Source organism: Acidovorax sp. sif1233 (assembly GCF_019218755.1).
Classification (GTDB): Bacteria; Pseudomonadota; Gammaproteobacteria; order Burkholderiales; family Burkholderiaceae_C; genus Acidovorax.
The window spans coordinates 112076-167678 of sequence record NZ_JAHUWZ010000001.1 but is presented as its reverse complement, the minus strand read 5'-3'; the positions used below and the strand labels follow the sequence as shown (position 1 = coordinate 167678).

55 protein-coding genes (1 of these 55 only partly in view) are annotated in these 55603 nt (G+C 64.8%); 10 read left to right on the top strand and 45 right to left on the bottom strand.

What is annotated here, in order from left to right; all coding sequences use genetic code 11:
• The 30 genes from KW843_RS00790 to KW843_RS00645 all read right to left on the bottom strand — a co-directional run.
• Positions 1 to 116 carry the beginning of a DapH/DapD/GlmU-related protein gene (locus KW843_RS00790; RefSeq protein ID WP_218293201.1) on the bottom strand. 526 nt of this gene lie to the left of the window's left edge, so only the first 116 of its 642 coding nucleotides appear in the window; the start codon lies at positions 114 to 116; the stop codon falls past the left edge of the window.
• A gap of 17 nt (positions 117 to 133) precedes the next feature.
• Complete coding sequence (locus tag KW843_RS00785) at positions 134 to 1147, bottom strand: methyltransferase domain-containing protein (RefSeq protein ID WP_218293200.1); 1014 nt, start codon at positions 1145 to 1147, stop codon at positions 134 to 136.
• Positions 1134 to 2048 (bottom strand): lysophospholipid acyltransferase family protein, encoded by a 915-nt coding sequence (locus KW843_RS00780; protein WP_255594478.1) that lies wholly within the window; start codon positions 2046 to 2048, stop codon positions 1134 to 1136. Before KW843_RS00780 ends, KW843_RS00785 begins: the two co-directional genes overlap by 14 nt.
• Complete coding sequence (locus tag KW843_RS00775; RefSeq protein WP_218293199.1) at positions 2030 to 3253, bottom strand: ABC transporter ATP-binding protein; 1224 nt, start codon at positions 3251 to 3253, stop codon at positions 2030 to 2032. Before KW843_RS00775 ends, KW843_RS00780 begins: the two co-directional genes overlap by 19 nt.
• A 4-nt stretch (positions 3254 to 3257) precedes the next feature.
• Positions 3258 to 4082 (bottom strand): ABC transporter permease, encoded by an 825-nt coding sequence (locus KW843_RS00770; protein ID WP_255594477.1) that lies wholly within the window; start codon positions 4080 to 4082, stop codon positions 3258 to 3260.
• Entirely contained in the window at positions 4079 to 4999 is a 921-nt protein-coding gene (locus KW843_RS00765) for an NAD-dependent epimerase/dehydratase family protein (protein WP_218293198.1), read from the bottom strand. Before KW843_RS00765 ends, KW843_RS00770 begins: the two co-directional genes overlap by 4 nt.
• On the bottom strand, positions 4999 to 6222 hold the full coding sequence (locus tag KW843_RS00760; RefSeq protein WP_218293197.1) for a glycosyltransferase family 4 protein: 1224 nt from the start codon (positions 6220 to 6222) through the stop codon (positions 4999 to 5001). The genes KW843_RS00765 and KW843_RS00760 overlap by 1 nt, the downstream gene beginning before the upstream one ends.
• Positions 6223 to 6224: 2 nt before the next feature.
• Positions 6225 to 7202, bottom strand: a complete 978-nt coding sequence (locus KW843_RS00755) for a glycosyltransferase family 2 protein (protein ID WP_218293196.1) — start codon at positions 7200 to 7202, stop codon at positions 6225 to 6227.
• 169 nt (positions 7203 to 7371) lie between these two features.
• Positions 7372 to 8259 carry a peptidyl-prolyl cis-trans isomerase gene (locus tag KW843_RS00750; protein WP_218293195.1) on the bottom strand — a complete coding sequence of 296 codons (888 nt, stop codon included), beginning with the start codon at positions 8257 to 8259 and terminating at the stop codon, positions 7372 to 7374.
• Between the two features lie 16 nt (positions 8260 to 8275).
• The gene (locus tag KW843_RS00745) at positions 8276 to 9172 is read right to left on the bottom strand and encodes a hypothetical protein (RefSeq protein ID WP_218293194.1); all 897 of its coding nucleotides are present in this window, start codon (positions 9170 to 9172) and stop codon (positions 8276 to 8278) included.
• Positions 9173 to 9550: 378 nt separating this feature from the next.
• Complete coding sequence (locus KW843_RS00740) at positions 9551 to 10513, bottom strand: hypothetical protein (protein WP_218293193.1); 963 nt, start codon at positions 10511 to 10513, stop codon at positions 9551 to 9553.
• 171 nt (positions 10514 to 10684) lie between these two features.
• Positions 10685 to 11140, bottom strand: a complete 456-nt coding sequence (locus tag KW843_RS00735; RefSeq protein ID WP_218293192.1) for a hypothetical protein — start codon at positions 11138 to 11140, stop codon at positions 10685 to 10687.
• A gap of 75 nt (positions 11141 to 11215) precedes the next feature.
• Positions 11216 to 13465, bottom strand: a complete 2250-nt coding sequence (gspD, locus tag KW843_RS00730) for a type II secretion system secretin GspD (RefSeq protein WP_370628417.1) — start codon at positions 13463 to 13465, stop codon at positions 11216 to 11218.
• A 206-nt stretch (positions 13466 to 13671) separates the two neighbouring features.
• A complete protein-coding gene (locus KW843_RS26665) occupies positions 13672 to 14175 on the bottom strand; it encodes a hypothetical protein (protein WP_255591266.1) in 504 nt (167 codons plus the stop codon).
• Positions 14172 to 14726, bottom strand: a complete 555-nt coding sequence (locus KW843_RS00720; protein WP_218293190.1) for a GspMb/PilO family protein — start codon at positions 14724 to 14726, stop codon at positions 14172 to 14174. Before KW843_RS00720 ends, KW843_RS26665 begins: the two co-directional genes overlap by 4 nt.
• Positions 14723 to 15724, bottom strand: a complete 1002-nt coding sequence (locus KW843_RS00715; protein WP_218293189.1) for a PilN domain-containing protein — start codon at positions 15722 to 15724, stop codon at positions 14723 to 14725. Before KW843_RS00715 ends, KW843_RS00720 begins: the two co-directional genes overlap by 4 nt.
• Positions 15721 to 16635 carry a general secretion pathway protein GspK gene (locus tag KW843_RS00710; RefSeq protein WP_255594474.1) on the bottom strand — a complete coding sequence of 305 codons (915 nt, stop codon included), beginning with the start codon at positions 16633 to 16635 and terminating at the stop codon, positions 15721 to 15723. The genes KW843_RS00715 and KW843_RS00710 overlap by 4 nt, the downstream gene beginning before the upstream one ends.
• Entirely contained in the window at positions 16635 to 17249 is a 615-nt protein-coding gene (locus KW843_RS00705; protein ID WP_218293187.1) for a prepilin-type N-terminal cleavage/methylation domain-containing protein, read from the bottom strand. Before KW843_RS00705 ends, KW843_RS00710 begins: the two co-directional genes overlap by 1 nt.
• Positions 17246 to 17698, bottom strand: a complete 453-nt coding sequence (locus tag KW843_RS00700; protein WP_218293186.1) for a prepilin-type N-terminal cleavage/methylation domain-containing protein — start codon at positions 17696 to 17698, stop codon at positions 17246 to 17248. Before KW843_RS00700 ends, KW843_RS00705 begins: the two co-directional genes overlap by 4 nt.
• Complete coding sequence (locus KW843_RS00695) at positions 17695 to 18189, bottom strand: GspH/FimT family pseudopilin (protein WP_255594473.1); 495 nt, start codon at positions 18187 to 18189, stop codon at positions 17695 to 17697. Before KW843_RS00695 ends, KW843_RS00700 begins: the two co-directional genes overlap by 4 nt.
• A gap of 42 nt (positions 18190 to 18231) precedes the next feature.
• Positions 18232 to 18675: a type II secretion system major pseudopilin GspG gene (gene gspG, locus KW843_RS00690; RefSeq protein WP_255591270.1), complete on the bottom strand. Its 444-nt coding sequence runs from the start codon at positions 18673 to 18675 to the stop codon at positions 18232 to 18234.
• Positions 18676 to 18699: 24 nt separating this feature from the next.
• Positions 18700 to 19908, bottom strand: coding sequence for a type II secretion system F family protein (locus tag KW843_RS00685; protein WP_218293185.1), 1209 nt, complete (start codon positions 19906 to 19908; stop codon positions 18700 to 18702).
• Positions 19901 to 21619 (bottom strand): GspE/PulE family protein, encoded by a 1719-nt coding sequence (locus KW843_RS00680; RefSeq protein WP_218293184.1) that lies wholly within the window; start codon positions 21617 to 21619, stop codon positions 19901 to 19903. The genes KW843_RS00685 and KW843_RS00680 overlap by 8 nt, the downstream gene beginning before the upstream one ends.
• Before the next feature lie 72 nt (positions 21620 to 21691).
• Complete coding sequence (locus tag KW843_RS00675; RefSeq protein WP_370628416.1) at positions 21692 to 22705, bottom strand: glycosyltransferase family 2 protein; 1014 nt, start codon at positions 22703 to 22705, stop codon at positions 21692 to 21694.
• Positions 22702 to 23889: a DUF1972 domain-containing protein gene (locus tag KW843_RS00670; protein ID WP_255594472.1), complete on the bottom strand. Its 1188-nt coding sequence runs from the start codon at positions 23887 to 23889 to the stop codon at positions 22702 to 22704. Before KW843_RS00670 ends, KW843_RS00675 begins: the two co-directional genes overlap by 4 nt.
• 2 nt (positions 23890 to 23891) lie before the next feature.
• Positions 23892 to 24437 (bottom strand): dTDP-4-dehydrorhamnose 3,5-epimerase, encoded by a 546-nt coding sequence (rfbC, locus tag KW843_RS00665; protein ID WP_218293183.1) that lies wholly within the window; start codon positions 24435 to 24437, stop codon positions 23892 to 23894.
• Between the two features lie 6 nt (positions 24438 to 24443).
• Entirely contained in the window at positions 24444 to 25328 is an 885-nt protein-coding gene (gene rfbA, locus KW843_RS00660; protein ID WP_218293182.1) for a glucose-1-phosphate thymidylyltransferase RfbA, read from the bottom strand.
• Between the two features lie 13 nt (positions 25329 to 25341).
• Positions 25342 to 26232: a dTDP-4-dehydrorhamnose reductase gene (gene rfbD, locus KW843_RS00655; protein ID WP_218293181.1), complete on the bottom strand. Its 891-nt coding sequence runs from the start codon at positions 26230 to 26232 to the stop codon at positions 25342 to 25344.
• Positions 26229 to 27323: a dTDP-glucose 4,6-dehydratase gene (rfbB, locus tag KW843_RS00650; RefSeq protein WP_218293180.1), complete on the bottom strand. Its 1095-nt coding sequence runs from the start codon at positions 27321 to 27323 to the stop codon at positions 26229 to 26231. The genes rfbD and rfbB overlap by 4 nt, the downstream gene beginning before the upstream one ends.
• A gap of 111 nt (positions 27324 to 27434) precedes the next feature.
• The gene (locus KW843_RS00645) at positions 27435 to 29423 is read right to left on the bottom strand and encodes an SDR family oxidoreductase (RefSeq protein ID WP_218293179.1); all 1989 of its coding nucleotides are present in this window, start codon (positions 29421 to 29423) and stop codon (positions 27435 to 27437) included.
• 227 nt (positions 29424 to 29650) lie between these two features.
• Here KW843_RS00645 and KW843_RS00640 point away from each other — a divergent pair, with 227 nt between their 5' ends.
• The 3 genes from KW843_RS00640 to KW843_RS00630 all read left to right on the top strand — a co-directional run bounded on the left by KW843_RS00640 (position 29651) and on the right by KW843_RS00630 (position 32017).
• Positions 29651 to 30253: a phasin family protein gene (locus KW843_RS00640; RefSeq protein WP_218293178.1), complete on the top strand. Its 603-nt coding sequence runs from the start codon at positions 29651 to 29653 to the stop codon at positions 30251 to 30253.
• Positions 30254 to 30501: 248 nt separating this feature from the next.
• Positions 30502 to 31164 (top strand): TetR/AcrR family transcriptional regulator, encoded by a 663-nt coding sequence (locus tag KW843_RS00635; protein ID WP_218293177.1) that lies wholly within the window; start codon positions 30502 to 30504, stop codon positions 31162 to 31164.
• Between the two features lie 79 nt (positions 31165 to 31243).
• Positions 31244 to 32017, top strand: a complete 774-nt coding sequence (locus tag KW843_RS00630; RefSeq protein WP_218293176.1) for a hypothetical protein — start codon at positions 31244 to 31246, stop codon at positions 32015 to 32017.
• Between the two features lie 99 nt (positions 32018 to 32116).
• Here KW843_RS00630 and KW843_RS00625 read toward each other — a convergent pair whose 3' ends face one another.
• Complete coding sequence (locus KW843_RS00625; RefSeq protein WP_218293175.1) at positions 32117 to 32884, bottom strand: type III pantothenate kinase; 768 nt, start codon at positions 32882 to 32884, stop codon at positions 32117 to 32119.
• A 177-nt stretch (positions 32885 to 33061) separates the two neighbouring features.
• On the opposite strand from KW843_RS00625, the gene lysM reads away from it, so the two are divergent.
• Entirely contained in the window at positions 33062 to 33544 is a 483-nt protein-coding gene (lysM, locus tag KW843_RS00620) for a peptidoglycan-binding protein LysM (protein WP_218293174.1), read from the top strand.
• An 87-nt stretch (positions 33545 to 33631) separates the two neighbouring features.
• On the opposite strand, the gene KW843_RS00615 is transcribed toward lysM, so the two are convergent.
• The 7 genes from KW843_RS00615 to KW843_RS00585 form a co-directional block, all read right to left on the bottom strand.
• Entirely contained in the window at positions 33632 to 34051 is a 420-nt protein-coding gene (locus KW843_RS00615; RefSeq protein WP_218293173.1) for a rhodanese-like domain-containing protein, read from the bottom strand.
• 71 nt (positions 34052 to 34122) lie between these two features.
• Positions 34123 to 35100 carry a M48 family metallopeptidase gene (locus tag KW843_RS00610; RefSeq protein ID WP_218293172.1) on the bottom strand — a complete coding sequence of 326 codons (978 nt, stop codon included), beginning with the start codon at positions 35098 to 35100 and terminating at the stop codon, positions 34123 to 34125.
• 164 nt (positions 35101 to 35264) lie between these two features.
• Positions 35265 to 36011 (bottom strand): 1-acyl-sn-glycerol-3-phosphate acyltransferase, encoded by a 747-nt coding sequence (locus KW843_RS00605; protein ID WP_218293171.1) that lies wholly within the window; start codon positions 36009 to 36011, stop codon positions 35265 to 35267.
• 64 nt (positions 36012 to 36075) lie between these two features.
• A complete protein-coding gene (gene gmhB, locus KW843_RS00600; RefSeq protein WP_218293170.1) occupies positions 36076 to 36690 on the bottom strand; it encodes a D-glycero-beta-D-manno-heptose 1,7-bisphosphate 7-phosphatase in 615 nt (204 codons plus the stop codon).
• 52 nt (positions 36691 to 36742) lie between these two features.
• The gene (gene glyS, locus KW843_RS00595; RefSeq protein ID WP_218293169.1) at positions 36743 to 38887 is read right to left on the bottom strand and encodes a glycine--tRNA ligase subunit beta; all 2145 of its coding nucleotides are present in this window, start codon (positions 38885 to 38887) and stop codon (positions 36743 to 36745) included.
• Positions 38888 to 38909: 22 nt separating this feature from the next.
• A complete protein-coding gene (gene glyQ, locus KW843_RS00590) occupies positions 38910 to 39815 on the bottom strand; it encodes a glycine--tRNA ligase subunit alpha (protein WP_056413984.1) in 906 nt (301 codons plus the stop codon).
• A 453-nt stretch (positions 39816 to 40268) separates the two neighbouring features.
• A complete protein-coding gene (locus KW843_RS00585; RefSeq protein ID WP_218293168.1) occupies positions 40269 to 41339 on the bottom strand; it encodes a type II asparaginase in 1071 nt (356 codons plus the stop codon).
• Between the two features lie 169 nt (positions 41340 to 41508).
• Between KW843_RS00585 and KW843_RS00580 the strand changes: the two genes are divergently transcribed.
• Positions 41509 to 42414 (top strand): LysR family transcriptional regulator, encoded by a 906-nt coding sequence (locus tag KW843_RS00580; RefSeq protein ID WP_218293167.1) that lies wholly within the window; start codon positions 41509 to 41511, stop codon positions 42412 to 42414.
• Between the two features lie 53 nt (positions 42415 to 42467).
• On the opposite strand, the gene fabB is transcribed toward KW843_RS00580, so the two are convergent.
• The 6 genes from fabB to KW843_RS00550 all read right to left on the bottom strand — a co-directional run bounded on the left by fabB (position 42468) and on the right by KW843_RS00550 (position 48463).
• Positions 42468 to 43682: a beta-ketoacyl-ACP synthase I gene (gene fabB / locus KW843_RS00575; RefSeq protein WP_218293166.1), complete on the bottom strand. Its 1215-nt coding sequence runs from the start codon at positions 43680 to 43682 to the stop codon at positions 42468 to 42470.
• Positions 43679 to 44209 carry a 3-hydroxyacyl-[acyl-carrier-protein] dehydratase FabA gene (fabA, locus tag KW843_RS00570; RefSeq protein WP_218293165.1) on the bottom strand — a complete coding sequence of 177 codons (531 nt, stop codon included), beginning with the start codon at positions 44207 to 44209 and terminating at the stop codon, positions 43679 to 43681. Before fabA ends, fabB begins: the two co-directional genes overlap by 4 nt.
• A 160-nt stretch (positions 44210 to 44369) precedes the next feature.
• The gene (lnt, locus tag KW843_RS00565) at positions 44370 to 45989 is read right to left on the bottom strand and encodes an apolipoprotein N-acyltransferase (RefSeq protein WP_218293164.1); all 1620 of its coding nucleotides are present in this window, start codon (positions 45987 to 45989) and stop codon (positions 44370 to 44372) included.
• Positions 45989 to 46873 (bottom strand): CBS domain-containing protein, encoded by an 885-nt coding sequence (locus KW843_RS00560; protein WP_218293163.1) that lies wholly within the window; start codon positions 46871 to 46873, stop codon positions 45989 to 45991. The genes lnt and KW843_RS00560 overlap by 1 nt, the downstream gene beginning before the upstream one ends.
• Before the next feature lie 97 nt (positions 46874 to 46970).
• Positions 46971 to 47708, bottom strand: coding sequence for a GNAT family N-acetyltransferase (locus KW843_RS00555; RefSeq protein WP_218293162.1), 738 nt, complete (start codon positions 47706 to 47708; stop codon positions 46971 to 46973).
• 272 nt (positions 47709 to 47980) lie between these two features.
• The gene (locus tag KW843_RS00550) at positions 47981 to 48463 is read right to left on the bottom strand and encodes an Lrp/AsnC family transcriptional regulator (protein WP_218293161.1); all 483 of its coding nucleotides are present in this window, start codon (positions 48461 to 48463) and stop codon (positions 47981 to 47983) included.
• Between the two features lie 165 nt (positions 48464 to 48628).
• On the opposite strand from KW843_RS00550, the gene KW843_RS00545 reads away from it, so the two are divergent.
• From KW843_RS00545 to phhA, 5 genes are all read left to right on the top strand, one after another.
• A complete protein-coding gene (locus KW843_RS00545) occupies positions 48629 to 49567 on the top strand; it encodes a triacylglycerol lipase (protein ID WP_218293160.1) in 939 nt (312 codons plus the stop codon).
• 3 nt (positions 49568 to 49570) lie between these two features.
• On the top strand, positions 49571 to 50566 hold the full coding sequence (locus KW843_RS00540; RefSeq protein WP_218293159.1) for a lipase secretion chaperone: 996 nt from the start codon (positions 49571 to 49573) through the stop codon (positions 50564 to 50566).
• Positions 50567 to 50746: 180 nt separating this feature from the next.
• Positions 50747 to 51859 (top strand): 4-hydroxyphenylpyruvate dioxygenase, encoded by a 1113-nt coding sequence (gene hppD, locus KW843_RS00535; RefSeq protein WP_218293158.1) that lies wholly within the window; start codon positions 50747 to 50749, stop codon positions 51857 to 51859.
• A 73-nt stretch (positions 51860 to 51932) separates the two neighbouring features.
• Positions 51933 to 52910, top strand: coding sequence for a tripartite tricarboxylate transporter substrate binding protein (locus KW843_RS00530; RefSeq protein ID WP_218293157.1), 978 nt, complete (start codon positions 51933 to 51935; stop codon positions 52908 to 52910).
• A 62-nt stretch (positions 52911 to 52972) separates the two neighbouring features.
• Positions 52973 to 53812, top strand: a complete 840-nt coding sequence (phhA, locus tag KW843_RS00525; RefSeq protein ID WP_218293156.1) for a phenylalanine 4-monooxygenase — start codon at positions 52973 to 52975, stop codon at positions 53810 to 53812.
• Positions 53813 to 54630: 818 nt separating this feature from the next.
• Here phhA and KW843_RS00520 read toward each other — a convergent pair.
• Entirely contained in the window at positions 54631 to 55527 is an 897-nt protein-coding gene (locus KW843_RS00520; RefSeq protein WP_218293155.1) for a triacylglycerol lipase, read from the bottom strand.
• Between the last annotated feature and the right edge of the window lie 76 nt (positions 55528 to 55603).

Genomic DNA, 55603 nt, shown 5'->3' with positions numbered 1-55603 from the left:
ACGCCAGGGCGCTGCCCAAACCGCATGACGGAAACGGACGGATCGATCCGGCAATCCGCACCGATGCTGTCCACGCCGTCATGCGATGCCGTGAAATCAGGAACCCCGAGCAACATGTCCGTTCCGCAATCCGTCACGCGCCGTCCGCGCGGCCCAGGAGTCTGCGCTGCAGCCGCAGCCATGGGCCTGCCGGAGGAGGAGGTTCGGGCTGGGGCTGCGCTTGCAGCGCGGAGAGTTCGGCCTCCACCGCGGTCTTTTCCGTCCGCAGCAGCTCCATGTCGGTGCGCAGATCCTTGATCTCCAGCTGCATCTTCGCGATGATGTCCTTGGCTTCCGAAAAGGCTTTCTGGTGCTCCAGCAACGATGCGCGCTCACGCTGGTGCACCACCGTGAGGGCCTGCAACTCGTCGCGCAGCCTGTCCGCTGTGCCACGTGCCTCGGCCAACTCCCAGGCGGAAGCGTCGATGGAGGGCGTGACCACCACCATCCACTGGTACACATCGAAATCCTGCCACCCCGCCAGCAAGGCCTGGCGCTGCTCGCCGGGCAGAGCGCTCCAGTACCAGGCGAATTCGCTGCATTCGACAGGCACCCTGTTGGCCTCCCAGATCCGGGGAGCCCACCCGCAGTCCAGCAGTACTTTTTCAATGCTGCGCTTGGTAAAGAACCGGACATGGGTCCTGTCCAGCTGGCCCTTGTCCGAGTAGTCGAAGATGCCATTGCGCATCGCCGCCAGCACCCCGGCATAGGCAATGTTCGGGACGGAGATCAGCAGGCGGCCCATGGGGGCCACAAATTCGCTCAACCGCTGCAGCACGTCCTCCGGTTTTCTGAGGTGCTCCAGCACATCGCAGGCCATCACCGCATCAAACCGCCTGCCCGCGATCGCATCCAGCCAGTCCGTGCCATCCAGATTTCCGGGAATGACCTCCACGCCCAGCGTCTTGAGCACCTCCAGTGCCTCGGGGTCGTTTTCAACCACCGTGACGCGATGGCCCCGCGCCAGCAGGACGCGGGTCATGGCGCCGGGCCCGGGCCCCAGCTCCAGCACCGAGCCTCCGTCGGACGGAATACGGCGCAGCAACCGGGCCGCCCACTCCTTGCCGTCCGGGTCGAATGCGTAGTCGTATCGCTCAATATTGGTCATGCGTTGCCTCCGATGCGGACGGTGTCCACATCTGCTCCCACTGCCCCCAGTGCCACCAAGCCCATGGACGCTCCCGTACATCCTGCTCCAACCGTTGAATCACCGCATCAATGGCCTGGCGTGGATTCTCTGGCAAAGTCTCCACCACCACCCGAAGCCGATCAGGTCGCTCCGAATATGTCACCGCGTGCAACAAAGGGACCTTGGCTGATTCCGCAAGGCGCTCGATCCCTGTAGGCAGGTGCAACTGTCCTCCGAGGAAAGGGTGGCTGCGCAATCGGGTGAACCCTGGAGCCCATGCATCCGCAAGAATTCCCCACGCCTGCCCCGCCCTCAAGCTCTCATACACCGGGCGCATTCCCTCGGTGGAGGTCCGCCACTGGCCCCGGGCGATCTGCGTGAATGAACGCACCTTCCGAATCAGAAAGTCACGCTGGACAACTCCCAGACCAGGATTTTCGAGAATCGGCATTGTCAGCGTGTTCAGCGACAGCCCTCTCAGAGCCAATGCGACTGCCGATGTCAGCAAACGGTCGAAATGATTCAATACCAGAATAAAGCCTTGCTTTCTTCTAATCAGGGCGTCCACATGCTCCCATCCCGTGACCTCAATGGCAGGACCATTGGGCTGTCCCAAACGGTGCAGCGCGGACGCATCCATGATTTCCTGAGCCAGCATCGCCAAATGCGCACGCGCCCACTGACGATGAGCCACCGCCGTGGATTCAGGGAATACCTGCTCAAAACGCGCCACTAGAAATTGCTCTGTCAGGCGACGTGCCGAAGAAGGGTCGCGCCCGATGACCGAGGCAAGGTGCCACGGAAGGGTGGTGGGCATTCTGCTCAGAGCAGGGAACGCAAACCGCAGGCGCCACTCATTGATCATTCGCTCGGCAGCCATTCGTGATCCAGCCACACAAGACCCACTTCGCGATTCTTCTGATTCAACACCGTGAACGGCTGAATCAGCTCGGCCATGTCCAACACCTGAAGGCCCGTATCGTCCAAGGTGTAGACATTCCAGAGATACTCGCCAGAGAGCAAGGGCAGACGAGGAAATCGGACACGCAGCCGATGCGTTCCTGCTCCGCACAGAGGGCGCGGAGGATTGTGAAACTGCGTGCTGGTTCCAAACACGTTGTCCTTGTCCGGCCGGACTATGGAGAAGCCTATGTGAAATTTGGCATCGCAATAGGATTCAACCTGTATTTCTACCGTCAGGTCCTGGAACGAGTCGACTTGCGCCGGATTGGTACCATCGCTTGTTTCCGTAATCAGGTGTGTGATTTTGACAAGCGGGGCCGTGGTGATTCCCACCGCGGGCGCGGGAGACGCGACATTCGGGGGAGCATCGGCCACTGCATCCGTCCGCAAATGGGCGTACCGGCGCCGCTCGTGGGCTTCATAGGCAGTCACTACACCCTCGGTGGCACCGATGGCCTGTATGCGGCCACCGTGAATCCACGCCGCCCGCTGACACAGGCTGCGCACCTGGTACAGGTTGTGGGAACAGAAAAGCACGGTGGCGCCACGCTCGCGCAGCTCCAGGATGCGGTTCAGGCTCTTCTTCTGAAAATGCAGATCCCCCACCGACAAGGCCTCGTCCACGATCAGCACATCGGGATCGATGGCCGTCGCTGCGGCAAATGCAAGCCGCATGAACATGCCTGAAGAGTAGGTCTTCACCGGCCGTTCGAGTGTCTCCCCGGTCAACTCGGAGAACGCGGTGGCCCGGATGATGAAATCCTCCATGGCACCGCCTTCCAGGCCATGCAGGGCAGCCATGAAGCGGATATTGTCGTAGCCCGACTCCTCCGGGTGGAATCCGGCACCCAGTTCCAGCAGCGCGGCAACACGGCCTTCCTGCGACACCTGGCCATGGGTAGGCCGAATGGTGCCCGCGGCAATCTTCAGCAAGGTGCTCTTGCCCGCGCCGTTTTCACCGATCAGCCCAAACGTTTCTCCTGCCTGGACTTCAAAGTCCACGCCGGTCAGCGCCACGTGCACGCGGTGGCGCTGCCTGCGGGTCACCCACTCCCACAGCCTGTCCTGGGGGCGGCCGTACACCATGTAGGTTTTTTCTATGCCCTCAAAGCGTATGGTCATGGCGTTACAAGGCCTCGCCCAATGCCGACTTCATGGAACGGAAAAACCACCATCCGCCCCCCGCCAGCAGCACGACCCAGACGGCCAGGGCCACCGGAGTTCCCGGCGGGACAGGCATGTGCAGCACCGTGCTTTGCACCATCAGCACCAGGCATGCCAAGGGATTGAAGAGGAACCAGCCATGGAACTTCTCGGGCACCTGGGACAGCGGGTAAACAATGGGCGTCACATAGAACCAAAGTTGCAACGCGAAAGCCACCATCGAACCCACATCACGCCAGAGAAAGTGGGCCATGCTCAACAACAGGGTAAGGCCAAAGGTCAGGGCAATCTGTGCCAGCACCAGTACAGGCAGCCACGCCATCGATGCGTAGGGCCCCACGCCCTGCGCCACGGACAGCACCAGCAGCAACCCATAGCCGATCCCGAGAACCAGCAGGCTCCCGCCCACCGATACCGCGGGCAGGATTTCGGCCGGCATGGGCTGCTTGCGCAGAAAATCCTCATAGGCGGCCAGGCTTCCCACGCCCCGTCCAATCGCATCGGTGAAGGGGAGCCAAACGGCCAGCCCGGCGAGCAAGTGCAGCAGGTAGCCATTGCCCACGTCCAGTCCCGGAACGCGCACGGCCAGAACCAGACCAAACAGGACGTAGAAGATGGCCAGGGTGGCAAGGGGTTGGACGAACGCCCACGCAAAGCCCAGTACCGAGCCCGCATAGCGGGTCTTGAACTCGCGCATCATCCAGTACCGCCACAGCACCCACAACTGGCGCGGATTGCGTGGCGCGGCCGAAGACACGGTGGACGAAGAAGATACAGGACGCGTCATGCCACCGTCCGCAGCCATTCGACCGACTTGGACACCCCTTCATCGAAAGCCATGGCCGGCTTCCAGTGCAGTTCTTCCTGGGCGCGCTGAATGTCCAGCACATTGACGGGCGGATCAAACGGGCGTGCCGGGAATACACGCCGTTCCACAGGGTGCCCGATCAATTGTTCCAGCGTGCGCACGATGTCATTGACACTGTGCCCCGCGCCGCCACCAATGTTGAAGACCCGGGCCTCCCCCTCATGGCGCGAGGCGGCCACGAAAGCCCGCCCCACATCGGCGGCATAGACAAAGTCGCGCACCACGGAACCATCCCCCCATACATCCACAGGCAGGGCCTTGAGCGCGCGGTGCGCAAAAACAGCGATCACCCCCTGGACGCCGTGGGGCTGTTGCCATTCCCCATACGGATTGCTCAAACGCAGTATCCGGCACGGCAGGCCATGTTGCGCCTCCTCGATGCGCAAATGGTGCTCGATCGCCAGCTTGGTGGCCCCATAGGCACCCATGGGCATGGTGGGGTGTGTCTCTGCCAGCGGTACCGACTGCGGTCGGCCATAGACGGCGCCTCCCGAGGATGCGAACAGCAACCTGGGACGTGCAGACTTCTGACGCAGAGCCTGCAGCAGGCGCAACGTGCCCACCAGATTGGTCTGCACGTCCTGGATCGGATCTTGACTGGCCGTGGCTGGCACCGTGGAGGAAGCAAGGTGAACGATGACGTCCGCCCCCCCCACCGCATCCCACCAGGAGGGCAAGTCAAAACAGTCCGCCCGCACCGCGCCAGTCAACCAGGGGGCGCTGCCCGACGCGGGCAATGCGCGGTCGACCGACCACACATGTGCTCCTTCGGCCGCCATGGCCCGGCCAATGTGGCGCCCCAGGAAACCCGCTCCTCCGAGAATCGCGCAACGCATCAGGATTCGCCCCGCGGATTCTGGGCCCGGGCATGCAACAGTGCCGACTCGAAGTCCTTCGCCACCATGTCCCAGGTCTGCGCCCGGGCAAACACTTCGGCGCGCTCGCTCAGGGCATGGCGCCGCGCATCGTCCTGCAGCAGCGCGCAAACCGCATTGGTCAAGCCCTCCGGAGAAGAATCGGCGAGCATGGCCACGTCGTCGTTGAGCAGCCATTCCACATTGGGACCCCGGTTGGACACCACGGCGCAGCCGGAGGCCATCAGCTCCAGGGGCAGCAACGAGGCATTCGTCAGCGAGAGCACCAGCGCCACGTCGCACTGGCTGTACAGATCGGGCAAGTCATCCAGCGCCACGGTGCCGCAGGCAAGGTGGGGGAACGGAATATGGTAGCCGGCGGTGTCCCAGCCTGCGAGCACGAACTGCGTGTCGGGCATGCGCTCCCACACGGCATTCAGCACCAGCAGGCCGATTTCAAATGCCCGCCGGGGCGTGGGCGGGCGCGCATAGAAGAAAACCCGGCGTATCTCGGGCTCCCTGCGCGGCAGGCGCCGGTAGCGCTCCAGTTCCACGCCGAAACCCACAGGATGTGTGACCATCCCATACTCCTGCGCCAGCTTGGTGGCCAGCCAGCCCCCTGCCGTGATGCCGAAGAAACCGAAGTGGTAGGTATTCTGCGCGAGCACCGACTCGGACCCCACCGGGTAGAAATGCGGCTCGTAATCCTGCACAAAATACAGCTTGTGCGTGGCACCGGTGAATGCGCGGACCGCGTACGCCGTGTCCCAGCCTGTGGCAACCGCAAATTCGCATGGCGGCAAGTTCTCCAGCCCCAGAAGCACCTCCGCCTGCAGGGGAAAGAAGTGCTCGCGAATGGCATCGCGGGCCTCTTGCGCATCCTGGTGCATGACGGGCGCACCGATCACGATGCTGGACGTGTACCCCATCTGCTCCAGATGCCAGATGGTGCGGAAAATATTCAGATGACCGCCGGAGCCGAGATTGAAGTCCGGGATGAACCACAGCAGCGACCCCTTTGCGGGCTCGCCCGGCTGGGCCGGCAGGACATAGGGCAACGCAAAGCCGTAGTGCCGAAAGACATCGACATACCGCCCAGGCCCCTGGCGCAGGCGGCGCACCACGGCCCGCAAGGCGGCGAACACCCCTTCCTTGCGCGCCATCTCCTTCACGCGCCAGAGCTTCTTTGACAGGTTCAACGCCATGGTCAGGCCGCCCCCGCGCGCTGCAATTGCTCATCGCGCGACACCGAGCGCAATAGCCATGCCGGCAAGCGGTCGTGCCGGGTGCCCAGGTACTGCCCTGCGACCCGCGCCATTTCCACAAGGCTCATATAGCCCGCGTTCTTGAAGAGCCGCCAGCCGCGCAATCCGCCGCTGCGCAGCCAGCCCAGATCACGCTTTGCAAGGTGCACTCCGGATTTCAAGGCCTGTACCAGGCTATCCTGAATGCGGTAGCCAAAATAGAGGTTGAAGGAGCGCGCTTCATCAAAATTGCGCTGCAGAGTCTCCCAGACACCAAAGTCGTGTGAGTGGTACACCATGGCCTCAGGCGCGTAGGCCTTGCCGTAGCCCGCCTCGATCGCCCGCAAGGCCCAGGTCTGGTCCTCTGCAAAAGCCACGTCCGGCAGCGGAAGCCGCTCCCACACCGACCGGCGGATACAAGAATTGTTGCTGGAGAAAAAATGCAGCCACTGGCGGTAGCCCGGATCGACCGCAAAACGGTTCTTGTCCTCCAGGCGAACCACCGAGAGTTTGTCCCCAAATCCCGCGAAGTGCAGACTCAGTTCGCAGTGCGTGACATGCCTAGCATGGGGATGCGCTCTGTGGGGGCCAAACGCCCCAGCCACGGACTCTTCTGTGCTGCATGCCTCCACCATATGACGCAGCCAATGCGCACTCGCAGGTTTGGCGTCCTGGGTCAGAAAAACTAGGAATTCCCCCTTGGCCAGAGACGCAAGAAAATTCCGCGTGCGGCCATGACCGAACTCTTCTGGTGGGATGACTTCGCACCGCACGCCGCGTCCCCGGACCAGTTCCACAGATCCGTCCCTGGACCCCGAATCCACCACAATGACTTCAAAAGGCCAAGGGGTTTGCTGCTTCAGAATGGTGTCCAGCACTTCACCGAGCAGGGGGCCGCCGTTTTTGACAGGGATTAATACGGAAGCGCGGACATCGGTCATTCAATAGGGCTGCTGTTGCAGTCGCTCAAAGGGAAGGCTTGACTAGCCCGAAGGCTGCAGAACGTTTGGCATGGCAAAGCGCTCCGTTCCGGGCAACCTAGTATTGTACTGTTCACCTCTTGCGAGGCAAGGCCATTTGTAACCGAGCCAACACACCGCTTCGACAGCTCTATTTGGACTTTGGCTTGTCAAACAAGCTGTTGATAGCCGCGGGATCCATGACCACGCCGTACTTGGCAAGCAGATCAGCTTCGAGCTTCTGTGTGCCGACCTGGCGGCAATAGCTTACCGCCCGCGCAGGAACCGAAACGGCCACCTCGTCCCAGGCAAGCTGACGCCCCTCGCGCTTCTCGACCATCGCGAAAAAGTACACAAAGTCCCCTTCTCGCACGGGCCCCACCATGTCTCCCGCCTTGGCCGATGCCAGCGTGCGCAAAATAGTGTTTTCATTCACAAGCGCCACCCAGCCGACGTCACCTTGGGGATCTAGGCGGTAAAGGGTGTCGGCCTTCTTGACGAGGTCGTCGAAAGTCTTGCCCCCTGCTGCAATGGCCTGCGCCTGCGCCATCAGCCACGCCATTGCGTCCTGCGACTCGATCGTTTCCCCCGCTGGCAACATCACCCGGCTCACACGTGCCATGGGGGGCACGAGGAATGCCTTGGGATTCTCGTCGTAGAATTTTCGCGCAGCTGCGCTATCTGCCGGCGGACTGCAAGCCGGAGCCAGCTTTTTGAAAATGGCAAAGGCATAAGCATCGTCAAAGCGCTCAGACTCCTTACCGGACGGACGCGGTTCGCCCATGCGCGTACCCTCCTGTGTGAGGGCACGCGCAATCGCCATCTCACGGAGGACTTTCTCCACGCCCCATTTGTTGCGAACGCTGGCCCGCAGATCCACTCGGCGGTCCAGGTACTGCGACAGATCTGACGAGGTGATGACTTCACCATCCGCGAACTTGACCAAGTCAGCGGCCCCGGCCGGTACACCCCAAATACCCGCCAGCAACAACAAGGACGCGCCCAGAACACTGCGGTAACCACCAAAACATTTACTCATCTTTTTTACAACTCCATCAGCGTGCGCGTTTCCGCGGCACACGTTGCACCTTGGCGCCATCCCAAAGAGGGCCGTACACGACATCAATTACCTCGCCACCAGAATTGAAAACGACCACATCGCGCTCACCGTCCTGGTCCACATCCAGAATCTGCAGACGCGTTGCGAAGCCGCTGACGTTCTGCCAACGGGTTTCAAGAACCTCGCCCTTGGCGCCCAAACGCTGCAGATAGAGCTCCTGGTCCTCTCCCCACATGACAAGATCGTCTTCAAGGGGTGCAACTGACACGCTGCCGGTCAGAGGGGATTGAATCCATTGGAGTTCCCCGGTTTCCATATGGACGCGGGCATTGCGAGCACCCGTTTCCAGCGAAACATACACCCAGTCGCCCGACGGGGAAGGCGCGGCATTGCGCGAAATGACAGGGAAGGATGCCAGAACGACCGGCGATGACAGCACGCTGGATTCGGGAACCGCAACCAGGCGCTTGCCATCCAAACACGCCACGGCGATGGCTGGCCCGGTGATGCCGCGCGCACGGCTCAGCTTGACCGGATGCCAAGGTGCTTCGCACCAGCCCACCTTCTTGACAGTGGGTGCCTGGCGATCATCGACAGACCAGTCCATCACCCATGCAACCTCTTTACCACTATAAGGAGTAGCCAACAATGTGTACCGGCCCCGCTCCGCTTTTGCCACCATCACGTCACGCGGCGGAAAACCCACAGGGATTTGCTGCAGACGCTCGAGCTTCGAACCTTTGACGCGAAAGACGTCCAGACTGGCCGTGGCCTCCACCGCGGCCACGAGCAAGTCATCCGCCAGCCACACGGCTGAATCGGGATGGTATGCCACGGGCTGGCGGTCGAGTTGCACGGATTTGCGACCGTCTACGCGATGCAATGCAACCATATTGTTTTCGTGCTCCACCGCCACGAGCAAACACCCCCCCGTACCACACCGCAACTCCCCCCCCCAGGAAACAGGAACCGGGATCGAAAGCTGCCGTGAGACTGGAGCGGGCTCGGCGCCACGCCCTCCCGCAGAATCCTCTTGTACGCCAGCCGTCTGACAGCCCGCCAGAATCCCTGCGGCCACAAAAACCAATGCGCAGCAAGACACAAATCGAGACTTCAATGCCATAACCCACACCCCCTTACAACGCAAAAAAAATAGCGCCTTGCGGCGCTATTTTTATTGCCATCTGCATGCCGCCCTCTTGAGAACGGCAACGATCAGGCGAATCCTAATAAGCAAGTGCCGTAGCACTCGCAATATCAGGCTGTCCTATTAAGGAGCGACAACGGTGTGCGCGCCCAGCAGGGTTTGCACTGCACCGAAGGCCGTCGAGCTGATCGACGAGTACGTGAACACGGAACCTTGGGTCTGCTGAGCCAGAGCCGTACCGGGCGTGCCGCCCAGAGCAGCGAAGTCACCAGGAACCACGTTCGGCGTCCACTCGATGAAGCCATCGGTGAAGGTTGCGGGCAGGCCCAGGATGGTTTCTGGATCGAACCAGTCCAGCTCAGCCTTCTTCAGAGCGAAGTTGACAGACTTGCGGTTTTGCTTGTCGTCATAGATGTTGACGGTGTGCGTGCCGCGGTGGTCACCCGTGGACCAGACAACAACAGCCGTGTCCAGGCCGAGTTGGGCTTGGTCGATGGCGTAACGCATGCTGAACGTAGGAGCAACTGCACCAAAGGTCTGAGCAGCGCCGGCCACAGCGACCAGGCTGTTGGCATCCATCTTGGTGATGTCAACGGCCGAACCGATCAACAGAGGGCCATCGATCACGGGCGTGAAAGCGACGTCCTTGGCAACAGCGTTCACTTGGAATGCGTTGGCAGAAATGCCAACAGCGTCCGTACCGGTAGCCAGCACAGCGGCGCCAGAGCAAGCAGTTTGAGCAGCGCCACCAGCGGTGGTTGCACCCAGCGCGAACACCAGGTAGCCACGCACGTTGGTCAGGCTGCCGCCCGATTCGTTAGCCCAGATGAAGGACTGGTAGTCCCGGTTGGTCATGGGGAAGCAACCGTCGGTGATGTGGTTGGAGTTCTGGTCGAAGAACGTCCAATACACAGCACGGGTGCCGCCGGATTGGTTGATCAGGCCAACTGCGGTCGTGTCTGCTGCGCCGTTGTGGATCACGTTAGGAACCACCACGCCATTGCTGTACGTACCCACGGTGTACGCCTGCGCCACACCAGCACTCAGCGCAGCGGCTGCAACGGCTGCCATTGCAAATTTTTTCATCTTCTCAGTCCTTAGATAATTGAAGGAAGCTTTCCCACCCTGTGCGGGATCTGCAACCCATCCGTACTCCGTTTGGGTTGATGCAATCTTATACTGATACCTTTAATTTTTTCAACCTATTTCCACCAGAAACTCGCTCCCTGTGCGTTTGTTGCACTCAAACAACGACGCTCACTCCTTGTCTTTGGTGAACATCACGCTGCGGCGAAGAACGTGGTGCCATACGCCATCAATGCGGCGCCATTCATCTTCTACTGCTGTTTCCTGATTTTTGAGGCGCAGCAGCGGGAGCGAATAGCGCATCCACAAGTTCACCACAGCACGGTCGCCTTCGATGCTACGCACGCCTCGCACCTCCACCGCGTCATAGGCCACTCCGCCGCGCTTGAGGTATTCCTCCACCGTTGCTTTCGGGTCCTTGGACGCTTCCTCATAGGGCCATGCCCCCAAGCTGTCATTGGCGCGCAACAATGCCCAATAGGCTTGGGCACGTTTCAGCAAAGCAGCCTTGTCCGCCTCGGGCGACACCGCCCCACCAGTGGTAGCACACCCCGCCAGTACAAGCATGGCGGCAGCCGGAGCTGCAAGGTTCCTGAACAAGTGGCGGCGGGTAAAAGATTGCGTCATGTAAAGAATCTCCTGATGTCTAGGGGTCGGACGTGGGCTTAACGCTACTGATACTGACTCTGTCACAGAGACAGCTCAGCGCCATGGCTGAAGCGGCACATCGGCGGGACGAATGTTGAAAGGCTGCGCCTGCAAGGACAGCGAACGCATGCGCTCGCGCATTTCAGCGCTGGCCGAACGCAATTGGTCGTCATCCTCCAGGGCACGCGGCGTCATCAGCACCAGCAATTCGGTGCGATTGCGCTTGTTGGACGTGGTGGAGAACAATGAGCCCAACACCGGGATATCCGCCAGGCCTGGAATACCGCTGCGACTTCCGCTGTCGTTTTCACGAATCAGCCCACCCAGCACGATAGGCTCACCCGAACGCACGGCAACGCGCGTCTGAATCTGGCGGGTCTGGAACACCCGTTGAGTCGTCGCGATGTCTTGCTCACCAACGTCTGTGACCTGCTGGGAGATATCCATGCTGATCAATCCCCCCGCATTGACAGAAGGCGTCACTGAAAGCATCACCCCCGTGTCCTTGTAGGTGATGGATTCGGTCACCAAATTGCCTGTCGTGACCGCGGTAGAACTCTTGATAGGCTGCTGCTGGCCCACTTGGATGGTGGCGTTGTGGTTATTCAGTACCAGCACGGAGGGGCTGGACAGCAAGCGCACCTGCGACTTTTCGGCGAGTGCGTTAAGCGTGGCGCGCACCAGATTGGCCTTGCTCAAGTTCACGATGCTGTACGAAAAACCCGGTTGCTTTGGCCCTATTCCCCCGCTCGTGTTCATGTTCAGCGACGCCTGCCCTTCACGGCCGCCACTGAGGCCATTCTGCAGATACCACTCAACGCCGTACTCCAGATTTCCCGTTAGGCTCACTTCCACGATGCTGGCCTCAATCAGCACTTGCATCGGCGCCTTGTCAAGCTCCCGCAACGCCTGCTCAATGCGGCGGTACTCGGTTCGTGGGGCGCGGATCAGGAGGGCATTGCGTTTTTCATCAGCTACAACCCGCACATTGCCATCCAACTGGCTGGTCGAAGTGAGCGATGTGTTGTTGGGAGATGTTGTTCTATTCCCGCCGGCACCGAGGGCACCCCCCAGGGAACCGCTGCCCATGCCGCCCGTGCTGCCCGTGTTGCCAAAGGGGCTGGAACTGCTGCTTGAAAGACCGGAGCCAGCACCAAATCCCCCCCCACCCAGACCCGCGCCCTGGGAAAACTGCGTGGGAGCAGAGCCCGATGCCACACCGCCGGATCTGCCTTGCCCGGATTGCCCCCCACCGAACAGGCCATTGAGCATTTCAGCCAGTTGCAAAGCCGAGCCGTTTTGCACCGGATAGACAAACAGACTGGCCTCCAACGTATCGGTCGGGCGATCCAGGCGCCGAATCCAGGTTTCCACCTGGGCCAGCAGGTGGCTTCGCGGAGTGACCACGACCAGGGCATTGAGACGTTCAACCGGGAACACCCGAATGAGCCCGCCCAAGGGAGTGGCCACCTGCGCGGATGCTCCGCCGCCTCCAGCGCTCGCTCCGCCACCCGCATTTGGCAATCCACCCACTCCCGCTGGTGCTGGTGCCGCGCCTCCTGGTGGCGCCGCACCGGTGCCGCTGTCCGCACCCAACATCGCCTGCAGCGCATCACGCACTACATTGACGTTGGCATTCTCCAGCACGAACACTCCCAGCGACATTCCGGAAAGGAAATCCACGTCAAAGGCTTCGACCATCTCCAGCCAGCCACCCAACTGGGCCTTGCTTCCTTGCAGCACCAGCAGGTTGCGCATGGCATCCACGTAGACGATGGCTTCGCGCGGTGCGATGGGCGCCAGTATCTTGGCCATTTCGGCCGCAGCGATGTGGTTCAACGGAACGATGACGGTCCCGGCCCCCGACAAATCCTTGAAACGCGACGCGCCCACTACCGGGCGAGCTCCCAAGGTGACGGTGCGCTTGGTAACGTGGTAAACGCCTGCGTTGTCGCGGACGATCGCCAGGTCATGGGGAAGGAGCACAGCGTCCAGCACGTCCAGGACTTGGCTGCGCAGCAGCGGCTGGCGGGTATGCAGGCTCACCACCGTTTCGCCGCCGGCGTCAATGGTGTAGTTGAGCTTGAGCAAGTCACCCAGCAACGCCACCGCCAGATTGCTGACCGTGACATTCTCGAAGTTGAGTGCGACCTTGTCTCCTTTGGCGAGGACGGGGTCTACTTGCGGCGCAACGTCACGCTTGAAGAACTGGTCATTTCCAGGAAAAAGGCGGGTGCTGGAAGGCGCACTCTTTTGCTCCGGGACCTTGGCCCCCTTCGCAGCCTCCGCAGTATTGGGTGCCACAGGGGCAATTGGCACAGGCGCAGCCGCCTTAGGCGACGGGCTTGCAGCAACATCGGATGCTGCCGCCACCGTTTGCTCGGGCGAAGGAGCCGCGGCAGGCCCGCCCTGTGTGCTGGCGCAACCCGCAGCCAGCAACGCCAGCAAAAGGATGGATGGCCGAATGTTCATAGAGATATAGCTCCAATATGGGGGTATGCCGCAGTGGCTTACTGATTTATGGTGGGCCTGCGCAGGCGATCGCCAATAGGACCGGCTTTGGGCGCCGCAGCGCTTCCCGCTTCCAGCGGGCGTTCTACGCGTTGATCGTCCGCAGATAGAAACACCGCGTTGCGGCCATCAAATGACTCTATCCGCCACGGTTTTGTTTCCCCGGTGATCTTGAGTGTGGTGCCATCCGCACGCTGAAGGATAGCTACACGCTGCAGGCCGGATTCCAGTACGGCCGTGAGGCGTGACTGCGTCAATTCCGTAACCAAGCTGGTCTTCTTTTCATCCACAACCACCGGGCGCCGAGACGTCCAGAACAATGGACGCTCTACGGCCTGCTTAGCGCGGACGCTTATTGGCTCGGGCATGGGTTCGACCTTGGGGAGGTCAGGCTTGCGCGGCGGCGGTGGACTCCATCGATCTTTTTCGTTATGCCACCAGTAAGCACTGGCCGCCAATGCGGCAACCGCCAGTACCGGGCCAAGATGCCAAGGTTTGATCATGGCTTGACCTTTTCTGGTGCCAAGGGAGCCTCCAATTGCAGCGTAAGACGGGCAGTCTGGGGACCGGGCCCGGAGCTCCCCCCCTCGCGCATGATGTTGGCCGTGCGCACCCAGAACGGCGCACGTTGCGTTTGCAAGCTTTCCATGAAATTCACGAGTTTGGCCCATTCGCCACTGACGGTGGCCGTCAGGCGGATGCGCGCCAGCTTGCCCTCCCCCCCTGGCTCCAACGCAACCTGGGAGGAAACCAGCGTGCTCCCAGAGGCCATGATCAACTGGCGGATCTTCTGCTGGATATCGTTCTGCGCAGCCTCACCGGCGGGGTGAAGCAAAGGGGCAACGGTATTGCTCGCGGAGCTGAGCAGCGTCTCGATTTCAGAGCCCGCGTTGACCACGCCCTCCAGCCGCTCGCTGCGAGGCTCCAACTGATGCAGCGCACCTTCGTAGCGTACCCAGAGTGCTCTATAGACCAATGCAGCACATGCCAGCGCACCAATGCACAGCACTAGCAGCAAAACGATCGAATGACGCCGCCAAACATTCATCTTCATGGCTTTGCCCCCTCACCTCGCCAGCGCAATTCGATCGTGAAGCGCTCCTTGTTCAACGCGCCATCGCGCACGTTCGCAGCAGTTGCCCGGACATCGGCAAATCCCGGTTGCCGTCCGAGGTGCCCAATGAGTTCGGTGGCATTGGCAGTCAGGCCAGTGATCTTTATCTCGGATCCATTGACTTCGAGACGATCGAGCCAGGTGTCGGCCGGGATCGCAGATGAGAGCCCGTCAATCACGCTGGCCAGAGGCATGTCGATGGCGATGCTCTTGCGCAACTCTTCCGCCATTCCAGCCTGACTGCGCAGTTCATCCATCTTCTGGCGCAGAGGAGCCGCCTTGGGCTCAAGCATGCCGACATGCTGCACAGCGCGGACCACCGCCTGCCGTTTTAGTACGAGTGGCATCAATGCGGGCAGCGACAAAGCGACCAGCAACAGCAACAAAAATGCTGCGGCGGCTCCATCTATCCAGTGCTGGCGGCTGCTCTGCTTTTGCCATGCCGCACCATGGACAGGGAGAGCGCGCCCTTGGCGGACCATGTACACCGGTGCATTCCCCGCAAATCCGTGCTGCGCCAGTTGCTGCTCCAGGGAGCTGCGCCGGCACATACCCCACTCGACCACCCATCCGCCCTGGGCCTTCGGCTCAGCACGCCAGGCAGCCACGATTTGCTCTGGAGGCATGGGTGAAACCCGCCAAAGGGCCTCCTCCACCCCCCCGGCCAGGGAGCGCTGGGGCATGTCCGGCAACTGCACCGTGCCCCATAGGCAGTCAGCTTCTGGCACCAGCAGGCTGGCCGCCTTGCGGTTGTTGGTGCGCTTGCGCAGACGCGTTCCTGAAATGGACCAGCGTCCGCCATCGGAAGCCACGGCGGGATTCGCGATCGAGGGCCAAGCCCCATGCTCCACCAGGACTCGCTTCAGATCACCAAAACCCCAGGCCATTCGGTCCAGCACCTTTTGCGCACGAAGAGATAGTTGCCCCCAACCTGTCATGGCTTGAATTCCTGTTCTGGCTTGTTAAAGCGGCGTGTCGGCTCCAGCGAGAGCATTGTCCACGGCGTCAAGTTGCCTGGACGCTCGCTGAGATCAACCCATGCCTCACGCTGCCACCATCGATCACCCTCAGTCCGCACAAACGCCTTGACACGCACTGTTTGCCCACCGCCTGCCCGGGTAGGCGAGAAAAAGTCGGCTGCGGCTCCTGTTTGGAGCGCCGCAGCCCGCATTTCTGGAGAGGAATTGTGAATGCGAGCCCCCAAGCCTGGCTGCCCCGAAAGGGCGTCGATCAGTGCTGGAGGAGCCGAACCGGTTTCGATGCGTTGCTGCCCATTGATACCCAAGTGGGGCGCGATTATCTCATAGAGCTCCGACGTCATTCCCAGCACCGATCTCAACTCAGAGAGGTCATCCAGGGCCGCATTGCGGGGCTTGGCGGGCCAGCCCGCCGCACGGTACTGAGCCAACTCGGCCCCCCCCACACCGCCAGGCGTATCGTCAGGATCGATGAAATCCCGCACGCGCGAAGCCAGGATAGCGGCTTCGCCGGATGTCAGGCCGCCCGCCCGTTGGAACAAGGCCTGCATCAAGGCTTCACTTGCGACATTCACATCCACCAGCCCGCCGGAGGGCGTGATCTCCACCCAAACTTCATTGCCCCCCAGGGACAAACGCTGAATGCGGTATCCACTGTCCGCAGTCTTCTCCGACATGACCCGCTGCACCGCCAGCTGGATGACCGCATCCAGCACGGTCTCCGAACGCATGCGCTCCAGATCCAGAGCCGCGCGTTGTGTCTGCTGACGAACACCCCGAGCACTCGCCATCACAACCAATGACAGGGAAGCCACCAGCCACAGCACCAGAATCAACGCTGCGCCTTTGCTACGGCGTTTACTGCAGGCCATCATCTTGCCCTCGTCAAAGGGAAAATCAGCATGGGCCAGTCCCCCTGCGCATCGGCAAGCTCAACCTTGACCCGCGCAGGATACTGTGCTTTGGTGGAGTCCCACTGTTGCGTCCACTCCCCCGTCTGACCATCCTGGTAGTACCACTGGAGTGTTCGAACGTCCGGCAAAAGCGTCTCTCGCAAGGCACGACTCCAATCCAACGCCATCAGAGCCCCGTCATAGGGGATAGCCTCGACAGACAGATCGACACGACCATTCTCATGGCGCAACGGTGTTGTGCGGAACACATACAGCCCTCCCGCATCGCCACGCTCCGGCAAAGGGGCTACCCAAATGGCACCCGCCGCATTGCCGCTGAAAAATGTCACAACCTTGTTTTCGCTCGTACGCTGCATCAGCAAACGCAGGGTGTCAAACTTGCGCCCCAGCCACTGGCTGACCACCATCATCCGCTCGGACCGGTCGATCACCCGCTGGTTGCGCTCCTCGGAGCGGCCTATCACGCCGACACCCGCAAACATCAGCGCCACCACGGCTGCCGTGACGGCCAGGGCGATCAGCAGCTCCAGCAAGGTGAACCCGCGAGAGGTTTTGCGAAAGGCCTGGCTCATGACGCAGACCTGTATGGTTTCCAGGTGGTCCACGTCACCGCGGTCACCCCATCTCTGCTGACCTCCACCGTGACCCTCGCCGCGCGCACGGGCCCTCCTGGCGCAGGACGACCGCTTTCGTCCATCATGGGAACCTGCTCGGGCACCACCTGGATGCGCCAGCGCCACACGCCCGACTGCCCGGAATCCTGCTTGATCAGATCTTCGGCATAAACCCCGGCGGCCAGCGCTGACTTGGCCACCAAAGAGGCCTCCACGCGAGCCTCCACATCCATGACATTCTTGGAGCTTTGCCCCACGCTTCGATAGAGGCTTGCCAGTGCAATGGAAGCGATGGCCATGGCAACCAGCGCCTCCAGCAGGCTGAACCCCCGCTGCGGTCGAGGCTTTCGCCTGCATTGCTGAAAAAACGGGTTCAGAAAAGGGGGCAGGCAGCGCTTCACCGTCATGACGGGGCCACGGTCGTGGCTTGCTCCACCGTTCCGAGCAACCAGTTCACGCGAAAAGTGACACCTTGCCCACCGCGCAGGACCGCCAACCGCCCGCCTCGAGCACCACCGTCTGCACTGAATACAAAAATCGGCTCTCCCGCTGCGGCTGCAGCCTTGGTGGACTTGGGATTGCGTTCGATGGCTTCCCACTGAACCAGCAATGGTCCAGGCACGTCCAGAGTCAACCGTCCGTCCACTACAAGCCTGCGGATTTCCGGCTGGTAGGTCACGGTCACCGGCCGGCCCTCCTGGACACTGAGTGCGCGCGCCTTGTTGAGCTGGCTGGAGACGTCCCGCACCACCTGGCTGTAGCGAGACCGCTCCATGTACGCCTGCCCCCCGGCGCCGACCACCGACACGGTAATGGCGGCCAGCACCAGCACGACCAGCATCTCCAGCAAAGTGAAGCCCTGGACGCGGCGCAATGGCGCCATCAAGAGAGGGCTCATGCGAAAGAAACCACCAAGCGGTGCTGCAAACGGGGACGCGGCTCAGTTAAAAACGTCCGAGTTTTCGCCATCCCCGCCCTGCTTGGCATCGGCCCCCAGGGAAAACACGTCCGGCCCCCCGTTGCGGCCCGGGTTCTTGTAAAGATAGGCGGCACCCCATGGGTCAGAGGGCAAGCCCTTCTTCAGGTACGGCCCATTCCAGCCCGGCGCTGTCGCGGGCCGGTCCGCCAGGGCGCGCAGCCCCTCGGCGTCGTTGGGGTAACGGCCCACATCCAGTTTGAAGAGATCCAGGCTTTGTTCGATTTCAGAAATCTGAATACGGGCGGTCTTGGACTTGGCGCCGCCAAGCTGATCCAGCACCTTCGGGCCCACCAGCCCTGCAAGCAGCGTGAGGATCACCAGCACCACCAGCAATTCGATCAGTGTGAAGCCCGACGAACGCTTCGCCCGCGCCATTCCGTTGCTGCCAGAATTCTTTACATTCATATCAAATCTCTTAAACAATCAAAATCAAATTGTGTCGTTAATCGACAAGACACCGCCCAGGATTGCAATAATGATGAATGCAACCAAGGCCCCCAGAATAATAATTATCAAAGGCTCCATGGCCGCCAAGACACGCCCCATGGTCCGGCGGCCCTCATCCTCGTAGCGATCCGCCAAGCCCAGCAGCGTAATATCCAGTTGGCCGGTTTCCTCTGCCACGCGAATGAGCTGCGGAGTGCTGGATTTTGCAAAGTACGGAGACGAAAAACCCGTGGAAAGCCGCTTGCCGGTTTTCACGATACCGACCAGCGGCTCGATATCCTTGCGCAGCGCGGTATTGGTCAACGTATCCACTGCAATGCGCAAGGCATCCACCATCGGAACGCCCCGCTGCAGCAAAATGCCGAAGGTCCGGAAATAGATGGCGAACTGCAGGTTCCGCAACACCTTGCCGAACAGGGGAAGGTCCAGCAGCACGCTGTCGAGACGCAACCGCCCCGTGGGCGTTGCGCTCCATCGCGAGCCCAGGAACAGCGCAACCGCCAAGCCTAACAGGATCGCCATCCAGTGGGAGCGGATCAGATCGCTGAGGTCGACCACCAGCCGGGTCGAATAGGGCAGCTTGTCGCCCATGGAGTCGAAGATTTCCCGGAACTGGGGAACCACGAACGCCAGCAGGAGAACGACGGACAAGACAGCGACCACCAGCAAGATGACCGGGTACGTCATGGAAGAAATGACGTAGTTGCGCAGCTTGTCCTCGGCCTCGAGCTGGACCGTGAGTTCCTTCAGGACCACATGCAGCGAACCAGAGGTTTCCCCGGCCCGTATCAGGACCAGATACTGGCGCCCCAGGTCCCGCTCGAAAGGCAGCAGAGACTGGTACAGCGATTTCCCGCCCCGCACCCCCTCCTCCACCTTGGCAATGAATGCTTTCAGCCGCTCCGTGTTCGCCGTCTCCTTGAGCATGACCAGCGCCTTGTCGAGCGGCATGTTGGCCTGCTTGAGGTGTGCCATTTCACGGCTGAACAGCAGTATTTCGCTGCGCTTGAGCTTTGCGCCCCGGCCTTGCGGCTCATCCTGGGAGACCGCACCCGATCCATCCGCGATGCGCACCGGTGTCACGCCCTGCCCGATAAGCCGCAGCCGCGCACTTTCCAGATTCAGCGCGCGGACGGTCCCCTGGCAGGCCTTGCCGTCGGACGTGATGCCATCGTATTGAAATTCAATCATTTTGACGAGCGACGCGCAGGACTTCTTCTGCCGTTGTCAGACCCTTGAAGACCTTGGTGGCGCCATCCTGCAACAAGTTCCCCCCGGCATAGGCGCCGTCTTCGCTGCTGAGCTTGGAGCCCCTTTCAAGGACCACCTTCTTGACGTCTTCCGTGAGGACCAGCAGTTCATGGACGGCGATCCGCCCCCGATAGCCCGTGCCCCGGCAGGCGGCACAACCCACGGATTTGTAAATGACCTGCCCCTCTTGCAAAGGCACCCCCAGGGATGCCGCCGCGGCCTGCGCCTGGTCCGGCAAAAGCGGGGTCTTGCACTCCTCGCACAGCTTGCGCACCAGGCGTTGCGCCAGCACGCCGACCACGGATGCCGTGATCAGATAGGGCTCCACCCCCATGTTGATCAGGCGGACGATGGCGCCGAGCGCACTGTTGGTGTGCAGCGTGGACATGACCAGGTGACCCGTCAGCGCGGCCTGCACGGCGATTTCGGCGGTTTCGCCATCGCGCATTTCGCCGATCATGATGACGTCCGGATCCTGGCGCAGGAAAGAGCGCAGCACCTTGGCAAAGGTCAGTCCGATCTGGGGCTGCACCTGCACCTGGTTGAGCCACTGCAACCGGTACTCCACCGGGTCTTCCACCGTCAGGATCTTGAGGTTTTCGCCCTCCAGCTCCTGCATCGAGGCATACAGCGTAGTGGATTTACCCGACCCCGTGGGCCCTGTCACCAGAAAGATGCCATGCGGCACGCTCAGAAGCTGGCGCATGGTTTTCAGCGTGGGCGGCGTGAAATGCAGGCTTTCCAGTGAAAGCAGGTCGAAGTTTTTTTCCAGCAACCGCATGACGACGGATTCGCCGAACATGGTGGGGATGGTGGACACGCGCGAGTCCATTTCCTTTCCATGCACGCGCAGCTTGGTGCGGCCATCCTGGGGCATCCGGCGTTCCGCAATGTCCAGTTGCGAGAGGATCTTGATGCGGGACACGACTGCGGGGGCATCCTTGTTGTCGATCTCGTCGATGGGATACAGCTCGCCGTCCACCCGAATGCGGACCACCGATTTTTCTTCGTAGGTTTCGATATGGATGTCCGAGGCCTGGGCTGCCACTGCCTGTGAAAGGATGTGGCTCACCCGCTGGATGATGGGGGCCTCCGAGGCCATGTCCCGCAGGTGCTCGATGAATTCGGAGGCCTCGAACTGGTCGCCCCCGGTTTCTTCGTTCTGTTCGGGGTCCTGGACGTACCACTCGTTGAGCTGGCTGGATATTTCGGTTTCAAGGCCAAAGAATATCTTCGGCACATCCCCGAACACCAGGCGCAATGCATCGCGCAACGCAGCGCTCCGGGGATCCACCGATGCAAACTCCGGCACGGATTCCGCATCCTCCGCATTGCCCAGGGGAAGCAGGTTGTTGGCCAGCAAGAAGCTGGTATTGAGCCGCGACGTGGCGGGCTTTTCCTTGGGGAAGGCGTCCTGGCGCACCAGAGGCAGGTCAATCTGCCTGGATAGTGCGGCGTACACGTCGACCTCGGAAACCAGTCCCAGGCTGATGAGCAGGCGGCCCAGGCGTCCGCCCATGGAGCGCTGGACCTCCAGCGCCCTCTCCAGGTCGTTGCGCGACAATTTCTGGTCCGTAAGGAGCATCTCCCCGAGCCTGGGCGCAGCGACATCAACGCTTTCCACTTCACCTACTTCAGCCGAGAGCTTCATTACCGACGCCTTTGAACATTCTTTCAACAACCAAAATACCCAGGCATGATTTGCATCACCCGCAGGGGCGAATCACTTGAACCACAACAAACAGCGGCTTAATCGATCCAGCTCGGGACCCACATAATATTGGCGATATCCCACAATCCTCGCCACAAGCGGCCCGTCCCTCCACGCCAGGTATTTTGACACGTAGCCCTCGTCCAGCCCCAGGGCTCGCAACCGCTGCTGCAGCGCCCGGGCCTGCAGATAGGTGCCCTCTCCCAGCGACCTGACGCGCCTGACGACCCCGCGGCCGTTGGTGAAAAAGCGCAGCAAGCGCGTCCCCAGGCTGCGGTCCTTGGCGCCCAGTTGATTGGCGCCATGCTGGCGGTACAGGATCTGCGGGGTGCGAAGGAAGCTCCGACGGCCACTCCCGCTCACCAGCGCACACCACCAGTCATGCATGATGGCATGGGGCGGCATGGGCAAGGCCATCTGCAGCAGGGTGCGGTTCACCATCATCGTGCATCCCGTCACCTCGTTCACGCTGAGCAGGGAGAGCGGGGAACATTGCCGGGGATCCATCCTCTGGTACGCGGCGAACGAATCGGAGATCACATTCAGGCTCTCGTCGACCACGGTCAGATCGCCATGGACCAGGCAGGGCAGGCCACGCCCTCCTTCCTCCTCCATCCGCATCATCTCCTGCAACGAAACCTCTATTTTCCGGGGCAGCCAGACATCGTCCTGGTCCGAGAACACGGCCCATTCCGCCAGCCCGTCATGCAGGCTGGCTGCCATGAGATTCTCGAAATTGAGGACAACCCCATGGCCACGCGACGAATGGGGCAGCACCACAAGCCGCTCGCCAAAGCGCTCCTTGTAGCGCGCCAGGATCGCCAGCGTCGCATCCGAGGAGCCATCGTCGCTGACCAGGAGCCGGAAGTTCCTGTGGGTCTGGGCCCAGATCGAGTCGAGCTGGCCTTCGAGGTACTTGGCCCCGTTGTAGGTTGCCAGCAGCACATCCACCAGCGGCAGCGCCGTGCTGGCAGCCCCGCCGGATCCAGCGGGCAAGGAAATGGGCCCATCCGCGTGGGAGATCACGGCGCCCTCGTGCCTACCGCCGCGCTGCGAGGGCGGCATTCCGAATCCATCAGCGCCTCATAGGCATCCGTGATGCCATCCCAGGTGTAGTGCTCCGCCACAATGCCCCGCGCGCGCTGGGCGCGCCGGGGCCGCAGGGCGTCCGACTCGCGCACCACCAGATCCAGACTGCGCGCGAGCTGCTCGGGGGTCGCAAAATAGTCGGCCGCATCGCGCGCAACCTCGCGGTTGAACGGGTTGTCGTGCGCGATCACCCAGTTTCCACAGGCCAGGGCCTCCAGAAGCGAAGGGTTCGTCCCCCCCACCGAATGGCCATGCAGGTAGCAGGCGGCATGCACGCGCAGGCTCGCCAGCTGCCCGCCGTCGTAGATGCCCCCGATGAACCGCACGCGCTCACTCGCGTGCTGCTGCAACTGCCGCTGGTAGGCCGTGGCACCCGAGACATCCCCCACGATGACGAGTGGCCAGTCTCCGCCGTGCATCACATGGCCCTGGATGATCTCGAGGATATGGTTCTCTGGCTCGGGCCGCGCCACCACCAGCATGTACCGATGGGCTTGCAGGCCCCAGAGGGAAAGCACGGCAGGGTCCACTTGCCGCCCCTCGACCAGTTCCGCGCCGTAGGCGATGAAGCTCGACGGCGCCCCCCGGGGATAGGTCTGGCGGAACCGCTGCGCAATGGCCTCGGCGTCGGCGATGAGGCGCGTCGCGGCCTTGGTGGTTACCCATTCCATGCAACGCAAATACAGGCGCGCGCCCCGGCCCCATTTGCTGCGGGCCCATTCGAGCCCATCCACGTTGATCCAGACCGGGACACCGAACACCCGGGGCCACCAGCAGGCCCATGCAGCGCCATAGCCCAGCATGTAGACAAGGTCGTAGCCACGGCAGGCATCCCAGAGGCAAGCACAATCGTAGGCCAGGACCGATGCCGCCCCCCACCGCGGACGGCGCTTGTGCCGCACGCGAACACCCTGGTAGAAAGTGTCCTGCACCGACGACTCGCCGGTTTCCGCATACACGGTGACCTCATGGCCCCGCGCCACCAGGCGGGTAGCGAGCTGTTCGGCGAATGTCTCGAACCCCCCATAACTCGCCGGAATGCCCCGGGCTCCGAGGATGGCGATCCGCAGCGCGGCCGGATTTGTGCGGGCGCCGGTCGCAAGCACCTGCGTCGGTGCCAAGCTCAAAGGTCCGCCTCGGCGAACCAGCGTCCCGCCTGGTCCTTCGCGGACAGCTGGATGGCGGCATCGACGGCAGGCCAGGCGATGGCCAGCTGTGGATCGTCCCAGCGGATGCAGCGTTCGTGCTCAGGGCTGTAGTAATCGGTGGTCTTGTAGAGGAAATCAGCCGATTCGGACACCACCAGGAAACCATGGGCAAGCCCCGGCGGCACCCAGAGCTGCCGGTGGTTGTCTTCCGTCAGCAGCGCTCCGACCCACTGGCCAAAGGTGGGCGATCCCTTGCGGATGTCAACGGCGACATCAAACGCCGCGCCCCGCACCACCCGCACCAGCTTGCCCTGGGCCCTGGGAGGCAGCTGGTAGTGCAGGCCACGCAGCACGCCCTGGCTGCTTCGGCTGTGGTTGTCCTGCACGAAGTCGCACTGGACGCCGGTAGCCTCCTGGAAGGCCTGCTGGTTGAAGCTCTCGTAGAAGAACCCCCGGCTGTCGCCGAACACCTTGGGCTCGATCAGTACGACATCAGGGATGGATTGGCGGATGGAATGCATGGCGGTTCAATAAACTTTGTCGTTCAGCAGGCGCTGAAGGTACTGGCCGTAACCGTTCTTGGACAGAGGCTGGGCCAGGCGCTCGAGCTGGGCACTGTCGATCCAGTTCGAGCGCCAGGCGATTTCTTCAGGGCACGCGATCTTGAGGCCCTGGCGGTGCTCCAGCGTGGCAATGAACTGGCTGGCCTCCAGCAGGCTCTCGTGGGTGCCCGTGTCCAGCCAGGCGTAGCCACGGCCCATGATCTCGACATTCAGCTGGCCCTGGTCCAGGTACAGGCGGTTCAGGTCGGTGATTTCAAGTTCACCCCGTGGCGACGGCTTGAGGCTCTTGGCCATCTGTGCCACCTGGCTGTCATAGAAGTACAGGCCGGTGACGGCATAGCTGCTCTTGGGCTGGGCGGGCTTTTCCTCCAGGGACAGCACCTTGCCCTGCGCGTCGAATTCAGCCACGCCATAGCGTTCCGGGTCGTGCACATGGTAGGCAAACACGCTGGCACCCACCGTGCGCTGCTGTGCATTGCCGAGCAGCTCATGGAAATCATGGCCGTAGAAGATGTTGTCCCCCAGCACCAGGGCACTGGGCGCGCCGTCCAGGAATGCTTCACCGATGATGAAGGCCTGGGCCAGGCCATCCGGGCTGGGCTGCACGGCATATTGCAGGTTCAGCCCCCACTGGCTGCCATCGCCCAGCAGTTGCTCGAAGCGCGGGGTGTCCTGCGGCGTGCTGATGACCAGGATGTCACGGATGCCCGCGAGCATCAGCGTGCTCAGCGGGTAGTAGATCATGGGCTTGTCGTAGACCGGCAGCAGTTGCTTGCTGATGGCCAGGGTGGCCGGGTGCAGCCGAGTGCCAGAGCCTCCGGCGAGGATGATGCCTTTGCGTTGCGTCATGGTCAGGTGCCGTTCAGAGAGTTTCAGCCAGCATGCGCGCCACGCCAGACTGCCAAGGCGGCATCTGCAAGCCAAAGGCGGCCTGCAGCTTGCCGGTGTTCAAGCGCGAGTTGTGCGGGCGCACCGCAGGGGTGGGGAATGCGCTTGTCGGAACTGGTGCCACTTCTTTTGCTTTTATTTCAATAGCAGGTTGTACAAGCTGTGCTTGCGCAAGAACGTATTTTGCGTATTCGTTCCAGTTCGTCTCGCCGGCCGCCACGCAGTGGTAGAGCCCGGCGTCCTGCGGGCGCTGCTGCAGGTGGCGCAGTGCATGGGCGGTCACATCCGCCAGCAGGTCCGCGCCGGTGGGGGCTCCCCACTGGTCATCGATGACGGTCAGGCGATCGCGCTCCTGGGCCAGGCGCAGCATGGTCTTGGCGAAGTTGCCGCCGCGCGCGGCGTAGACCCAGCTGGTGCGCAGGATCAGGTGCTTGGCACCGGCCTCTGCGATCAGCTGCTCGCCTTCGAGCTTGGTGCGGCCGTAGACGCTCAACGGGGCAGGCGCATCGGTCTCCACCCAGGGGCGGCGGCCGCTGCCGTCGAACACATAGTCGGTGCTGTAGTGCACCAGCCAGGCGCCCAGCCGCGCAGCCTCCTGCGCGATGGCGCCGGGAGTGGTGGCATTGAGCGTGCGCGCAAAGTCGGCCTCGCTCTCGGCCCTGTCCACGGCGGTATGGGCCGCGGCATTGACGATGACGTCGGGGCGCAGGGCGCGCACCGTGTCGACCACCCCCGCCGGGTTGGCAAAGTCGCCGCAGTGGTCGGTGCTGTCATGGTCCAGGGCCGTCACCGTGCCCAGCAAGGACAGGCTGCGCTGCAGCTCCCACCCGACCTGGCCGCCCTTGCCAAAGAGCAGGATGTTCATGCGCTGGCGTCCGCGACGGCAGCGGCTGGTGCCTCCTGCGCGTACTGGGTCTGCACCCAGTCGCGGTAGGCACCGGTCTGCACGCTGGCCACCCAGTCGGCATGCTCCAGGTACCACTGCACCGTCTTGCGGATGCCGGTGTCGAAGGTTTCGGCAGGCTTCCAGCCCAGCTCGCGCTCGATCTTGCGCGCGTCGATCGCGTAGCGGCGGTCGTGGCCGGGGCGGTCCTTCACATAGGTGATCTGGGAGCGGTAGCTCTGGCCGTCGGCACGGGGGCGCAGCTCGTCGAGCAGCGCACACACCATGTTCACGATCTCGATGTTGGGTTTCTCGTTCCAGCCGCCCACGTTGTAGGTCTCGCCGGGGGCGCCGGCTTCGAGCACGCGGCGGATGGCGCTGCAGTGGTCCTTCACGTACAGCCAGTCGCGCACCTGCATGCCGTCGCCATACACGGGCAGGTTCTTGCCCGCCAGGGCGTTCACGATCATCAGCGGGATCAGCTTCTCGGGGAAGTGATAGGGACCGTAGTTGTTGCTGCAGTTGGTGGTGAGCACCGGCAGGCCGTAGGTGTGGTGCCAGGCGCGCACCAGGTGGTCGCTGGCGGCCTTGCTGGCGCTGTAGGGGCTGTTGGGCTCGAAGCCGCGTGTCTCGGCGAAGGCCGGGTCGGTGGGGGCCAGCGATCCGTACACCTCGTCGGTGGACACATGCAGGAAGCGGAAAGCCGCGCGCTCGCCCTCGGGCAGCGCGCTCCAGTGGGCGCGCACGGCCTCCAGCAGGCGGAACGATCCCACGATGTTGGTCTGGATGAAGTCTTCCGGCCCGTGGATGGAGCGGTCCACATGCGACTCGGCCGCGAAATTGACCACGGCGCGGGGCTTGTGTTCGGCCAGCAGGCGGGCCACCAGGGCGGTGTCGCCGATATCGCCCTGCACGAAGATGTGGCGCGCATCACCCTGAACACTGTCCAGGTTGTGCAGATTGCCAGCGTAGGTGAGCTTGTCGAGGTTGACCACGGGCTCGCTGGAGACAGCAAGCCAGTCAAGAACGAAGTTGGCGCCAATGAAACCCGCGCCGCCAGTAACCAGAATCATAGGGAGGGCTGTGTGAAATGCCAGCTCGGCAGAACCCGCGATTATCCCACCCTGCCCGGCCACCAGGTAACAGAGTTCAACGCATGGGCATCTGCGCGGGCCGGACGGTCATCAGAAGTGGATGCCGCGCATCATCTGCTGCAGCGCCACCGCCTCGGCCGACAGCTGCGGCTTGGCGCCCTTGTCACCCTTGGCGGCGGCAGTGGAATCCGGGAACATGCGAAAGCTGGTGTTCATCGTGATCTGCGCCACGCGGGGCACCAGCGCATGCAGCAGCTGGCCGGTGATGCCCAGGCGCGTGGCGATGCGCACCGGCTTGAAGATGCAGGCCTGGGCGATCATGTCGGCCGCCTCCTCGGGGCTCAGCGTGGGCACGTTGTTGTAGATCTTGGTGGGCGCGATCATGGGCGTGCGCACCAGCGGCATGTTGATGGTGGTGAAGGTGATGCCCTGGTCGGCGAACTCGCTCGATGCGCAGCGTGTCCAGGCATCCAGCGCCGCCTTGCTGGCCACATAGGCCGAAAAGCGCGGCGCGTTGGTCAGCACGCCGATGGAGCTGATGTTGACCACATGGCCCTTGCGCTTGGCCACCATGCCGGGCAGAAAGCCCATGGTCACGCGCAGGCAGCCGAAGTAGTTGAGCTGCATGGTGCGCTCGTAGTCGTGGAAGCGGTCGTAGCTCGACTCGATGGCACGGCGGATGGAGCGGCCCGCGTTGTTGATCAGGAAGTCCACGCCGCCGTGGTTGTCGATCAGCAGTTGCACGAAGCGGTCGCAATCGGCCATGTCGGCGATGTCGGCCGAATACGCGATGAAGGCGTAGCCCTTGGCCTTGGCCTCCGCGCACGCCTCGTCGAGCTTGTCCTGGTCACGCCCGCAAATGATGGTGGTCGCACCCGCCTCGGCGAACTTGTGCGCCGCCGCCAGGCCGATGCCCGAAGACCCCCCGGTGATCAGCACGACCTTGCCCGCCACCGTGCCCTTGAGCGTGCGGTCGATGAACAGCTCGGGATCAAGATTGCGCTCCCAGTAGTCCCACAGGCGCCAGGCGTAGTCCTTGAGGTTGGGGCAGGTCACGCCCGAGCCCTTGAGCGCCGCCAGCGTTTCGCGGCAGTCAAAGCGCGTGGGGTAGTTCACGAAGGTGAGCATGTCCTCGGGCAGGCCCAGGTCCTTCATGACGGCATTGCGCACGCGGCGCACGGGCGCCAGGGCCATCAGGCTTTTCTTGATGCTCTTGGGGATGAAGCCGAGCAGCGCGGCGTTGACGAACAGGTTCATGCGCGGCGCATGCGCGGCGCGGCTGAAGATGTCGAGCACATCGCCCACGCGGTAGCCGACCGGGTCCACCAGATGGAAGCACTTCTTGCCGATGTCCTTCTGGTGGCTGATGACGTTGAGCGCGTTCACCACGAAGTCCACCGGCACGATGTTCACGCGCCCGCCCTCCAGGCCCACGGTGGGCATCCAGGGCGGCAGCAGCTGGCGCAGGCGCTGGATGAGCTTGAAGAAGTAGTAGGGGCCGTCGATCTTGTCCATCTCGCCGGTCGTGCTGTCGCCCACCACCATGGCGGGGCGGTACACCGTCCAGGGCACCTTGCAGTCCTGGCGCACAATCTTCTCGCTCTCGTGCTTGGTCTGGAAGTACGGGTGGTCCAGGCCCTCGGCCTCCTCGAACATGTCCTCGCGGAACACGCCTTCATACAGGCCCGCGGCAGCGATGGACGAGACGTGGTGGAAGTGCCCGGCATCGATGGCCTTGGCCAGATCGACCGTGTTGCGCGTGCCCTCGATGTTCACGGCGACCTGGGTTTCCTCGTCGGCGGAGAGGTCATACACGGCGGCCAGGTGGTAGAAGTGGTCGATCTGCCCCTTGAGCTTCTTGACGTCTTCCGCAGCCACACCCAGCTTCTTCGCGGTGAGGTCGCCAAACACGGGAATGGCGCGCGTGGCACCCACGCCCCAGAAGCTGCGCAGGTCGGCCACCTTGTCCGCGCTTTCCTTGCGGAGCAGGAAATGCACCACCGCGCCCTTGCGCTCCAGCAGCTTCTTGACCAGCCGCTTGCCAATGAAACCCGTTGCCCCCGTCACGAAATACTGCATGGAAAACTCCTGTGAGATAGCTTCATTCTTGCCCAAGGCCTGCGCGCACCGATTCAGCAGAAACCCGCGCCGATCCTAGGGCCCGCAGCCCGGCGCGGGCTAGACGGCACGCTCTACATTTTTAGGAGCGCGCGCCTACACCTTGCGCGCCGCGCGGCGTACAGTGCGGCCATGCGTCAGAGGCAATCCGCCCTGGCAAACCCACCCAACCGCACAACGGAGGCCCCATGGTCAAGAAACTGCAGAAACTCAGCGCCGACAAGAAAAAGAGCAACGCCCAACTGTCCAGCACCGTCAAGGACTCCGCCCAGCAGATCTGGCTGGCGGGCCTGGGCGCCTTCTCCAAGGCGCAGGAAGAAGGCGGCCGGGTGTTCGAAGCCCTGGTCAAGGAAGGCCTGACCATCCAGCGCAAGACCCAGGCCGTGGCCGAGGAAAAGATCACCGAGGCCACCAGCCGCGTGACCACCATGGCCAGCGACATCGGCTCCAAGGCCCAGGGCCAGTGGGACAAGCTCGAGAACATCTTTGAAGACCGCGTCGCCAAGGCCCTGTCCAAGCTGGGCGTGCCATCGGCCCGCGACCTGCAGGCACTGAGCGCCCGCGTGGATGCACTGGCCAAGGGCGGCAAGGCAGCCCCCGCCAAGGCCGCAGCTGCCGCAAAGCCCGCCGCCAAGGCCCCGGCCAAGAAGGCCCCCGCGAAAAAGGCGGCCCCTGCCAAGGCGGCTGCAAAGCCCGCCGCCAAGGCCGCTCCGGCCAAGAAGGCCGCCGCCAAGAAGCCTGCCGCACGCGCGGCAGCCGACACCGGCGCCAACACCCCATCGGGCAGCTGATTGCACATCAGGCAGGCGGCAGGCAACACCACCGTGCCGCCCCTGAAAAAAAGCGGCCAACGCGCGAGAGCGTGTTGGCCGCTTTTTTTGGCCGGAGCCCACTCCCTCGCGCCAGGCCGCCCACGGCAGGGACGCAGCGGCGCTGATATGCAGGCGCGATGCCGCAGTGCAGCATTTCTGTGTCGGTTAGAGTAACCACCAGAGACATCGAAACAACGACGCAAAACGACGCGAAGGGGCCCGCACACATGGTGAAGAAAGCGCCACGCCGCACCGCAGAACGCATTCTGGAAGTGACACTGGACCTGTTCAACCGGTTCGGCGAACCCAACGTCTCCACCACCCTGATTTCCGCCGAGCTGCGCATCAGCCCGGGCAACCTCTACTACCACTATCCCGCCAAGGATGAGCTGATCAACGCGCTGTTCGACCGCTACGAACGCTCGCTCACCGAACTCCTCACGGCCAGTGACGGCGTGCGCAATGTGGAGGATGCCTGGTTCTTCATGCACACGCTGTTCGAGCTGATCTGGCAGTACCGCTTCCTGTACCGCGACCTGAACGACCTGCTGTCCAAGAACCGGCGCCTGGAAACCCACTTCCAGGCCATCCTCAAGAACAAGACCCGGGCCGTGCGCGCCATGCTCGATGGCATGGGCCGCGCGGACAGCCTGCACATCGACTCGCGCGAGCTGGAAGCCACCGCCACCAGCATGGTGGTGGTGCTGACCTACTGGCTGAGCTTCGAGTACGTGCGCGACCCGCGCCGCGCGCTGGAGCCTGAAAGCGCCCAGGCCGCGCTCCTGCGCGGCGCCCACCATGTGCTGAACCTGCTCATGCCCTACCTCGAAAGCAGCCAGCGGGCCCATCTGCTGGAGCTGGTGGGCGCTTACGCCGCTGCGCCGGGATAGGCGCAGGCAGCAAGCACCCGCCTCACGGCAGCACGACAGGGCACCCCCCCTCCCACAAGAACTTCAGGAGACACACACCATGGCCAAATGGACCCCCTTCCCCCACGCAGGCGACTATGCGTTCGACGCCGCGAGCGTCAAGAAGCACTGGGCCCGGCTGCACAGCGGCGATGCCGAGCCCTGCCCCAAGGACACCGCGGTGCTCGAAGCCTGGGCGATGTTCCACAACGGCGACTTCGAGAAGGCAGCGGCGGCCGGCCTGGCGGCTGGCGGCCCTGGCATCACGGTGGCCAACAAGGCTGCCTCCATCTACGCCAACTACCTGGAGCAAAGGGAAAAGACCCGGCTCGACCTCTTCACCCAGGTGGCGGAGCGCGCCGAGGCGCAGGCCGCGGCGGAGCCCGGCAACGCCAATGCCTGGTACTGGCACGCCTACGCCCTGGGCCGCTACAGCCAGGGCATCAGCGTGGCCAAGGCGCTGGCGCAGGGCCTGGGCGGCAAGGTGAAGGAATCGCTGGAAAAGGCCATCGCGCTGTCGCCCAAGCACGCCGATGCACGCATCGCGCTGGGCGCATTCCATGCCGAGGTGATCGACAAGGTGGGCTCGCTGATTGGCGGCATGACCTACGGCGCGAAGAAGGACACCGGACTCAAGCTGTTCCAGGAGGCCCTCAAGCTCAACCCCGGCTCGGCCATCTGCATGATCGAATACGCCAACGCCCTGGTCATGCTCGAAGGCGACAAGAAGATGAAGGAAGCCACCGGGTTCTACGAAAAGGCCGCCGCCAGCGAACCCGCCGATGCGATGGAGCGCCTGGACGTGGAGATGGCGCGCGCCGAACTGGAAGATTGAATTCGGAACACCCCCTGGCCTGGCCGCGCCCGTCCTGAAAATCCAGGACCGCCCGTGGCGCCGCGGAATGCGGCCGGGCCGCGAAGTCCGCGCTCCAGGTCAGCCGGCAAAGCGGCGCAAGGCAATCTCCAGCAGGCCGTCGAAGATCAGGTTGTCCACCAGTTCGAAAGGGCGCGTCATGCTGGGCGCCATCTTCCAGCCCGCGCCGCCGGTCATCAGGCACGCCGGCTCCTCGCCGCAGTGCTGGATGACGTGCTGCACCATGCGCTCCACGGCCCCCGCGATCGCATAGGTGCCGCCGCTGGTGAGGGCATCGCTGGTGTTGGTGGGAAACATGCGCACCTCGCCCGTGGGCACGTGCAGCCCGGCGGTCCCGGACTCCAGCGCGCGCAGCATGATGCCGTGGCCCGGCAGGATGAGCCCGCCCATGAACCGGCCCTCGGTGTCGATGCACTCCACCGTGACCGCCGTGCCCACCATGACGACCACCAGCGGCCGCGCCGGGCCCTGGCGCAGCACATGGTGGCGCGCACCGACCATGGCGACCCACCGGTCGGAGCCCAGGCGCGAGGGATGGTCGTAGCCGTTGGCAAGGCCTGCCTCCTGCGCCGACGACACCACCCACGAGGGCTCGACGTTCCAGATCTCCATCTGCTCCTCGACCCGGCGCTTGACGGCGTCGCCCGCCACCACGCACCCCAGCATGCGCTGGGGGTGCGGCAAGGGCGCCCAGCTGCCCTCGGCCAGGCGGTCGATGTGATCCAGAAACTCGGCGCCATGCGCCAGCAGCGCAGCCCCGGGGCGGGGAGCGTCGTACAACGCCCATTTGAGACGGGTGTTGCCGACGTCGATGGCCAGAAATGTCATGCGGGGGATTATCCCGAGTTTTGCGGCGCCCCCGCGTACCCGCGGCGACAGGCGCCGGCGGCGGGATGGCGCGGAAAGAATGTCAAAAATCGTTTCGCGCGCCTGTGCGACACACCAGCGCCACGCTTTGCACGCTACAGTGGTCGTTCCTGTTTCTGCAACTTTAGGAGGTACGACATGGGTCTTTTCAGTTTCATCAAGGAAGCCGGCGAAAAGCTGTTCGGCGGCAAGGAGGCCCAGGCAGCCACGGCCGCTGCGCCCACGCAGGATGAACTCAATGCCAAGGCGGCCAAGGCCATCGAGACCTACATCGCGGCCCAGAACCTGGGCGCCAGCAACGTGCAGGTGGCGTTCGACGGCACGCAGGGCAAGGTCACCGTGAAGGGCACCGCCCCCACGCAAGGCGCCAAGGAAAAAGTCACCCTGTGCTGCGGCAACGTGGCCAGCGTGACCAGCGTCGAGAACCTGATGGAGGTGACCAATCCCGAGCCCGAGGCCCAGTACCACGACGTGGTGCGCGGCGACACGCTCAGCGCCATCGCCAAGAAGTTCTATGGCGACGCCAACAAGTACCCCGCGATCTTCGAGGCCAACAAGCCCATGCTGACCCATCCCGACAAGATCTACCCCGGCCAGAAGCTGCGCATTCCGCCGCTTTGAGCAGGGCAAGACGTCCTGACGGGCAAGCGGGCCACCAGGCCCGCTTTTTTTTGGGCGCGCCCATCGCGCGCACCGGCGGGTCGTCTCTCAGTTCTGCCGCCAGGGCAGCCCGTGAAAGCGCCAGCCGCCCTTCCTGCCGCGCTGGCCCTGGGCGTCGGCATCTCCCTCGAAACCTTCCAGGATGTTGTAGGCCGTGAAGCCCAGTTCGGTGGCGCGCCGCGCCGCGGCGATGGAGCGCACGCCGCTGCGGCACAGCATCACCAGCGTGGCGCCGGCGGGTGCGGCCGCGCGCAGCTGGGTGTCGAATCCAGCGTTCAGGGCCATGCCTGGCCACTGCTTCCAGGCCACGGCGGCGCCCCCGGGCACCTGTCCCACCCATTCGCGTTCGGCGTCGCTGCGCACGTCCACCAGCACGGCCTGGCCGGCCTGCATCCACTGCCAGGCCTGCTGCGGCGTGACATCGCCCGCGTAGCCTTCGGCGGGAGTGATCGTTTGCGGGATGGTCATCAGCTAGCTCCTTTCATCTCGGTTAACCGGTCCACGGGACGGGCCCACGGCCCGCCACAGGGGCGAATGCGTCACTCCCACAATGGAGCGGGTTCATCGCGCAGGCGGCTGCGCAGCACCGCGTAGTCGGGCACCACGGTGGCCACGGTGTCCCAGAAGCGCGGGCTGTGGTCCATCACGCGCAGGTGGGCCAGCTCGTGCGCCACCACATAGTCGATGATGGCCGGGCGGTAGTGCAGCAGGCGCCAGTTCAGGCGGATGGAGCCGTCGGCCTTGGCGCTGCCCCAGCGGGTCTGCGCGCTGGACAGGCGCAGGCTGGCCCAGCGCACCCCCAGCAGCGGGGCGAAGTGGTCCAGCCGCGCGGTGAAGTGGCGGCGTGCATCGCGCATGAGCCAGGCCTGCACGGCGTCGCGGATCTGGGCGGCGCTGGCACTGTGGGGCAGGCCGATGTGCAGGCTGCGGGCGACGGCGATGCCCTCTTCCCCGGCCGAGGGCGGCACGGACGGCACCAGCGCCCCGCCCCTGCCGGCAAAGCCATGGCTTGGGTCCAGCACCACCGTGAGCGGCTCGCCCAGGTACGGCAGCACCGCGCCATGGGCCCAGACGATGCGGCCGCCCTCCATGCGCTGCTGGCGCTCGCGGGCCTCCGACAGCTTGCGCAGGATCCAGTCCGACTTGTCGCGCAGCGCGGCGTCCACCGCCGAAAGGGTCACCCAGCCGGGCGCGCGCACCGACAGGCCATCCGCGCCCACGGTGAAGCCGATGGTGCGTCGCCGTGCGCGCTGCAGCGCATAGGCGACCACGGCGTCGCCCAGCAGCACTTCGCGGCTGGCCTGCGGGTGGCGGAACTCGGCCGGGGACAGCAGGGACGGCAAGGGCACCGCCGGTGCCGCAGGCCTGCTTGCTATCGTTCTAGGAGCTACCGGCGCTTGATCATTCTGCGCCGGCGGCGCTCCAGGCTTGAAACCTGAAGCCTGCACCGCCGATGCCGCAACCGGTGCGGCCGGCGGGTCGAAAAGGTCGAGCGCCAATTGCACAAGCCGGTGCATGGAATCAATAGCTCCCCAGCGACGAGCAGCCATCCAGAGCATCCGGCACCGGCGCTTCCCAGGCCAGCGGCCGCCGCGCCAGGGCCGCCCCGCCACGCTGGCGGCGCCTTGCCGGCATGCGCTGGTGGCGCCCTCGCGCAGCGCGGCACTTCAGGAGAAGCAGCTCAGGGGGTGTTCTCATAGGCCTCGGGGTCCAGGCGGCGCATCTCGGCCTCGATCCAGGCCTCGACCTCGCGCATCAGCTCGTCGGGCTGGCGGCCCACGCTGGAAATGGGTTTGCCGATGGACACGTCCACCACGCCGGGCCGCTTGATGAAGGCCTTGCGCGGCCAGACCTTGGCCGAGGTCACGGCGATGGGCACCACGGGCGCGCCGGTGTCGATGGCCAGGCGCGTGCCCCCGGTCTTGTAGTTGCCCTTGCGCCCGCGCTCGATGCGCGTGCCCTCGGGGAACATGATGATCCAGATGCCCTTGGCCAGCAGGTCCTTGCCCTGCTGCACCACCTTGTTGAACGCCTGCGTGCGCTGGTTGCGGTCGATGTGGATCATGTCCAGGCGGCCAATCGCCCAGCCAAAGAAGGGAACGTAGAGCAGCTCCTTCTTGAACACGTAGGCCAGCGGGCGCGGCATGATCGTGGGCATGAGGAAGGTTTCGTACGTGGACTGGTGCTTGACCAGCAGCACGGCCCCGGCGTTCTCGCCCTGCGGGAGGTTTTCCATGCCGGTCACATGGGCACGGACGCCCAGGATCACCCGGGCACCGCTGATGCACAGCGACAGCCATGCCCGTGCGATGCGGTACAGCGGCCCTCCCCGCACGCCCAGCAGGGTGCCCAGCATGATGGCCAGCGCATAGGGCACGACGGTGATGCCCATCCAGAGAAGGTGAATGACGGAACGGATAAAAGCCATTTTTAGGAGTTTTCGGCTGCCAGCGCTTTATCATCAAGCGCTAGCAGCTATTAAATTAATAGCATCAAGACGATGGGGCACTGCCGTGCAGGGGCAGGGGAATGGCCGCCAGCGCTGCCGCCGGCACCTGCACCGCGGGCAGCAGCTGGTCCACGAAATCCCCCAGGCTGGCGTGCACCAGCGTGCCCGCCGGAATGCCCGCCGGCAGCGGCCCGCCGGGGTGCACCTGGGCCGACTGCCCCGTGCACACCAGGTGCAGCTGCGCGCCCAGCGCGGCGCCGGCCTGCAGATGGGCGGCACAGCTGCCCACCACCCGCACGTCCTGCCGCTCCACGCCATAGCGGTCGCTGATCTGCTCCAGCAGGCCCGGGGCGGGCTTGCGGCAGGCGCACTCCTCGTCGGCCGCGTGTGGGCAGTAGAACACCGCGTCGATGCGCCCCCCCACGGCGGCCACCTGCCGGTGCATCTTGGTATGGATGGCATTGAGGGCCACCACGTCGAACAGCCCCCGGCCCAGCCCCGGCTGATTGGTCGCCACCACCACATGCCAGCCGGCATGGTTCAGGCGCGCGATGGCTTCGAGCGCGCCCGGCACGGCGGTCCACTCGTCGGCGGAGGTGATGTAGTCCTCCCCCAGCGGGTTGAGGGTGCCGTCGCGGTCGAGGATGGCGAGTTTCATGGGGCTTGGTTACCTTGTGAGAATCGCCAGCCTATCAGCTTGGGCCATCCGGTCAAACGGCCAGGCGCGAGAGGTCGGCCACGCGGTTCATCGCGTTGTGCAGCATCTTGAGCAGACCCAGGCGGTTCATCCGCACATCCAGCTGCTCGGCGTTGACCATCACGTCGTCGAAGAACGCATCCACCGGCGCGCGCAGCACGGCCAGGGTCTGCAGGCTGGCGGTGTAGTCGCCCGCGTCGAACTGGGCGTTGGCCTCGGGCACGAAGCGCTGCAGCGCGGCGTAAAGGTCCTGCTCGGCCTTTTCCTGCAGCAGGTCGGGGTTGACGTGGGCATCCACCGGGCCCTCGATCTCGGCCTTCTTCAGGATGTTGCCCACGCGTTTGTTCGCCGCGGCCAGGGCCGGGCTTTCGGGCAGTGCGGCAAAGGCGCGCACGGCCGCGAGCTGCTTTTCGACCAGGGCCAGGCGCTGCGGGCGCAGGGCCATGACGGCGTCGACCTCCTGTGCGCGGTAGCCCTGCTCGCGCAGGCTGCCGGCGAGGCGGTCGTAGATGAAGTCGGCCAGGGGCGCCGATGCGTCGGTGATCTTGTCGCCAAAGGCGGGCACGGCACCGGCCAGCAGGTCGTTGAGCTGCAGTGGCAGGTCTTTTTCGACCAGCATGCGGATCACGCCCAGCGCATGGCGGCGCAGCGCGAACGGATCGCGGTCGCCGGTGGGCAGGTTGCCGATGCCGAACATGCCGACCAGGGTTTCCAGCTTGTCGGCCAGCGCCACCACCACGCCGGCGGTGTTGCGCGGCAGCGTGTCGCCCGCAAAGCGGGGCTTGTAGTGGTCTTCGATGGCGTGGGCCACGGTCTCGCCCAGGCCGTCGTTCAGGGCGTAGTAGCCGCCCATGATGCCCTGCAGCTCGGGGAACTCGCCCACCATGTCGGTCACGAGGTCGGTCTTGGCCAATTGCGCGGCTTTGTCGGCATCAGCGACCAGCGCAGCATCGCCCAATTGCGTGGCAATGGCTTTGGCTATTGACCTAACGCGCTCCACGCGCTCGCCCTGTGTGCCCAGCTTGTTGTGATAGACCACCTTGGAGAGGCCCTCGACGCGCGAGGCCAGGGTCTTCTTGCGGTCCTGGTCGAAGAAGAACTTCGCGTCGGCCAGGCGCGGGCGCACCACGCGCTCGTTGCCGCCGGTCACGAAGCTCGTGTCTTCGGGGCTGATGTTGCTCACCACCAGGAACTTGTGGGTGAGCTTGCCCGCGGCGTCCAGCAGGGGAAAGTACTTCTGGTTGGCCTTCATCGTGAGGATGAGGCACTCCTGCGGCACATCGAGGAACTCGGTCTCGAACGAGCAGGTGACCACGTTGGGGCGCTCGACCAGCGCGGTCACTTCGTCGAGCAGCGCCTCGTCTTCAATGGGGCGCGCGCCGTTGCCCACCTGGGCGGCGGCCGCGGCCAGCTGGCGGGCGATCTCGGCCTTGCGCTCGGCAAAGGAGGCGATCACGGCGCCGTCCTTCTTGAGCGTGGCGGCGTAGCTGTCGGCGTCCTGCAGCACCACGGGCGACACCGCGGCTTCAAAACGGTGGCCCTGCGTGCTGTTGCCCGCCGTGAGGCCCAGCGCCTTCACCGGCACCACGGTGCTGCCGTGCAGCGCGACCAGGCCGTGCGCGGGGCGCACGAAGTTCACGCTGGTCCAGCCGGGCAGTTCGCAGTCGGTCTCGAGCTGGTAGCTCATGACCTTGGGGATGGGCAGCTTGGCAATCGCCTCCTGCAGCGCTTTCTGCAGGCCGTCCTGCAGCGTCGCGCCGGGCACCACGCTGTCGTAGAACAGGGCCTCGGCCTTGCCGTCCTGCGCGCGCTTGAGCGCCGCCACTGCGGCTGCCGGGTCGGACACATCCGCACCCAGGGCCTGCAGCTTTTTGAGCAGCGCCGGGCTGGCGTTGCCGCTGGCGTCGAGCCCCACGGTCACGGGCATGAGCTTTTGCTGCACGGCCTTGTCGGCGGCCTTGTCGGCCACGCCGGTCACATGCGCGGCCAGGCGGCGGGGCGATGCAAAGGGCGTGACCACGGACGCTGCCGTGGCCAGGCCCTGCGCCTTGAGCTGGTCGCCCAGCACGGTGGCAAAGGCATCGCCCAGCTTTTGCAGCGCCTTGGGCGGCAGCTCTTCGACAAACAGTTCTACGAGAAGGTTTTGGGTTGTCGTCATGTTCTTGTTCTCTTTCGTCCGCTCAGGCTGCCTTCTTGGCCATTTGCTCCACCCACTCGCGCGGTGCCATGGGGAAGCCCAGGCGCTCGCGGCTCTCGTAGTAGCTTTGCGCCACGGCACGGGCCAGGTTGCGGATGCGGCCGATGTACGCAGCGCGTTCGGTCACGCTGATCGCGCCGCGCGCATCCAGCAGGTTGAAGCTGTGCGCGGCCTTGAGCACCTGCTCGTAGGCGGGCAGCGCCAGCTGCTGCTCCATCAGGTACTTGGCCTGCTTTTCGTGCGCGTTGAAGGCGGTGAACAAGAAGTCCGCGTCGCTGTGCTCGAAGTTGTAGGTGGACTGCTCCACCTCGTTTTGCTTGTACACGTCGCCATAGCTCAGCGTGTCGGTCCACTTGAGGTTGTAGACGTTGTCGACGCCCTGCAGGTACATGGCCAGGCGCTCCAGGCCGTAGGTGATCTCACCGGTGGCGGGCTTGCAGTCGATGCCGCCCACCTGCTGGAAGTAGGTGAACTGCGTCACCTCCATGCCGTTGAGCCACACCTCCCAGCCCAGGCCCCAGGCGCCGAGCGTGGGGTTCTCCCAGTCGTCTTCGACAAAGCGGATGTCGTTCTTCTTGAGGTCGAAACCGAGGGCTTCGAGCGAACCCAGGTACAGCTCCAGGATGTTGGCCGGCGCGGGCTTGAGCACCACCTGGTACTGGTAGTAGTGCTGGAGGCGGTTGGGGTTCTCGCCGTAGCGGCCGTCCTTGGGGCGGCGGCTGGGCTGCACATAGGCGGCCTTCCAGGGCTCGGGTCCGATGGCGCGCAGGAAGGTGGCGGTGTGCGAGGTGCCGGCGCCCACTTCCATGTCGTAGGGCTGCAAAAGAGCGCAACCCTGCGCGTCCCAGTAGGACTGCAGCTTCAAGATGATTTGCTGGAATGTCAACATGGCGTCTGTGGCACTGGCAAGCCAGGGCCGGGCAAGTAAGGGGGAAAGAAAAAGCGGTGCGTGTGCCAGGCCCACTGCCTGCAGCCACCAAAGGTTGCAAGCGCGGGCGTCGCGCGCGCAACCGGTCATTTTACGGCGCTGCGGCTGGGGCTCGACAAACAAGCAGCATCCGCCCTCCCATGAAAAAAGGCCGGAGCCCTTTTGGAGCCCCAGCCTTCCCAACCAGTCACGCGGGCTATAAGCCGGTGCGTACCGGTGACCACCTTTGCGGGCAGCCCGTCGGCGCATGTGTTGTGCGCCAAGTCTCGTTTCAAATATTCGCTGCGCGGTTCATCACCTATGGCGCTTCCAGAGGGCATGCCTTCAAGCCGGTGCACCCGTGGAACTGGCTCTGCCAGGCCACCGGGTGCGTCCCCCCTCGGGGGGAAGGCGCCGAAGGCGACTCAGGGGGGCTCAATACTCCCAGAAGATCCGCTGCAGTTCTTTGCTGTCGTTGGTCTTGGTAAGGGCCACCATGGCCAGGATGCGCGCCTTTTGGGGGCGCAGGTCGTGGGCAACCACCCAGTCGTACTTGTCGTCAGGCTGCTCGGCATTGCGCAGCACGAAACCGTCGGGCACGCGGGCCGAGCGCACGATCTGCACGCCCGCCGCACGCAAGGCCTTGAGCGAATCCACCGCCTGCGCGGCCACCGAGCCGTTGCCCGTGCCGGCGTGGATCAGCGCCTTCACGCCGGCCTTGCCGTAGGCCTCGATGCCCGTGGTGTTCATGTTGCCGTAGCCGTACACGATGTCCACGGCGGGCAGGGCCTGGATCTCGTCGATGTTGAACTCGGAATTGGCGGTGTGGCGCTTGACGGGCGCGCGGAACCAGTAGTTCTTGCCCTCCACCACCATGCCCAGCGGGCCCCACTGGCTCTTGAAGGCCTCGGTCTTGATGTTGATGGTCTTGCTCACGTCGCGGCCGCTCTGGATCTCGTCGTTCATGGTGACGAGCACGCCCTTGCCGGCGGCGTCCTTGCTGGCCGCCACGCTCACGGCGTCGTACAGGTTCAGCGCGCCGTCGGCCGACAGGGCCGTGCCGGGGCGCATGGAGCCGACCACGACGATGGGCTTGTTCGTGCGCACGACCAGGTTCAGGAAGTACGCGGTTTCTTCCAGGGTGTCGGTGCCGTGGGTGATGACGATGCCGTCCACGTCGGCCTGCTTGGACAGGGCCGAGACACGCTGGCCGAGCTTGAGCAGGTGCTCGTTGGTGAAGCTCTCGGAGGCGATCTGGAACACCTGCTCGCCCGAGACCTTGGCGACGCTGGCCAGCTCCGGCAGGCCCGCCAGCAGCTTGTCGACCGGCACCTTGGCCGCGGCGTAGGTGGCGCTGTTGGCGGCCGAGGCGCCCGCACCGGCGATGGTGCCGCCCGTGGCAAGCACCACGACATGGGGCTTGGCGGCCTGGGCCATGGCCACGGCCGAAGCGGCGGACAGCAGCAGGCCGGCCAGCCAGCGGTGCACGGGGGGGGAAATGCGCATGACAGAAATCTCCAGACAGTTGTTATGAAGAGGCGGCCAGCGGAATGCGCTGACAACCCGGCCGCTCGTTGGCGGTGCCGGATCGTATGAGAGAGTCACACACATCGTTAGGGAATAATCAGCCTCTTCTTGTGAATTTCACTCATACCCCTACCACCGGACCCTGGCCATGAACCTGCGGCAACTCGAGGTGTTCCAGGCCGTTCTGCAAACCGGCAACATGAGCGCCGCGGCGCGGCTGCTGTGCATCACCCCCTCGGCCGTGAGCAAGGCCGTGGCGCACACCGAGCTGCAGCTGGGCTACCGGCTGTTCGTGCGCACGCCGGCCGGCCTCACGCCCACGCCCGAGGCGCAGGTGCTGGCCACCGAGTCCACGGGCATCCACCGCCAGCTCGACGCCCTGCGCCGCACGGCGCGCAACCTGGGCACCAGCGACACGGGCGACGTGCGCCTGGCGGCCATCCCCTCGATCACGCACGAGTTCCTGCCCCTGGTGCTGCAGGAGCATGCGCTGCGCTACCCGCAGGTGGGCGTGGAAGTGCGCACCATCCACCAGGACCAGATGACGCAGGCCCTGCTCACGCGCAGCGTGGATTTCTGCCTGGGCTTCTACAAGCACCCGCACCCGCAGATCCGCAGCGACCTGCTGGTCAGCGGGCGCATGTACCTGGCGGTGGCGCAGTCCGTGTGGACGCGCGCGCCGCGCGCCGTGGCGCCCAGCGCCCGGCTGGCGCAGGTGCCGGTGATCCGCCTGGTGGGGGACGACCCCATGCGCCAGTCCATCGACGACCTCGCACAGCGCCTGGGCACGCCCGCGGGGCCGGGCCTGCAGGTGCAGACCTCGCGCCTGGCGCTGGACCTGGTGCGCCGGGGCATGGGCTGGACGGTGATCGACTTTCTCACCGCCACCCAGCTCGACCCCGGGACCATGGTGGCGCTGGAGCTGCACGAGCTGCCGCCCATGTCGCTGTACAGCTACCACGCCCGCGCCCTGCCCCAGGGCCTGCCCGCCACGCGCATGCTGGCCATGCTGCCGGGGCTGCTGCACCGAGCCCTTTCGGCAAAGGCGGTATGAAAAAACCCGCCCATCCCTCGCAGGATGGCGGGTTGCGCTGAAAACCTCGCGGCTCAGTTATCCCAGCGGCGCAGCACCAGGCTGGCGTTGGTTCCGCCGAAGCCGAAGCTGTTGGACAGTGCCGTGCGGATGGGCGCATCGCGCGTCTCGCGCACCAGGGGCATGCCCTCGGCGGCGGGCTCCAGCGTCTCGATGTGGGCCGAGCCCGCGATGAAGCCCTGGCGCAGCATCAACAGGCAGTAGATCGCCTCCTGCACGCCCGTGGCGCCCAGCGAGTGGCCGGTGAGCGACTTGGTGGACGAGAACGGCGGAATCGCGTCGCCGAACACCTCGCGGATGGCGCGCAGCTCGGGCACGTCGCCCACGGGCGTGGAGGTGCCGTGGGTGTTGATGTAGTCGATGGGTTCGCTCACGGTGGAGATGGCCTGGCGCATGCAGGCGATCGCGCCGTCGCCCGAAGGGGCCACCATGTCGGCGCCGTCGGACGTGGCGCCGAACCCGATGACCTCGCCCAGGATGGTGGCGCCGCGCGCCTGCGCATGCTCCAGGCTCTCCAGCACCACGGCGCCGCCGCCGCCCGACAGCACGAAGCCGTCGCGGTTGGCGTCATAGGCGCGCGAGGCCTTCTCGGGCGTGGCGTTGTAGGCGCTGGACATGGCGCCCATGGCGTCGAACAGCAGGCCCATGCCCCAGGTGACCTCCTCGCCGCCGCCGGCGAACATCACGTCCTGCATGCCCCAGGCGATCTGCTGGGCGGCCGCGCCGATGCAGTGGGCCGAGGTGCTGCAGGCCGAGGTGATGGAGTAGTTGATGCCCTTGATGCCGAAGTTGGTCGACAGGCAGGCGGACACGGTGGAGCTCATGCAGCGCGTGACCTGGTAGGGCCCCACGCGGCGGATGCCCTTGCTGCGCAGGATGTCCGCCGCCTCGATCTGGTTGGCGGGCGAGCCGCCGCCCGAGCCCATGATGAGGCCGGTGCGCGGGTGCGACACCTGCTCGGGCGTGAGGCCCGATTCGGCGATCGCGTTGGCCAGCGAGATGTGCGCATAGGCTGCCGCATCGCCCATGAAGCGCAGCTGCTTGCGGTCGATCAGCTCTTCGAGGTTGATCTGCGGCACGCCCGCCACCTGGCTGCGCATGCCCAGCTCGGTGAACTGCGGCATGGCACGGATGCCCGAGCGGCTCTCCCGCAGCGACTGCGTGACGGTGCCCATGTCGTTGCCGATGCACGAGACAATTCCCGCGCCCGTGATCACCACGCGTTTCATGCTGCGGCTCCTTGTGCGGCGCCATCTTCCTCGCGTTTGAACAAGCCCACACGCAGGTCGTTGGCCACGTAGATTTCCTTGCCATCGGCCAGCAGCCGGGCATCGCCAATGGCCATGACCAGCTTGCGCTTGATGACGCGCTTGATGTCGATTTCGTAGGTGACGAGCTTCACGTCCGGGCCCACTTCGCCGGTGAACTTGACCTCGCCCGCGCCCAGCGCCCGGCCGCGGCCAGGCAATTGCAGCCAGGTCAGGTAAAAGCCGATGAGCTGCCACATGGCGTCCAGCCCCAGGCAGCCGGGCATGACCGGGTCGCCCTGGAAGTGGCAGGCAAAGAACCAGAGGTCCGGGCGCACGTCAAGTTCGGCGCGGATCTTTCCCAGCCCGTGCGCGCCACCATCGCTGTCGATGTGCGTGATGCGGTCAAACATCAGCATGGGCGGCAGCGGCAGGCGCCCGCTGTCAGCGCCGAACAGCCGGCCCTCGCCCGAGGCGATCAGTTGTTCGTAGGAAAAGGAATCAGCCATCTTCAGTCGTGCTCCAGAACAGCGGTGGGCCCGCTTCAAATCATCGTTGTATGCAAACACAAGCCCCCGCTTGTGGGGCTCCATTATCAAGGCAGAGAAAGACACATCCCGGTTTTGGCCCGGCAAGGCACCGGGACACCCCGGCAGCACATGACCTGGATCAATTCCCGCGCACCGTCTGCCACCGCCTCGCCACCAGGGCAAAAACCAGGGCCAGCCCCCCGAAGATCCATAGGGGCACCAGCCCCCAGCGCGACACCCACCACGCGTACGGCGTGATGTGCCAGCCACTGGCGGCATCCATCCCCCGGCCCCACACCTCGCCCTTGAGCACGCCCCGCGTGTGCCGCGCCAGCTGGTGGGTGACCACGCCCCGGTGGTCGATGATGGCGGTGGCGCCCGTGTTGGTCGCGCGCACCATGGGGCGCTCGAATTCCAGCGAACGCATGCGGCTGATGTGCAGGTGCTGGTCGATGGCCACGGTGTCGCCGAACCAGCCGATGTTGCTGAAATTGACGAACACCGTCGGCGCCTGCGCCGGGTTGGCGAACCGCGCGCCCAGTTCCTCGCCAAAAAGGTCTTCGTAGCAGATGTTGGGGGCGATGCGCTGGCCTGCCCAGGCAAACGGTGCCTGGCCCACGGTTCCGCGGTTGAAATCGCCCAGCGGGATGTCCATCATGGCCGTGAACCATCTGAAGAACGGCGGGATGAATTCGCCGAACGGCACCAGGTGGTGCTTGTCGTAGCGGTACGGCGTCTTCTGGTGGCCGGGGCCCATGCCCAGCACCGAATTGGTGTAGCCCAGCGTTTCGCTGCCCAGCGGAATGCCCAGCAGCGCCGCCTGGGAGCCCTGCGCGTAGCGCTGCTGGATGCCTTCCAGGTAGCCCGGCATGAGCTGCTGGGGCAGCAGCGGGATGGCGGTTTCGGGCGCCACCACCAGGTCGGCCCTGGCGTCGCGCAGCGCGTCGGCATACCACTTGAGCGCCATCGGCACGCCGCTGCCCTGCTGGAACTTCTCGTCCTGCGGGATGTTCCCCTGCAACAGTTCCAGGGTCATCGGCGGCGCCGTGCGGGCCGACGGCGTGTGGCACAGGTTCACCGCGCAATGGCGCTCCAGCGTGGCGCCCGCCAGGCCCGCCGCGAGAACGCCGGCCAGCCCCCACAGGCGCCAGTGGCGCAGATCCCCCGGGCGCCATTGCACGGCCAGCATCGCCAGCATCGCAGCCACCGCCCCGATGCCGTACACGCCCAGGATGCGCGCCAGCACCGCCAGCGGCCCGTCAACGTGGGCATAGCCGCCCGCGCCCCACGGGAAACCCGTCCACAGCGTGCCGCGCGCCAGTTCGGCCAGCAGCCAGAACGCTCCGAAAACAATAGCTGTCAGCGCCCTGTTGGCAAGCGCCAGGCGGCAAAAAAGCCCCAGCATCACCGCGTAGTAGCTGCCCAGGAACGCCGCGAGGCCCAGCACCGCCGCCACCGCCAGCGGCGCGGCCAGCCCGCCGTAGGTGTGCATGGAGATGAAAAGCCACCAGAACGTGCCCGCGAGCCAGGCCGTGGCGAACAGGCCGCCGATGGCGGCACCGCGCCGCCAGGCCACGGACGCGGTGGCCTGCGGGCGCACCAGCCAGGCCAGCACCGCCATGGAGGCGATCTGCAGCCACCACAGGGGCTCGCCGCTCCACGGCCAGGCCAGCGAGGCCGCCTGCGCAACGCCGGCAGCCACGGCCAGCAGCGCCTGCAGGGCCAGCGGCAGCCCCGGCGTCGTGCGCGCGCGGGCCATCAGCCGCCGGCGCTGGCGTCTTCGACCCGCGACACCTTGAACCAGCGCACGGCGCCGCCCTTGGTGTGCAGCACGACGAAGTGCAGCCCGCCCAGCTGCAGGTGCTCGCCGCGCTTGGGCACATGGCCCATTTCGTGGGCGATCAGGCCACCGATGGTGTCGAAGGTTTCGTCGGGGTCGCTGCCCTGGACCAGCACGTCGAACGCCTCGGAAACCCGTTCGACCGAGGTGTCGCCGCTCACGCGGTAGGTGCGGTCGGCCAGCCCGAAGATGTCGCCGTCGTCCTCGGGAATGTCGAACTCGTCCTCGATCTCGCCCACGATCTGCTCGAGCACGTCCTCGATGGTGATGAGCCCGGCCACGCGGCCGAACTCGTCGATCACGATCGCCAGGTGGTTGCGGTTGCCGCGGAATTCGCGCAGCAGGTCGTTCAGGCCCTTGCTTTCGGGCACGAAGACGGCGGGGCGCAGCAGCGCGCGGATGTTCAGCTCGGGCGCCCGCTGCAGCTTGAGCAGGTCCTTGGCCATGAGGATGCCGATGATGTTCTCGCGCTCGCCCTGGTACACCGGAAACCGCGAATGCGCGGTGTTGATGACAAGGTGCAGCAGCTCGTCGAACGGCGCGTCGATGTTGACGAGGTCCATGCGCGGCGCGGCCACCATCACGTCGCCCGCCGTCATGTCGGCCATGCGGATGACGCGCTCGAGCATCACGCGCGATTCGGCCCCGATGACCTCGTTGTCCTCGGCCTCGGCCAGGGTTTCGATGAGCTCTTCCGTGGAGTCCGGCCCCGGATGGATGAACTCGGCCACTTTCTGCAGGAAGGTGCGCTTGTCTTCCCTCTCGGGCAAGCGCCCGGGGTGCGCAGGGTGCGGGTCAGACACTGAGGACGTGCGGGTAGTGAATCAGGCCCCTAGGATAGCGGATTGTTGTGACAGCGCGCCATGGCGCCCGCGCCTTGCGGCCCGGGCCCGCCGCTGGTCACTCGGCGGACTGGTGGCGCGCGTGCTGCACGCCGCTGCGCACTTCCTGCACGCCCGCCAGGAAATCCCAGAACTGCTTGGCCTGCTTCTTGATCTGGTAGTCCACCTCGGCAAACTGCTGCTCCACGATCTCGGCCATGCGCGTGTCCAGGCTGGCGGGCTGGATCTGGAGGTAGGCCTCGGACTCCGAGCCGTCGCGGCGCACGGTGGCGCCCGCCTTGCGGGCAATCTTGAGCATCGCGGTGTTCTCGGACAGCGCATGGATGAAGACCATGTTCACGCCTTCATTGCGCGCATGCATCACCGCGCGCTCGAACAGGCGTGCGCCAAAACCACGGCCCCGCGCCTGCTTGAGCACGGAAACGCCAAACTCGGCGCAGTGCTTGTGCTCGGGATGCTCCGAGAACGCCAGGTGGGCCATCGCGATGAGTTCCAGGCGGCGGTTGTAGATGCCGAAGATCTCGTCGCGGTTGAAATCGAGGTGCTCGGCATACCGGCGGATCTGCTCGTCATTGGCCGCGTAGCCGAAGCGCAGATAGCGGTCCGCCGGTTCGAGCTTCAGCAGATGCTGGGTGATCCGCTCGCGGTAGGACGGGCCCAGGGCGCGGATGGGAACCATCATGGGCACCTCCTGCTTTGCGTGGGTGTCATGGGGAGACGGGCCGCCCGTCACCGGGCGCAGCATGTCCCTGCCTGCGTGCCAGGATGCCTTGAGCCAGTCTTTCGTTGCGAACATGGCTGTAAATATAAGGGTTTTCCCTCATTATTTCCAGTGCAAATTGCTGCATTGCAACAAAGTAGTGAGATGCCTCAAATCAAGGCAGAAAATAGCTCTTGGCGCTTTGTCCATGGGCGCGAGAAGCTACCAAATCCATAGCAATTGCCTCGCACCAGGGCCCACGGATGTCTTCTGCGCGACCCATCCCGGCCCCGCAGCGCCGGGTGCCGGCCGCCCGCAAGGGTATAGCGGCGGCCATCGCGCGGCAAGCGGCCCGGGGCGCGAGGCCATCACACCGGCACGGCGGTGGTGGCCTTGACCCGGTCGAGCACGAAACTGGTCTTGCAGTCCTGCACGCTGGGGTGCTTGAGCAGGGTGTCCATGATGAAGCGGCTGTAGTGCGCCATGTCCGCCACCACCACGCGCAGCAGGTAGTCCATCTCGCCCGTGAGCGATGCGCATTCCACCACTTCGGGCCACGTCTGCACGCTGGCGCGGAACAGGTCCATGGGGTTGCGCTTGTGGCTTTCGGTGTGCTTTTCCAGCCGCACATTGAGGTAGGCGGTCAGCCCCAGGCCCACGGCCTCGGGGGGCACCAGCGCCACGTAGCGGTCGATCACCCCGCTTTCCTCCAGGCGCTTGACGCGGCGCAGCACCGCGCTGGGCGACAGGCCCACCTGCTCACCGATGACGTCATACGTCTCCCGGCCATTTTCTTGCAGACGGCGCAATATGGCCCTGTCCAGCTTGTCGAGTGCGCTTGAGGCTTGCATGGCGCAGGATTTTATGGAATCTGCGGATTTTTCGCTTGCCATATTGCATGCTGGGGTATGTCCCGATAGTGACACCACGCCCGGACCAGAAGAATGAATCCCGCAAAAACGCACGGTCGTTCGTTTTTCGCAGGCACAAAAACCATATCCAACGGAGACAACCACATGACCGGATTCCTCAGCCGCTTTCTGCGGCGCCTCGCGCTGGCGGCCAGCGCCGGGCTCTTGCTCCTGGGGGCCAGCGCCCAGGCCCAGAGCGGCTACACGCAGACGCGCTACCCCATCGTGCTGGTGCACGGCCTTTTCGGCTTCGACTCGGCCCTGGGCATCGACTACTTCTATGGCATTCCCGACGCCTTGCGCCAGGGCGGCGCGAAGGTCTACGTGGCGCAGGTGTCCGCCGCGAACAGCACCGAGGTCCGGGGCGAGCAGCTGCTGGCGCAGGTCAAGACCATCCTGGCGATCACCGGAGCGGCCAAGGTCAACCTCGTGGGTCACTCCCATGGCGGACCCACCACGCGCTATGTGGCGGGCGTCGCGCCGCAGCTGGTGGCGTCGGTCACCTCGGTGGGCGGGGTCAACAAGGGATCGCGCGTGGCGGACATCCTGCGGGGCGTGGCCCCCGCCGGTTCGGTGTCGGAGGCCGTGGCCAGCGGCGCGGCCAGGGCGCTGGTCAGCCTGATCAACCTCACGTCCGGAGGTTCGGCCCTGCCCCAGATGCCGACCGCCGCGCTCGATTCGCTGACCACCGCCGGGCTCACGGACTTCAACCGCCGCTTTCCGCAGGCCCTGCCCAGCGGCTGCGGCAGCGGTGCGGAGCTGGCCAACGGCGTGCGCTACTACTCCTGGACGGGCACGCAGCCCCTGACCAACGTGCTCGACGCCAGCGATGGCCTGCTGAGCGTGCTCAGCCTGGTCTTTGGCGAGGCCAACGACGGCCTGGTCTCCGCCTGCTCGTCGCGCCTGGGCAAACACCTGGGCGACCACCGGCAGAACCACCTGGACGAAGTGAACCAGCTGCTGGGCCTGCGCGACTGGTTCTCCACCGACCCGGTGACGCTGTACCGCCAGCACGCCAACCGCCTCAAGACGCAGGGCCTGTAAGCCGTGGAAAAAAGGTCCCGCGCCTTCGCCGCCGCAGTGGCCCTGGCCGCCGCCACGGCCGCCGTGGTCTGGTGGACGGCCCCGCACGGCCTGCAGGGCGCGGAGGACCCGCATCCAGGCGCCGGCGGCGCCGGCCCGCAGGCCGGCAGCGCGCGCCAGAACCCGTCGGGCTCGGCACGGCCGATGGAGAGCAGCTTCTTCGCCGCCCGCCGCGCCGCCGGCCCGGACCGCCACGAAGACCCCCTGCTGGTGCACGGCCTGCGCGATACGCTGGAGGCGCTGCTGATGGAGGCGCAGGACGGCGGCGCGGCGGACCCCGCCACGCTCAAGCAGCGCCTGGCGGGCCTGGTGGGCAAGCACTTCCCGGCGGCACTGGCCACCCGGGCGTTGGCACTGGCCGAGCGCTACGTGGACTACCGCGTGGCGCTGGGCCAGCTGCGCACGCCCCCGGACCCGACCGACCCCGGCGCGCTGCGCGAAGCGCTGGAGGCGCGCCACAAGGTGCGCCAGCAGTTCTTTGACGGCCCCGAGCACGACGCCCTGTTCGCCCGCGAGGCGGACCTGGACCGCTACACGCTGGCGCGCCTGGAGATCGAGCGCAACCCCCGGCTCACCGCCGAACAGCGCACCCAGGCCTTGCGCGATGCAGAGAACGAATTGCCCCAGGCGCGCCGCGCGGAGCGCGCAGCGGCCACCGAACACCTGAGCGCGGCGGCCCAGACCGCCGCGTTCAACGCACAAAACACCGACGAACGCACCCGCCACGCCGCGCGCAGCGCGCAGTACGGCGAGGCCGCGGCCCACGCCATGGCCCAGCTGGACCGGGAGGAGCAAAGCTGGCAGCAGCGCCTGGACCAGTACAGCCAGGCCCGTGCCCAGCCGGGCGACGGCAGGGCACTGGAATCATTGCGCCAGCAGCTGTTCTCACCGCAGGAGCAGCAGCGCCTCGATGCCGCCCTGGCGCTGCGAAAGCTCCCGCCGGCCACGCCGGGCTCCTGAGCGCAGGGCGCCGGTGCCATTCGACGGTGCGCCCGGGTGGCGCGCCTGTCCTGCGCCATTTTTTGACCATTCGCAACATTCCTGCAAATCAAAGGCCAAAGCCTCTTGATTTCGCCAGAAACATGAGGCAGGGCACGCCTACAGTCCATGGCATTCCTCAACGAATGCCGGAGACACCCCATGAACGCCGCCTTGCCCCCAACAACCGCCACCCAGCTGGAAGCCTGGGACAACCCCATGGGCCTGATGGGCTTCGAGTTCGTCGAATTCACCTCGCCCACACCCGGCGTGCTGGAAGCCGTGTTCGAGAAGCTGGGCTTCACCCTGGTGGCCAAGCACCGCTCCAAGGACGTGGTGCTGTACCGCCAGAACGGCATCAACTTCATCCTCAACCGCGAGCCCCACAGCCAGGCGGCCTACTTCGGCGCCGAGCATGGCCCGTCGGCCTGCGGCCTCGCCTTCCGCGTGAAGGATGCGCACAAGGCCTACAACCGCGCGCTGGAGCTGGGCGCCCAGCCCATCGAGATCCCCACCGGCCCCATGGAGCTGCGCCTGCCCGCGATCAAGGGCATCGGCGGCGCGCCGCTGTACCTGATCGACCGCTTTGAGGACGGCAAGTCCATCTACGACATCGACTTCGAATTCATCGAAGGCGTGGACCGCCGCCCCGTGGGCCACGGCCTGAACCTGATCGACCACCTCACGCACAACGTGTACCGGGGCCGCATGGGCTTCTGGGCCAATTTCTACGAGAAGCTGTTCAACTTCCGCGAGATCCGCTACTTCGACATCCAGGGCGAGTACACGGGCCTGACGTCGAAGGCCATGACCGCGCCCGACGGCAAGATCCGCATCCCGCTGAACGAAGAGTCCAAGCAGGGCGGCGGCCAGATCGAGGAATTCCTGATGCAGTTCAACGGCGAAGGCATCCAGCACATCGCGCTGATCTGCGACAACCTGCAGGACGTGGTGGACAAGCTGGGCATGGCCGGCGTCTCGCTGGCCACCGCGCCCAACGACGTCTACTACGAGATGCTGGACACCCGCCTGCCCGGCCACGGCCAGCCCGTGCCCGAGCTGCAGTCGCGCGGCATCCTGCTCGACGGCACCACGGCCGACGGCACGCCGCGCCTGCTGCTGCAGATCTTCTCCACGCCCATGCTGGGCCCGGTGTTCTTCGAGTTCATCCAGCGCGAAGGCGACTACCGCGACGGATTCGGCGAAGGCAACTTCAAGGCACTGTTCGAATCGCTGGAGCGCGACCAGATCCGCCGTGGGGTGCTCAACACCTAAGACATCAGACATCCCGGGTTAACCCTGACCAGATGCCTATACTGCGCGCTCCCCGGAACTCAAAAGGATCCCGATGTCGCTCCGTAGCACCTTGTCCAGTGTTGTTCTCGTCCTGCTCTGCGCCGCCACGGCGGCGCAGGCGCAGAACCCGTCCGCCCCCCTCACCATCGTGGTCCCCTACCCTGCCGGCGGCCCGCTGGACACCTCGGCACGCATCGTGGCCGAAGGCGCCGCAGCCCAGCTGGGCTCCATCACCGTGGAGAACAAGCCTGGCGCCGGCGGGGGCACCGGGGCCGACCAGGTGGCCAAGGCACCCAAGACCAGCAACCAGATCCTGATGGGCGCGGTGGCCACGCATGCGGTCAACCCCTGGCTGTACAAGAAGAACTTCCCGTACAACCCGCTCAAGGATTTCAAGCCCCTCGTGCTGGTGGCGCGCACGCCCAATGTGCTGGTGGTGAACGCGGAGCAGGCCGCCAGGCTGGGCATCAAGACAACGCCGGACCTGGTGCAGTACCTCAAGAAGAACCCGGACCAGGCCAAGTACGGCTCGGGCGGCAACGGCAGCATCGGCCACATCTCGGCCGAGATGTTCAAGTCGCTCACCAACACCCGCATGGGCCACACGCCGTTCCAGGGCTCCAAGCCCGCCCTGGCGGCGCTGGAGTCGGGGCAGGTGCTGATGGTGTTCGACAACCTGGCCTCGGCGCTGCCGCAGATCCAGTCGGGCAAGCTGCTGGCGCTGGGCGTGACCACGCTCAGCCGCAACGAGTCGCTGCCCAGCGTGCCCAGCATCAACGACAGCGTGCAGGGCTTCAACGTGTCCACCTGGTTTGGCCTGTTCGCGCCCGCCTCGCTGCCGGACGCCGACGCGCGCCGCTACGCCAACGCGTTCTCGGCGGCCATGCAGTCGCCCGCTGGCAAGGAGAAGTTCAAGAAGATGGGCATCACGCCCGAAGAGCTGACGCTCGACGGGTTCGCGCAATTCGTGCGCTCGGAAAACAGCAAGTACGAGTTCCTGATCCGGGCCGCAAAAATCAAGATCGAATAACCGCCGCCCGGGCAGGTGCGCGCCACCCGGCGCGCCGCACCAGGACGGCCAAGGAGCAAAAAATGGGACAAGCCCCCGTCGTCTATGGCCAATCCACCCGCCCACCCCGGGGCGACTACTCGCGCGCCAGCGAGGACTACACCTGCCCGCAGGACTACGCGGCCTATACCGCCGCAGACCACGACACCTACCGCCGCCTGTACGAGCGCCAGCGCGCCCTGCTGCCGGGCCTGGCGAGCCAGGCGTTCATCGACGCCCTGCCCTCGCTGGGCGCCAGCGACCGCATTCCGCGTTTTGAGGAAGTCAACGAGCGCCTTTACAAGGCCACGGGCTGGGAGCTGGTGGGCGTGCCCGGCCTGATCCCCGAGGTGCCCTTCTTCACGCTGCTGGCCAACCGCAAGTTCCCGGTGACGGACTGGATCCGCAAGCCCGAGGAGTTCGAGTACATCGTCGAGCCAGACATTTTTCATGACCTGTTCGGCCACGTGCCGCTGCTGTTCAACCCGGTGTTCGCGGACTATGTACAGCGCTATGGCCAGGGCGGGCTGAAGGCGCAGGGGCTGGGGTCGTGCGAGATGCTGAGCCGCCTGTACTGGTACACGATCGAGTTCGGGTTGATCCGCGAGGCGGGGCAGTTGCGGGCGTACGGCGCGGGGATTCTGAGTTCTTCGGGCGAACTGGCGTATTCCGTGCAGAGCCCGGAGCCACAGCGCATTGCGCTGCAACTGGAGCGCACCATGCGCACGCGCTACAAGATCGATACGTACCAGCAGACGTATTTCGTGATCGACAGTTTCGAGCAGCTGTTCGAGATGACGGCGGCGGACTTTGCGCCGATCTATGAGCGGCTGCGGGGGTTGCCGGAGTTTGCGGCGGATGAGCGGGATGCGGTGGTTGCTTGATTCTTGAGTGAAATAAGGCTCTTGCGCTTTTCTATCAATCCCTATTAGCTATTGTTTTTATAGCTTGCGCCGTTCTTGAACAAAGGGCGGAGGCCGGGGTGTGCGCCCGGCGGCGCAGTGGCTTTCTTTTGCTTCGCCAAAAGAAAGTCACCAAAGAAAAGGCGACCCTGCACGCTGCGTCCCTTCGCTTCGCTGCGGGCAACCTGCGGTGCTCGCGTCCAGCGGGGTCTCGCTCGAACTCGCTCCACTGCGTTGCGCTCAGACAATCGCGAGCCCTGATCCGCTGGCCGCTGCGCTCCTCGGCGCATCCTGAAGGGAACCCGGGGTGCGGACATCCCTTCGGGCCATCGCTGCGCTCGGCCCCATCTCGCGGGCGCAAGCGCCACGCGCCGCGCAGGCGTGGCCGAGCGCAGCGATGGCCCGTATGGCTGTTTGGCTGTTTGGCTGTTCGCTCCCCACCCCCATCTGGCTGCGCCTGCGGCGGGGCGGTTGCGGGGTGAGCATGGGCGTCGCAGCGCCCATGCCTCGTGCTCTGACTCGCCGTGGTTGTCCGAGCGGCGCGCGCCAGCGCACAGCGAGTTCCACGGCGCACGCCGCAACCGCACCGACGCAGGTTTGCCCCTTCGCAACGCGAAGGGGTCGCAGACTGTGGGTCGCCTTTCTTTTGGGTACTTTTCTTTGGCGAAGCAAAGAACAAGTACCTCGCCCGCCGGGGCGACATCCCGGCCTCCGCCCTTCACTCAGGCACGGCGTGAACTATAAAAACAATAGCTGCGAGCGCTTGATAGACAAGCACCAGAATCCACAACAATCAAAGATCACCCCCGCCCCATCTCCTCCAGGCACACCTTCATCACCCCCGCATCAAACGCCATCTGCACATGCGCGACGCCCTCCACCAACCGGTTGTCCGCCCCTGGCAACGCCGCGGTGCTCGCCGGGAACACGATGTTGTCGCAGTTCGAATACCAGCAAGTAAACAACGCCGCCCGCCCCGCCGGCTCGGCCCGCTGCAGCGCCACCACCCAGTCCCCCGCCAGGCTCATCTGCCGCCCATTCACCGCCCGGCTGAAGCGCCCGAGCCACGTGCCGCCATGCGGCGTGCCCAGCGTCAGCACCCGGTGCACCCGCCCGTCCGCCTGGTGCGCGCGCAGCCAGGCCCGCACCGCCAGCCCGCCCATGCTGTGGCACAGCAACACCGGCGCCTGGCCCGTGGCCGCCGTCACCTTGCGCACGGCCTCTTCGATGATGTCGGCGTACTCGTCAATCGAGCCCATCACCGGCTCCAGGTTCACCGCCACATGGGCATGGCCCCGGGCTTGCAATGGCGCGAACCACGGCAACCACAGGCCCCGGTTGCACATGAAGCCGTGCACCAGCACCACGCCGCGCTTTCCGGTCGGCTGCGCAGGCAGCCAGTCGGGCAATGACTGGTGGCGAAACGGCTGGCGCCAGCCAAAGACCATCAATGCCACCCACACCTCGGCCCACCAGGCGGCCAGCACCTGGGAGAGGCGCGCACGGGGCGCGGCGTCCTGGCGGTTGGTGAGGTGCATCAGCACAAACTCCACCGCCATCACCGCGAGGTATATCCCCAGGGGCAGCAACGCCCCCAGCACGGCACGCAAGGGCGAATGCGGCCACTGCCACACCAGCCAGGCGGCCATGGTCAGCAGGATGAACAGAAGCAGGGTTCGTTGCCAGCGCGCGATCATGGTGGTGATGGGCAGATGTTGTAATTGACCAGCCGCATTGTGCGGTCTGGGCCCCGCCCTGACGCCCCCCGCACGT

Excerpts from the sequence above, each read along its gene's own strand:
- KW843_RS00580 (WP_218293167.1), top strand. The coding sequence starts at position 41,509 with ATGAACCTGCGGCAACTCGAGGTGTTCCAGGCCGTTCTGCAAACCGGC.
- KW843_RS00520 (WP_218293155.1), bottom strand. The coding sequence starts at position 55,527 with ATGATCGCGCGCTGGCAACGAACCCTGCTTCTGTTCATCCTGCTGACC.
- KW843_RS00750 (WP_218293195.1), bottom strand. The coding sequence starts at position 8,259 with ATGAGTAAATGTTTTGGTGGTTACCGCAGTGTTCTGGGCGCGTCCTTG.
- KW843_RS00605 (WP_218293171.1), bottom strand. The coding sequence starts at position 36,011 with ATGGCTTTTATCCGTTCCGTCATTCACCTTCTCTGGATGGGCATCACC.
- KW843_RS00530 (WP_218293157.1), top strand. The coding sequence starts at position 51,933 with ATGTCGCTCCGTAGCACCTTGTCCAGTGTTGTTCTCGTCCTGCTCTGC.
- KW843_RS00740 (WP_218293193.1), bottom strand. The coding sequence starts at position 10,513 with ATGAAAAAATTTGCAATGGCAGCCGTTGCAGCCGCTGCGCTGAGTGCT.
- KW843_RS00680 (WP_218293184.1), bottom strand. The coding sequence starts at position 21,619 with ATGAAGCTCTCGGCTGAAGTAGGTGAAGTGGAAAGCGTTGATGTCGCT.
- KW843_RS00645 (WP_218293179.1), bottom strand. The coding sequence starts at position 29,423 with ATGCAGTATTTCGTGACGGGGGCAACGGGTTTCATTGGCAAGCGGCTG.
- KW843_RS00715 (WP_218293189.1), bottom strand. The coding sequence starts at position 15,724 with ATGACAGGTTGGGGGCAACTATCTCTTCGTGCGCAAAAGGTGCTGGAC.
- KW843_RS00775 (WP_218293199.1), bottom strand. The coding sequence starts at position 3,253 with ATGACCATACGCTTTGAGGGCATAGAAAAAACCTACATGGTGTACGGC.
- KW843_RS00755 (WP_218293196.1), bottom strand. The coding sequence starts at position 7,202 with ATGACCGATGTCCGCGCTTCCGTATTAATCCCTGTCAAAAACGGCGGC.
- KW843_RS00765 (WP_218293198.1), bottom strand. The coding sequence starts at position 4,999 with ATGCGTTGCGCGATTCTCGGAGGAGCGGGTTTCCTGGGGCGCCACATT.
- glyS (WP_218293169.1), bottom strand. The coding sequence starts at position 38,887 with ATGACGACAACCCAAAACCTTCTCGTAGAACTGTTTGTCGAAGAGCTG.
- KW843_RS00700 (WP_218293186.1), bottom strand. The coding sequence starts at position 17,698 with ATGACGGTGAAGCGCTGCCTGCCCCCTTTTCTGAACCCGTTTTTTCAG.
- KW843_RS00735 (WP_218293192.1), bottom strand. The coding sequence starts at position 11,140 with ATGACGCAATCTTTTACCCGCCGCCACTTGTTCAGGAACCTTGCAGCT.
- phhA (WP_218293156.1), top strand. The coding sequence starts at position 52,973 with ATGGGACAAGCCCCCGTCGTCTATGGCCAATCCACCCGCCCACCCCGG.
- KW843_RS00780 (WP_255594478.1), bottom strand. The coding sequence starts at position 2,048 with ATGGCTGCCGAGCGAATGATCAATGAGTGGCGCCTGCGGTTTGCGTTC.
- lysM (WP_218293174.1), top strand. The coding sequence starts at position 33,062 with ATGGGTCTTTTCAGTTTCATCAAGGAAGCCGGCGAAAAGCTGTTCGGC.
- KW843_RS00685 (WP_218293185.1), bottom strand. The coding sequence starts at position 19,908 with ATGATTGAATTTCAATACGATGGCATCACGTCCGACGGCAAGGCCTGC.
- KW843_RS00585 (WP_218293168.1), bottom strand. The coding sequence starts at position 41,339 with ATGCGCATTTCCCCCCCCGTGCACCGCTGGCTGGCCGGCCTGCTGCTG.
- KW843_RS00640 (WP_218293178.1), top strand. The coding sequence starts at position 29,651 with ATGGTCAAGAAACTGCAGAAACTCAGCGCCGACAAGAAAAAGAGCAAC.
- glyQ (WP_056413984.1), bottom strand. The coding sequence starts at position 39,815 with ATGTTGACATTCCAGCAAATCATCTTGAAGCTGCAGTCCTACTGGGAC.
- KW843_RS00625 (WP_218293175.1), bottom strand. The coding sequence starts at position 32,884 with ATGACATTTCTGGCCATCGACGTCGGCAACACCCGTCTCAAATGGGCG.
- rfbB (WP_218293180.1), bottom strand. The coding sequence starts at position 27,323 with ATGATTCTGGTTACTGGCGGCGCGGGTTTCATTGGCGCCAACTTCGTT.
- fabA (WP_218293165.1), bottom strand. The coding sequence starts at position 44,209 with ATGGCTGATTCCTTTTCCTACGAACAACTGATCGCCTCGGGCGAGGGC.
- KW843_RS00745 (WP_218293194.1), bottom strand. The coding sequence starts at position 9,172 with ATGGTTGCATTGCATCGCGTAGACGGTCGCAAATCCGTGCAACTCGAC.
- KW843_RS00710 (WP_255594474.1), bottom strand. The coding sequence starts at position 16,635 with ATGGCCTGCAGTAAACGCCGTAGCAAAGGCGCAGCGTTGATTCTGGTG.
- hppD (WP_218293158.1), top strand. The coding sequence starts at position 50,747 with ATGAACGCCGCCTTGCCCCCAACAACCGCCACCCAGCTGGAAGCCTGG.
- KW843_RS00695 (WP_255594473.1), bottom strand. The coding sequence starts at position 18,189 with ATGAGCCCTCTCTTGATGGCGCCATTGCGCCGCGTCCAGGGCTTCACT.
- KW843_RS00785 (WP_218293200.1), bottom strand. The coding sequence starts at position 1,147 with ATGACCAATATTGAGCGATACGACTACGCATTCGACCCGGACGGCAAG.
- lnt (WP_218293164.1), bottom strand. The coding sequence starts at position 45,989 with ATGGCCCGCGCGCGCACGACGCCGGGGCTGCCGCTGGCCCTGCAGGCG.
- KW843_RS00770 (WP_255594477.1), bottom strand. The coding sequence starts at position 4,082 with ATGACGCGTCCTGTATCTTCTTCGTCCACCGTGTCTTCGGCCGCGCCA.
- KW843_RS00760 (WP_218293197.1), bottom strand. The coding sequence starts at position 6,222 with ATGGCGTTGAACCTGTCAAAGAAGCTCTGGCGCGTGAAGGAGATGGCG.
- rfbD (WP_218293181.1), bottom strand. The coding sequence starts at position 26,232 with ATGAACATCCTGCTCTTTGGCAAGGGCGGCCAGGTCGGGTGGGAGCTG.
- KW843_RS00610 (WP_218293172.1), bottom strand. The coding sequence starts at position 35,100 with ATGCACCGGCTTGTGCAATTGGCGCTCGACCTTTTCGACCCGCCGGCC.
- rfbA (WP_218293182.1), bottom strand. The coding sequence starts at position 25,328 with ATGACGCAACGCAAAGGCATCATCCTCGCCGGAGGCTCTGGCACTCGG.
- KW843_RS26665 (WP_255591266.1), bottom strand. The coding sequence starts at position 14,175 with ATGATCAAACCTTGGCATCTTGGCCCGGTACTGGCGGTTGCCGCATTG.
- KW843_RS00630 (WP_218293176.1), top strand. The coding sequence starts at position 31,244 with ATGGCCAAATGGACCCCCTTCCCCCACGCAGGCGACTATGCGTTCGAC.
- KW843_RS00720 (WP_218293190.1), bottom strand. The coding sequence starts at position 14,726 with ATGAAGATGAATGTTTGGCGGCGTCATTCGATCGTTTTGCTGCTAGTG.
- KW843_RS00615 (WP_218293173.1), bottom strand. The coding sequence starts at position 34,051 with ATGACCATCCCGCAAACGATCACTCCCGCCGAAGGCTACGCGGGCGAT.
- gmhB (WP_218293170.1), bottom strand. The coding sequence starts at position 36,690 with ATGAAACTCGCCATCCTCGACCGCGACGGCACCCTCAACCCGCTGGGG.
- KW843_RS00555 (WP_218293162.1), bottom strand. The coding sequence starts at position 47,708 with ATGTTCGCAACGAAAGACTGGCTCAAGGCATCCTGGCACGCAGGCAGG.
- fabB (WP_218293166.1), bottom strand. The coding sequence starts at position 43,682 with ATGAAACGCGTGGTGATCACGGGCGCGGGAATTGTCTCGTGCATCGGC.
- KW843_RS00545 (WP_218293160.1), top strand. The coding sequence starts at position 48,629 with ATGACCGGATTCCTCAGCCGCTTTCTGCGGCGCCTCGCGCTGGCGGCC.
- gspG (WP_255591270.1), bottom strand. The coding sequence starts at position 18,675 with ATGAATGTAAAGAATTCTGGCAGCAACGGAATGGCGCGGGCGAAGCGT.
- KW843_RS00550 (WP_218293161.1), bottom strand. The coding sequence starts at position 48,463 with ATGCAAGCCTCAAGCGCACTCGACAAGCTGGACAGGGCCATATTGCGC.
- KW843_RS00635 (WP_218293177.1), top strand. The coding sequence starts at position 30,502 with ATGGTGAAGAAAGCGCCACGCCGCACCGCAGAACGCATTCTGGAAGTG.
- rfbC (WP_218293183.1), bottom strand. The coding sequence starts at position 24,437 with ATGCATTCCATCCGCCAATCCATCCCTGATGTCGTACTGATCGAGCCC.
- KW843_RS00705 (WP_218293187.1), bottom strand. The coding sequence starts at position 17,249 with ATGAGCCAGGCCTTTCGCAAAACCTCTCGCGGGTTCACCTTGCTGGAG.